Consider the following 40,867-nt stretch of genomic DNA (forward strand, 5'->3'; position numbering starts at 1 on the left):
CAAGACCGTGTTTTTCCATTAATACTAATTCTGCGTTTGGATTGTTTTTAACACCTTCTGCGATCATTTTTGAAAGTGTGAATCCTGGGCGTACATATGGTACCCAAACAAAACGGTCTCCGTAAATTTCTTCAGCAATTTGACGACCATTGTCTGCACAGCAAAGACCAATGATTGCGTCTGGATGTGTGTGGTCAACATGCTTGAACGGTAAGAATGCGTGTAATAGAGTTTCAATTGATGCACGTGGATGCTTGCTGTCGATCATGCAATGTGCAAGATAAGCAACCATTTCTTCATCTGACATTTCGTCACGTTCGATTAATGGACGAATATCTTCCATTCTTAAACCAGTGAAGTTGTGTGCTTTCATTGTCGCTAAATCTGATCCACTACCTTTAACGTACATCACTTCTACATCACGGCCACGGAAATCTTTTTCAATTGTTTTCATTGACGTATTCCCGCCACCCCAGTTACATACAGCACGATCTGAACCAATTAAATTAGAGCGATATACTAGCTCTTCTACTCCTTGAGATAATGAAGCTGCTTTTTCTTTATTCCATAAACTTTGTACCACTTTATTTCCTCCTCTATTGTTTCGTATCTGTTTTTGTTTGTTTATCTGTTTTTTATTATATACTATGTTTGTTTATTTTTGAATATGTTTTTTGTTTATTTTTGAATTTATTCATCAACAAGAATATACGTTGCTTTAATCGGTCCATGAACCCCAACAATCAGGTTCAATTCAATGTCGGCACTATTACTTGGACCTGTAATAAAATCAATACAAGATGAAATGTTTTTGCCTTCTTTAACTTGTTTGTTAATATACGCAGTTGCTTGCGTCATTCTAGGGACTAATGTGCTCTTTGGAACAATGGCAATATACGTTTTCGGTAATAAGCTAACAGATCTTCCTTTGTTTTCACTGCTAAATAGCACAACTGTCCCAGATTCTGCAAGCGTGATGTCACTAAAAGTGATGCCCACATCTGCTTTTTCAGCTGCTTCAATATTTTTCTCTTTAAGAGCAGGATCCCAAATATGAACATCAATATTTTCTTGGGGAAGTTTGTCTAATAGATTTTCTGCTAACCCAAACTCTTTATGACGTTCATCTTCCCATGTAACAACACTAGCTACTTCGTACTGTTCAAAAACTCCACGAATTTTCTCTGTTAGTTTGTCCGAGCTCGTTTCAATAAACTGAGTATGAATGACTTCACAATGCTTTTTAAGTACTTCCACTAATTCATCCTGTGATGCATCTTTTAACACTTCAAACTGAGGGGTTGTTGTCCATTGTGGTTTTGTGACTGTTTTTCTTCTTTCTCTTCCTAGTTTTTCAGCAACCGTACTAAGAAAGAAATCTCGATGATGAATTTGTCCTTCTGCCATCTTATTCCCCTCCTTTTTCTCTCTTTTTATACCAGTCCCGGAATCTTTCTTTACTTGGAGCTGGAAAATCACGCACATCTGTCCATGGCTTCATTGGTCCAGGTCCTTTTTGGATGTTATTTTCCTTTGTAAATGGTGCCATAACGGAAGAAGCAGATTTTGTTCCTGTTTTATAAAGACTTGGTGAGCTCGCTGCAAGTTGGAACCCTTTCATTGCTAGCTTTTCTCCAAATGGTGATTTCTTTTCATCTTCAACAATTTTTCTACGATGTTTAATTAAGAGTTCATGAAGAGGTATTTTTACAGGGCAGGCATCTGTACAGGCTGCACATAATGATGATGCATAAGGTAGCTCCTTATAATCTTCATATCCGCCTAGCAATGGAGATAATACCGCACCAATCGGTCCTGCATAAATTGAGCCATACGAATGTCCACCAACATGTCGATAAACAGGGCATACATTCACACAAGCTGCACAACGAATACAATGTAAGGCACTTTGGAACTCAGTTCCTAAAATATTTGACCGTCCGTTATCCACGATAACGAGATGGAATTCTTCAGGTCCATCAACGTCTCCTTCATCTTTTGGTCCAGTTAACCCAGTAATATAACTAGTTAATTTTTGTCCAACAGAGCTTCTGCAAAGTAGACTTACCATGATATCTAGCTCTTCCCAAGATGGAACGATTCGCTCCATTCCCATAACTGTAATTTGCGTTTTTGGTAAAGCGGTTACAAGACCCGCATTTCCTTCATTCGTTACAAGACTAATAGAGCCAGAATCCGCAACAGCAAAGTTACACCCTGTAATACCAAGATCTGCACTTAAGAATTCTTGTCTTAATTGTTCTCTAGCAAAAAGAGCAAGTTCTTCTGGAATTTCTGATTTATCATAGCCTCGTTTTTCTTTAAACGTATCACGAATTTGTTCTTTGTTTTTGTGAAGAGCAGGTACAACAATATGTGATGGTGGATCATGATCATCAAGCTGAAGAATGTATTCTCCTAAATCCGTTTCAATTACTTCACAGCCAGCTTTTTCTAAGGCGCTGTTTAAATGAATTTCCTCTGTTACCATTGACTTTGACTTAACCACTTTTTTTGCTTGCTTTTCTTTTGCTACCTTTGTAATGTACTCATTTGCTTCTTCCTTTGTTGAAGCAAAAAACACATGACCTCCACGTTTCACAACATTTTCACTAAGTTGTTCTAAATAGTAATCCAGATTTTCTAGTGTATGTGTTCTTATTTCTTCCCCAAGCTTTCTCCATTCTTCCCAATTACCAAGCTCTTCTGTTGCAGTTAGTCGTTTTCCTTGCATTCTTTCTTGTGCGGATGCAACAGCGCTTCGCATAAATGTATTGTTTACACCTTTATCAACACGATCAAAGAACTTATCATCACTTATTTTCATGGCCATCTTGCTTCACCTCACTATTCAATACTTCTGCTATATGCATCACCTTAATAGGTTTACCTTTACGATTAATTCTTCCTCCGATATTCATTAAGCAGCCACAATCAGCGCCAATGAGCACTTCAGCACCTGTTTCTTCAACATGTCGAACCTTTTCATCTACCATTTGCTCTGAAATAGGGACCATTTTCACTGAGAATGTCCCACCAAATCCACAGCAATCATGACTATTAGGAAGAGGTTTTACTTCCAAACCTTCTACCTGTTCTAAAAGCTTTCCTGGAGCATCTTTTACTCCGAGTAAGCGTGTCATATGGCAGGATTTATGATAAGTTGCACAAGCTGGTAAACTAGCATTCACGTTTTCTACTTTTAACACATCAACAATAAATTGTGTCAATTCGTAAGATTTATCCGCTAATTTTTCTGCTTTTTCTATCCAAACCGGTTCATCTTTAAACAAATGACTATATTCACGAAGCATCGCTACACAAGACCCTGAAGGACCTACAACATAATCTGATTTTTCAAACGTCCGAATCATATGCTTAGCCACTTCTTTAGTTTCCTTATGATATCCGCTATTATAGGCAGGCTGTCCACAGCAAGTTTGTTGCTCTGGAAAATCCACTTCACAACCGAGTTTTTCTAAAAGCTCTACAGTATGCTTACCAACATTGGAATAAAACACATCGGCAAGACATGTAATAAAAAGAGAGACCTTCATTCAAATAACCCCCACTCTTATTTAACCAATCCTTTTGATTCCTTTGATATAGATTATACTACTTTTTATTTTGTTTTAATACCGTTTATTTTTGTTTTGTGTGAATTTTAATGATTATATGTTGATTTAATTTTGTTATCGACATTTTTTGTTTTTAGTACTATTTGGTTAGCATCAAAAATCACAAATAAAAAAAGTAGAAGTATTCTCATACCTCTACTCTTAAAATTCATCATTTAGTTTTCATTCATTTGTGGTCGCTCACCCATCATTGGGATCTCCACGCCTAGCTCTTCTAGCTGAGCTTGAGCTTCTTCTTGAGTAATTTCACCTGATCTTTGTTGTTCCATAATTGCTTCTACTTCTTCTCTTGTTTCTTCATCCATGTCTGCAAACATGTCTCCTCGACTACCCATTTGCGGTCTTTCTCCTGTTCCACCGGCACCTCCACCAAAGCCACCTGGACCTCCCGAGCTTTGTGCAGTTGTCACTCCCGATTCATTTAACCAAGTTACAGTATCAGCAATCGTGAAATCAACTATTTTGGTTCCTGCTTCATATTCACCATTTGTGTATAGTCCATCTACTTCTTCTCCAATAGCTGTTCCTCCTGAATAAAGAGAATATGAGCTTTCCTTCGTTAATTGTGGTGAACTAATGAATACTGCTTGATAGTCTTTAGCCGGAGCAAAATTTAGGATATTGTTCCCTTCACTATCTTCCAGGTGAATGATCGTTCCAGCTACTTGCGCTTCTGGATATGTCATTAAAATTCCATTTTGTGTAGAATCTTCTGCAATAGCTTGCAGCATGCCAGAACTTCCAGCTGCTACTAAAAATCCACCGCTCATCGTAAAACTTCCACCATAATCAAGCGATCCATTCCCATTTCCTGTAGGACCATTTACAAGAACCGTTCCATCTGTCATTTCAATATATCCATTTGAATCGAGGCCATCACCTTCAGCATTCACAACAATATGACCACCATTAATTTGTAACAGGTTATTTTCAGAGGCTGAGTGTATATCCATACCAGAACCATCATTCCCTCCACCGACATTAATGCCGTCATCACTTGTTGTGAGGTTTATGTCTCCACCATTGATTGTGATTAGCTGACTTTCCATGCCTTCATAACTTTTCGTAACTTCAATATTTCCACCTGATGTGACAAGCGAAGTGTCTGCATGAATTCCATCATCCCCAGAGGCTATCGTTAAGTCCCCGCCAGCTAGGGTTATTGTATTGTTACTGTGTACAGCATCATCTTTTGAATCAATTGTAAATGTTCCTCCACCAACCACTATATCTGTAACAGCTTTTAATCCCTTATAACTTTCGGATTCAGTGGTAGTAGTTGTTGTAGTTGTTGTAGTTGTTGTCGCTTCACCTTGTCCACGCATTTTACCCATCATATCGTTAGCAACTGTTATTGTTTCAGGACTTCCGCCACCAGACGTAATGTTAAAAGTACCTTCTGATATTAATAATGAAGCAACAGATTGTACTCCATCATTTTCTGATGCAATATCGTAAGTGCCCCCTTCAATGACAATAGAACCTTTTGATTCATCTTCATCATTAGTAGACCTTATTCCATCTCCTCCTGCATCAATTGTTACTGTTCCTTCTTTTACTGCAACAAGGTCTCGTCCAATTATGCCATCATCAACAGCATCAATCTGTATATCTCCACCTGTAATCTTTAGTTTATCGTTACTAGAAATTCCATTATTATAATTTCCATGAACGATAAGTTTACCTGTTCCATTTATCGTAAAATCGTCTTTACTATAAATGGCTGAGTTAGGCTCGTCTTCAGATGAATTTTCATAAACATATTCAGATGCATCATTTATGACATTTTCTGTTCCTTCAACTAGAGAAATGGTTGTTTTTTCAGCGTTAAGAACATATATGGCTGAGCTTGTTGAGGAACCGATCGTAACTCCGTTTAACACAAGCCTTACTGTATTTTTATCTTCCGCATCTACAACGATTTGACCGTTTTCCAAATTTCCGCTTAACACATAAGTACCACCTGTTTTAATTGTTAAGGTATTAACTGAATAGAGAACCGATGCATTTGAATCAAAGCTTACATCAGAGCCTTTTAATTCAATGTATGTTGGATTTTCTTCTTCATAGTTCGTATAGTAGTCATCGTCTTTATAGGAAACAGATTCACTAATTAAAGTGTTAAGTTCTCCTATGTCTGAACTTGCTGTTTCTGTTGTTGTGCTATTAGTTGTGCCTGTTGTTGAATTATTTGCACATGCAAATAATAGTGTTGATGACATTAGAAGTGAGGCTACTTTTAAAAGCTTCATATTTATATCTCCTTTTTCTTTTGTTAAGATTTTCAAATGGGCTAAAACAGGGTCTGTTTTCCCGGTGATTTACATTATCTTTCATGAACCTTAACAAAACCTTAAAAAACTTAATAATATTTACATTTTCTAATTTATTAATTTTGATTATAGATTGGGTATGGTCAAAATGTTAATTGACCTCATTCGAGTATGAATTTTTTACGTATGAACGACATTTCCATTCTGTTTCCTGCTTGGTTTGTCGTTCATCAACGCTATGAACGACATTCACCCTTCTGTTTCCTGCTTGGTTTGTCGTTCATCAAATGGATCCACTTAGTTTTGCCCTGCAGATCCACCTGCCAAATGTAGGAGAGCATAAAAAACAATTTGCATTTTCATTCATTACCTCTATAATCAAATCTATTCAAAGATATCATTAAAGAAAAATCAAAGAAGGTGAACACAAATAATGAAGTTACTAATTATAGAAGACGATCGTTTCTTATCTGAAACAATAAAAGAAACAACACAGGAAATGTTTGAAACAGAACAAGCCTTTGATGGTGAAGAAGGATTGTTTCTCGCAGAGCAAAACATTTTTGACTGCATTATTTTAGATATTATGATGCCAAATATGAACGGGTACGAAGTTTTACAAGAATTAAGGAAAAAGCAAATTACCACACCTGTTATTATGCTTACAGCTAAAGATGGCATAGATGATAAAATTAAGGGCTTTAAGGTTGGAGCAGATGATTACCTTGTAAAACCATTTCATCGGGAAGAGCTGCTTTTAAGATTAGAAGCTATTGTTAGAAGATCTGGCGCAGATTTAAAAGAGAATGTCATTTCCTTCAAAGAATTAAAAATGAACCTGAAAAATAAAACAGCTTATATACGTGAAGAGCATGTAAAATTAAACGGCAAACAGTTTGATTTACTTGAATACTTCATTAATAATAAGAACACGATTTTAACAAAAGAACAAATTTTCGACCGAATTTGGGGCTTTGAATCCGATACTTCAACTACAGTTGTTGAGGTGTATGCAAGCAATTTAAGAAAAACATTAAAGAAATTCAACTATGATTCGTATATTAAAACTTTTCGCGGATTAGGCTACATGCTAACCGATAGTGGTAATGATCATGGTTAAACAAAAGGTTTTTAGAAAAGAACAGCTAAAGTTCATGATCTTTAGCTTCATTTCTTTCACGGTAATTTTCACTATTTTTGGTGTTATTATTTTTAGTCAGGTGAAGAGCACTCTTTTTACCCAAACAGACGAGGAACTATTTTCCTTTAAAGAGAAAGTGAGCGATGTTATTCCAGATGAAGAAGCACGTCCCCCTCGCTTTGACGATGATGATGGTCCGCAAAATCCTAATGAAAGAAAAGGCCCTAATAATCCAAACCCAAGAATTATGATGCTACATTGGAATAATGAAGGTGAGATCGTAAATCAAAATGAAATTGGAACAACCATTTATGAAAGTTATTTTCAGAATTATGAGCTAGATAAAGAAAATGTAAATGTTATTACAAATATGACCATTAATGACCTTTATAACTTCCGTTACATTGTTTTTGAAGATCAGACTGAAGGTGACGAGGTTGAATATGTACAGCTCTTAATTAATACAGATCCTGAACAAACCATTCTAGCTAACTTTGGGAAGTTAATTATTATTTGTTCTTCGATTTTCATCATTCTATCAATCTCAGCTAGCTATATTCTTTCAAAAAGAATGATGAAGCCCATAATAAAGTCCTGGAACAAGCAAACAGAGTTTGTCGAGAATGCATCACATGAATTACGAACACCTCTTACTATTATCCAAAACAAACTAGAGCTATTGCTTACTGCACCTCAAGAAAAAATTATGAATAAGTTCGAAAACATTGCCCTTAGTCTATCTGAAACTAGAAGATTATCGAAGCTAACATCTGATCTTTTAACATTAGCAAGAGCTGATTCAGCAGAATCACAGCTAAATAAGCAACCTGTTAGTATAGACAACTTTATTAACAAGGTCTGCAATCCTTATATAGACATTGCCGAGTCTCAAGAAAAACTTGTTTGGTTAAAGTTAAATAGTAAAATTGAGATAGAAGCAGATGAGCAGCGTCTTCATCAGCTATTAGTCATCTTGCTTGATAATGCATTAAAATACACAGTTGAGCGGGATAGCATTGGAGTAAAAACCTATAACGAAGATTACAAAGTAGTAATTGAGGTTACTGACACAGGAATCGGAATTGACAAACACAACATGAAATATATCTTTGATCGCTTTTATCGTGAAGACCGAGCACGCTCGAGGGAAACTGGCGGCTCCGGACTTGGTCTTTCCATTGCTCAATGGATTGTCACACAGCATAACGGCTCAATTAGTGTTAGTGAAAATCAACATAAAGGAACAACTTTTACCGTGAAATTACCTAAAAAATAAATAGAATTTTTACAGGCTATCAATATTTTGATAGCTTTTTTATTTTTCTAAAATCTAGTAGATAGCTTTTAGAATCGCTCTATCACCTTTCTATCCCCATTTTGAATTTCAAAATTCCTATATTTAAAAACAATTTTTCCTAAAACTTAAAACTTTTAAGGTTGGTTTAAGGTTCGTCCTTAATAATGGGTTTCAAGGAAGTTGAGAAAAGGAGACAGATCATGAAAGCTATGAACTTGAATGGCACAAAAGGCCGAAGAGAATTAAAGCATGAAATGACCCAAATGGAATGCTACCTGCTTCGGAATAAACTAAAACATTATATGGAAGTAGATCCTCACGCTAATCGTGATGGTAAATATTTAATACGAAGTGTTTATTTCGATAACTTCGAAAATAAAGTATTAAATCAGAAAAAAGAAGGTTACTACGAACGTGATAAATTTCGCGTTAGATTATATGACTTTAATACAAGCTATTTGAATTTAGAAAAAAAGAGCAAACGAAACAACCTCACTTTCAAACAAAAATGCCGAATAACGGCTGAGGAATATGAACAAATACGGTTTGGAAACATTAGTTGGATGGAACATGATTCAAGAACACTTATACAAGAATTATTTCATCAAATGAATTTGTTTCAGTTAAAACCAGTAACCGTTGTTGATTATGAAAGGGAGGTGTTCATTTATAAATACGGAAATGTTCGCATTACCTTTGATAGCTCTATTCGAACGAGCTTTCGAAATAATGATGTTCTTAACCCAGATTTGGCGATGATCGATACAAATCCTGATATTGTCGTTCTCGAAGTCAAATTTGATGAATATTTGCCAAGCATGATTAAACATTTGCTTCAAGTAAGCAACTTAAGAGCCGGTGCTTACTCGAAATATCAAATTAGTAGAATGTACGGCTAATATAGAAAAGCTTAGGGCGCCCGAAGCTAGACACTAACAAACAAATTAAAAAGAATTGGACCTTGGAGGAAATATAAAATGGAAAACTTAAATTTTAATGATATTTTTAAATCTAGCATTTTAGAAAAAACGAGTAGTTTCTCAGTAGTAGATTCACTAATTGGGTTACTTGTTGCATTTGCTGTAGGACTCTTTATTTATTGGGTGTATAAAAAACATTCTCAGGTGTTATTTACTCACACACATTTAATATTTCGTTAATTGTTATGTCAATGGCAACAGCTTTAATTATCATGGGTATTTCATCTAACGTTCTGTTATCTCTTGGTATGGTTGGTGCGTTATCGATTGTACGTTTTAGAACACCTATTAAAGATCCTATGGATATTGTGTATATTTTCTGGGCAATTGTTTCTGGTATCTTATGTGGAGCAGGCTTTATTCCATTAGTTATTATTGGTTCGATCTTAATTGGAGCTGTATTACTTATCTTTGTTAATAAAATCAAAATTGAAAATCCTTATCTTTTAATCGTGAAATATAATGATATTTCGATTGAAAATTCAATTGAACATGTTGTGGCAGAAAGCTCACAAAAGCATACAGTTAAGTCTAAATCTGTTATGCCTGGTGATGACTTTGAAATTACGTACGAAATTCGTGTGAAAGATTCTGATTTAGGATTTATTAATAATATTTCTGAGATGGAATCTGTTAAATCAGCAGTCATGCTAAGTTATGATGGCAATTTCACTGCTTAAGTGTAAATACGAGCTTAGACTCCAAGTCTTTGCTCGTATTCTTTTTTAAAGAGTAAGAAAGGTGTGTTTTCTTTGAAATCTATCTGGTCAAGTTTATTAGAAAAAACGTTGTTCTTTCGATGGCTACTTCTTATCATGATTCCCTCTTACCTTTATTGTGAACACTATTTACCTCAAAGTGAGATAACTTTTCTATGCTATCTGCTTACAATTGCGATTGGTGCGTTAGCATTTAGAAAAATGGTCATTCATCTTTTATACAGCGGCTTACTTTCTGGATATGGAGAGGTGAATCACGAAAAGTTTAATCTCCATATGTTTCTTTTTCATTGGTTTACTGCTTTTATTATTTGTACAGTCTTGGTTTTAGTCATCGAAAAATACTTTAATGAGAAAAGAAATAATATTGATCTTATAACAACTCTAGCAAAATTTTTAGATTCAAGAGATCATTACACCGCTTTTCATTCTCAAAATGTTGCTTATTATTCCAAGAAAATTGCTGAGGAAATGAAGCTACCTAAAAGTGTTTGTGAAAATATTTACTATGGTGGCCTCCTCCATGATATCGGTAAAATAGGTGTACCGGAGTCCATTTTAAATAAGCCTTCAAGATTAACTGACGGAGAATTTAAACATATAAAGGCGCATCCAGAAGCTGGTTTTCAGCTTGTTAAACATATAAAACGCTTTGAACAAAGCGGGATTTTACATATGATACTATACCACCATGAACGATATGATGGAAAAGGGTATCCGCACGGCTTAAAAGGAATGGAAATACCATTAGAAGCAAGAATCATGGCTGTTGCAGATTCATTCGACGCAATGACATCCAGACGTGTATATAGAAAACACATAGTTAAGTTAGAAGATGCTGTAGAGGAAATTCGCAAAAACAAAGGAACTCAATTTGATCCGGAGGTTGTTACGGCATTTTTACAATCAGTGAAAAAACAGGGATTTGATTTAAAAAACGATCGAGAGAAAGAACTGAATAATCATATATTAGAAAGTGTTGTTTTGTAAGAAGATAGGAACCAACCTTTTATGGCTGGTTCCTAATGCTGTTTTTCAATTATAAAAAGAAGAATTCAAACTCCACCCGACACAATTGACTCAGACTCTTCACAGAAAAATCCAGCTGATAAAACGCTTCCTTTTCACCAAAATGATTAAGAAAATCTTTTTCGTGCACTGTTAAGTCAAGTTGGCTAGAGTCATATGATATTTTCAATCTTTGGTCACCAGATAATACAATTCCATCAGATTCATAAGATAAGGATAAAACAGGAGTGATGAATCGTTCTACAACTGAATCTGGTGTTGAAGAAAAAGTATATGTGTCTGTTAACACTAACTCAGGTTTATTCACTTTCTTCCAAACAAACCTCCTTACCAAGCTATTTAACTCCGGAACTTCATATGCCTTTGCCAAGTCCATTTCTAACATATCTTCTTCATCCTGCTGAAGCTGATCTAGTATTCTCGCACAATATTTAGGTCCGTCTTTTTGCAATTGATTATTAATAATTGGTACCGAATGTCCTTGCGAACCGTTACATAAAAACTCATATCTCTTTTCGCTAAAATAGGCTTCACAATACATGCCACTTCCTAAATCTTTCAGGAAGGTTTCTCCTTTAGCTTGTAGTATAAAGTGACCGATATCATTATGATTATGAGGTTCGTCATTGTGACCACCTTTACAGGCAAAAACAAAGCCCTTATCCCTCGAAATAAGCCAATGAGAATCGTTTAAATAATAGGTTGCATCCTTCCATTCCTGCCCTCTCTTACTTTCATCAAACCAAAGCAAATTGCGAATAGCTGGCGCCCATCTGCTGCAATGGTCTTCAACATATGAAGCTCGAAGTTCAGATTTAGGCAATTCTATATCTGGATATAGGTTATTTAAATAATGACTAAGTCCAAGAAAAACCGTCGCTTCTTCGGTTGAATCAGAAAAGTTCACTACTTTCTTTTTATTTATAAAACATTTTTGTTGAAAGAGGGCAATTCGATGGACTTTTTCATTATTAAATAAATCTACGTTACCTGCTGTTTTTACCTTTAGTAAATCTGCAAAATAAACATAAAAACCAAACCCGTATTGCCAATATCCGTACCCTTCTAAACATCCACCATCATCATTAAATCCTTTTAAATAATATTGAAGGCTATTCATGACACGCTCTAAAATATCTGCTAATAGCTGCTGATCATTTAACAGATGTAAAGCAGCTGCGCCAATTGAACCAGCACAAACTGCAGCCCAGTTATGTGTAGATGTTTCCCAGAAATAAGCCTGAAGTTGAAAAGGTGTAAAGATTCTGTTGTGTACTTCCTGTAGAATTCTTTTTTTGATTAGTGGATCAAGCACATCTTCTGTTAGCCGATAAATTTCACTAAGAGCAAAAGCTGTTTCAGCAGAAAACAAATCAATCGTATAGCCTTGCTGTTCAGTTAATTTTAAGAAATCAATTTCCTCTAACATCTCCGGACGATCTTTTAAATGGGCAGGTAAACACCAACTATATTCATTACAAATACTCCAAATCACTTCATGAAGCTCTTTTAAATATTCTGATTTGTCAGGTTCAAGAAGGCACATAATAGCAAACGTATTTAATCTTTTTCTTTTGTTGAAGTAGTGTTTTTCGTACTCTAGTCTTGAACCTGTATCTCTGAAACGAGTAAAGTCAAAAAACGACAATTCCCTAAGTGGCTCTTTCCCTAACATTTCAGCTTCAACTTTTATCTCATCAAGCAATGACTGAAATGACTGTTTGCTTTTTATAGATTTAAACCATTGATACTGCTCCTCTTTTGATGAAAACAGTAGCAATGGTTTATTAGTATCTATAAAACTACTTAGTTGCTCAGCTGATACTGTCAAATTATAAGCCACCTCACTAAATATGGATCTCAATAGCTTTTTCGTTCAAAGCTTTTATTGATATTCGGTTGGCATCCACCTCTACAACAGGCGCCTCTTCCCACGTTTTGTAATAGCTCTCTTCTGTTTCACCAAAAACCGCACTAACTAAAATGCTAGTACCTGGGTTTATTCTCGTTTTAATGGTCGGAATAACCGTACGTGAATGAAGAATATTCGTGTTGGAGTTAGGATAAATTAATTCTGCATCTCCTCCTCCAATGAGTGTCAGAATTCCGCTAGCTCCCCAAGACATTGAAGCAATACAAGCTTTATCAGCTTGGTTTGTGACTAAATCTGAATTTACTTTTTGATCCTCAATTCCTAAAGCAAAGCCACCATCTGCGGTATCTAGTAATCTATTAGTATTAATTCGATGAACACGAATATGCCAAGGAGTACCTGGGACAAGCCACGTCTCCACCTCTACATCATGCCAAGGCTTCCACTTACTATAAATATAGTCATCATCCACTTTATAGGTTTCACAATGTCTTTTTACTCGGTAAAGATTATCTCCTTCACTTAAGGCTAGCATAGAATCAAAAGCCCCCTGGGAAAGCCCCCATTCTGCACGTGGTACACTAAAGCCAAATGAAGTTGAATAAACAAATTTTTCATATTTTGCTGAAGTATGTGTATGTTCATTTGTTGAAAGATGACCCGAATTAAAAGCTAAAACATGATCACTCTTTTCATTTCTACAAATAATCATATGTGGTTCTTTTTGAACAACCTTCTTATCGATCTCAGGTAGTGGTTCTTCTTCTACTTTCCAAAAAGGATGTTCCTTGTGTAGTGCTAAAGGCAAGAATGATTTTAACGCCCAATATGGAGAGCCTGGTGAATTATAATTTTCACCCATTACTAGATTAGAATACGAATAACCAATAGTTAACACACCCGCATCATTGAAGATAGGTTGCTGAAACCACCATCTTAGATTTCTCAGAAGAATCCCTTTCATAACACCTAATGAAAAAGGCTCTATCCCTGCATAAACAGCAGCACTCCAAAACGATGATTGAGCAAATCTGTATGTTAAGCTTCTACCATAAGGAAGAGACGAACCATCTGCAGAAAACCAAGTGATAAACTCTTTTGCAAATACTTCTGCTCGTTCCTTATATTTCTGCGAACGAATCGGATCTTTATCTTCCATAACCTTCGCGTAAATCAGACTATAAAAATGAATAGCAAAAGGAACATAATAATCAACATGACCGTCGGTACCATCTGAGTACCAGCCATTTGATAAGTAAAATGTATCAATTCTATCTAAATTTTCCTCTACCTTTTTTGACTCATACGGCAGACCAACACTCTGAAAGCCTAAATTAACAAGAACAGAAAAGAAGAGCCAATTGCAATCATGAGCTTGAAATTGATTAACTTGACTTAACCAACTGCTAAAATTTCTCTTTTCTTCCTCACTAAGAGGGTTCCATATTTTATTCGGAATCAGAATCAAAGCAAGACCAAAAGCAGCCATCTCTACTATTCTTTGATCATAGTCTGATATTTCGCCCCAATATTCCTCATGACGAGGGTTTGTTCCATTTTTTATGCCTTGCAGATGCATCTCCCATAACTCATCTTCCATTTCTTCTCCCGCAAGCAAGGGAGCTAATCCCCATAATACCCGTGAGAATCCTTCTAGGCCTGCAGTGGAATCAGCATAAGCTGCACTCGTGTTACCAAGTGTTAATCTAGCAAACCCTTTACTGTAATATTGTTTTAATGGATCACACAATTCTTTGAATGCATCCGCAACATCTTGCTTAGTTTTAAGAGGATTGCCTATTAATGACCTTTTTTTGGTAAGCATATTATCCCTCATTTCCTCTCGAAGTTATTTATCAACAGACCAAAATAACTGTTTATGTCCCCTTAACATTGCAAGCCCTTCAACAAAATAGTAATCGCCATAAATAAGTGGAACATCTATATTTTTCCCTTCAGGATAATGACTTGTTCCTTCAAGGATTAGCCCGTCTTCATTAACGTCTTCCCAAGCTCCGTAATTTTCAAAAAGAGATTTTAAAATGTTAGTGCCTGCTTCTTTATATATTCTTTGCTCAGTAGGGTCTACTAAACTGCTTAAAAGAAGTAATCCACAAGCAGCAATTGCTCCTGCAGATGAATCACGGTGCTTTGTTATGTTGTCTGGTAATCTAAAATCCCAATATGGCACGTAATCATCTGGTAGATTGGCAATAAAAAAGTGTGATACATTTTTAGCAGCTTGAAGATATTTCTCTTCTTGTGTGTGTTTATAAAGTAACGTTAACCCATATACAGCCCACGAAGTTCCTCTGGACCACGCAGAATCTTTAGAAAAACCTTGGCCTCCAATTGCTTCAACTCGTTCACCAGTTTCCGGATCAAACCGAATGATATGGTGAACGGAACCATCTTTTCGAATAAAGTTTTCCAAAACTGTTTCGCCATGCTTTTTAGCAACATGCTGATAACGTGGATCTCCCGTTACCTCTGAGGCCCAAAATAATAGAGAAAGATTCATTAAACAATCGATAATCGCCCACCCCGAATTGTCTTCACCTTCATGCCACGGATTCCAGGCACGAATATAATTACCTTCAGAGTTAAACCTTCCCATTAATAAGTTCGCCACCAAAAGAGCACGTCTTTTAGAGTCTTCTTCACCTAAAAGCTTATATCTTGCCACACTTGTTAACGTCCACATAAATCCCATATCATGATCAAGCTTATAATAGTCTGTGATAACACTATCCAGTTTCTCTTCGCATTGTTCAGCTATTTCCTTAAAAGAGTTCTCCTTCGTTTCACGATACATTAGCCATAGAAGTCCAGGCCAAAATCCCGCTGTCCACCAAGAAGGTGCTTCTAATTGATAAGAACCATCTACACTTGCATGTGGAAAATTTGCTCCAATTTTCTCACTTGTTCTCTTAACTTTTATAGTAGTCTTTTCCCATGCTTCGTTTACCCATGTTTGATTACTAACCATCAAATCTCCCTTTCTCATTTTAGTTCGCCTGTTTTTTTTCTCCTCTAAACTCTATAGGCGTAGTTCCTACATAGTTTTTGAATACCTTAATAAAGTAACTTTGGTTATCATACCCAAGTCTTTCACAAATTTTGCCGACTGAATCAGTAGTTTGCTCGAGTAATTCCTTTGCCCTCGTCATCTTTGCCTTCGTTACATACTCTACAAATGTCTCTCCAACTTCTTTTTTGAAAAGTCTACTAAAATAACTCGGATTTAAATACAAAACATTCGCAACTTCATCAAGTGTTATCTTCTTCTCTAAATGAACTTCTACATATTTACATGCCTCAATTACTTCCTTACGTCGTGATTGGGTACTAACATCATTAACCGCCAAAAGAAGCATTTCAAAATACTTGATAAGCCAAATTCTTAAATCAGATAATGAATCAATACTTAGAATTTCTTCATGTAGCACTTCATCTGAGGATTTCGTTCCAAAAAACTGAAGAGCCTTCAATTTCACTTTAAGATCTAGTAAAAGCTTCAATACCCAATCCTTCACAATTTCTGCGGAATATTGTTTTTCTCGGAATACATCTATCCATTTTGTGACTACCGGCTTTACTTTTGAAACATCTTTAGCAATAATTAGCTGCCTTATTTCAAAGGATGCTTCATCATACCATTCAAATAAACTTTCTCTTGAGCTTTCTTCATGACGCTTTTTTTCGACTGTAGCTTTCTCCATATAAAAACGTTGCTGTGTACTTTCTAGTAAACTTTTACTCTTTATTTGAAAGGATGATTGATCATCTATTAATTCACCAATTAAAAATGAAAGAGAAATATTTAATGTTTTAGAAACATGATTTTGAATCTTTCTTATGCATTCATACGCTCTTCCATAACTGTCTGCTTTTAAGGTTGAATGATAGGAGAAAAATAGGAACGATTCTTTGCTTCCTAATGTAAAGTGAATCGCTCCATCATCATGATGATTAAGTACTTCACCTATAACATTTTGAATAGAAAACACTAATGTGTCTTCTGATTGAAAAGACTCTTTAGCTGCTTGATATTCTTGAACAAAACATAGTACAGGAATGTAAGTAGAGCTTTTCAAATTTAACCCAAGAGAATATGCTTCATCATACCAATCTTTATGGTTATAAATTTGTTGATAGATTGATTTCCGCAGAAAATCACGTTTCATAGACTCACGATTTCTTTCTACTATATTTTCTAATTGAGATTCTTTTCGTTTTTTACTGTTTTCTTCATCAAGATTTTTTTTTATTTTGTCTAATAAGACATCTAAATCTTTTGGGTTAAGTGTATCTTTTAGAAGATAATCCTGAACATTTAGTTTTAATGCTTTATGTGCATATTCAAACTCGTTGTGGCAAGTTAACATACACACTTTTATATTAGGGTTTAATTCCTTTAATTTTTGTGTTAACTCTATTCCATTCATTTTTGGCATCCCAATATCGGTAATTAGGATATCCGGCATTTCATTTAAGGCATGCTGGAGTGCATTCGCTCCATTTTCATGAGTACTTTGAAGTGTTAACCCTAACTGTTCCCAATCGATTATTTCAGATAATAGCTCCAAAACAGGATAGTCGTCATCTACTAGCATTACTTTATACACTATCTTCTCCCCCCTCTAGAAACAGACATCACTACCTTTGTTCCCTTTCCTTTTTCGCTATCAATTTCCATATGAAAAGTATCACCGAATGTCATTCTCATCCGTTCATATACATTTGAGATTCCAAGACTTGAGAAACCACTCTTGTTTTGCACAGTTATTGAATCCGAATTTAGACGAAGCTTATTTCGAAGGTTTTTTAATGACTCTTCATCCATACCTTCACCATTGTCCTCAATCGTAATTAAAAAATCATTTCCTTTAACATAAGCATGTAACAAAATTTCCCCGGCACTTTGGTTTAGTCCATGTATAATGGAATTTTCAATAATAGGTTGTAGAATGAATCTTGGTATCGCTTCCAAATAAGCAGCTGCTGAAACACTAATTTCAAATTTCACCGCTTCTTTTTGGCGCATATTCATTAAAGTGACATAATCTTTAACAATGTCTACCTCTTCTTTAAACGATATCATTCCCTTATCTTTATCAATAGTCATTCGCAATAGCTTAGATAAAGAGCTAATCATTTCAGCACTTTCATAATCACCTTTTTTCATGACTTTCATCCGAATAGAATTTAAGACATTAAATAGAAAATGTGGATTAATTTGAGCCTGTAACATAGCAAATTCTGCTCTTCGTTTTCTTACTTGAGTTTCAGTGATTTCTCGAATCATTTCATTAATTCGATCAAGCATTGAATCAAACGAAGTTGAAAGTCTTCCTATTTCGTCTTTGCTGTGAATATGTGAACGAACATTTAAATTTCCACTTTGTACAGATGATGCGACATCGCCTAAGTGAACAAGTGGTTTTGTAATGGTTTGAATAACATAAGTTAATAGAAGAAAAAAGATAATAAATGAGATCAATTGAGCCAAAAAAACTTTATTAAAAATCGAGTTAATTTTAAAGGTTGCTTGTTTATATGGATTTATTGATACTAATTTCCATCCTGTATAAGAAATCTTGTGGTCTGCGTAGAGGTAATCTTGATTTGAAAACGTTATTATATTTGAGAAGTCTTTCTTTTTCACTTGCTCTAGATAAGGAAATGATGTTCCAATTTTTCCATTATCAGCATGTGATAATATCTTATTAGAAGAATCAACTAACATCATTTCTTCTTTACCAGGCATGCTCTCAAATGCTTGTTTTACTTTGTTTTCCATGATTGTCACGACTACATATCCGTAAATTTTTAGATTTGAATCTCTTAGCGTTCTTGCGACAGATATTTGATAGGGGTTAGATTTTTGTTCAGATTGAAATACTGTTGGCTGACTACCGATCCACACAGCTTCATACCCAAAAACTCCATCTAGTTCTTTGAACCATGGTTCTTGGAAGAGCTGTTCAGGATTATATTCACTCAAAGAGTAATTGGTGTAATGTTTTCCGTTTTTCAGGAGAATGGTTACATATGACTTCTCACCAAGCAATGTAATGTTTTCAATTGTTTTTGCCACTTTGCTGTATTCCATATAATTTTCGTAGTATTCATTTTGTTGTACAACTTGGTTTTTATCTTCTTTAGCATGTTTTTTTAATATGCTGTTAATCTCTGAATCTATTTGAACAAAATTAGCAACATACAGCATATCATCAAGTAATTTTGTTACATATTCACTGGCTAAGATAAGTTCTCTATTTGCATTTGATAATGCTTGCTCCTTCATGGCATCTTTTGTTAAATAACTGTAGATAAACAACGTTATAATAGCAGGAATCACGATGCAAATAATGGAAGTTAAAATGACTTTATAACGAAAAGAATGGGGCGTCAGCTTTTGCTGTATCCGATTCCACATAACCAATCCTCCTCATTAAGAAAAAGTTTGAGGGCGGAAACGGCTTTTACGCCCCTAAATATTATTTTATCAAACGACTATTGATTATTGTCGATTATTTCTTGTGCACGTTCTTGCGTTGCTTTTAATGTTGCATCAATATCTTGTTCACCTAGAATTAGTTTTTCATATTCTTCATTAACCACCTTATATAGCTCTGCTTGATAAGCTACAGGCGGAATGATTTTAGATGATTTAGCATTTTTCAGAACGCTAACAAGTGAATCACGATCTACCTTATCCGGTGTTGCTGTACCAGCTAAAATTCCATCGATTATAGAGCCTAGCTCATCATCACTTACACCGTTCCATGAAGGAACATTTTTTCCTTGTACAAGTTGTCCTTCAGTTGTATACCAGCGAATAAATGTATATGCTTCTTTTTTGAGCTCTGAATTTGCAGCAACAGACATAAAGTCAGTTGTAACAGGTGTATAGCCGCCTTCATCTCCTGATTCATTTTTCGGATAAGGTGCTACAGCTACATTAAAATCAAGTGGGAATTGATCTGTTCCACCAAGCTCTGTATTCATCCAGCTTCCAATTAAAATCGTGCTTGCATCTTGACCAAAGAATTGATTACGATAATGAAGCTTTTGAGAGATAATATCTGTATAAGGAACTGATGACTTATCTTCTAATTCCATTTGAGCACGCATTTCTAACGTTTTCTTGAATAAAGGACTATCAAAGTTTGATGTTCCGTCAGCTTTAACGAACTCTGTATTATCTTCTTCACTAGCAAGAGCTAATTTCATAAATTCCATCCAGCCACCACCCTGTGGACCATGGAAATATGTTCCATAATGATCATCAGTTGTTAGCTTTTTCGCATATTCCATATACTCATCCCAAGTCCAATCCGTTGGTACTTCTAAACCTGCTTCATCTAAATGATTTTTATTCATTAGAACATACCATGGATTAAATTTACCTGGTAAAGCATAGTAGCTATCGTCAATTTTGGTGTCAACTTTATAATCTTCACTTAATGTATATCCTTCTTCTTCAATAAACTCATCTATCGGTGCTACCATCCCTAAAGCAACACGCTGGGCATAGCTTGCTGGATCACTAAACATAAGAACATCCAGCTGTTCACCAGATGCAGCAGCTAAATCAAGCTTTTGCGTTGCTTCTTGAGTGTCACCTTTTTCACTAAGAATAACTAAATCAACGTCAATATTAGGATACTCCTCTTCAAAAGCAGAAATTGTTTTCTCCCAATTGTAGCTAGTTTCATTACCGTGAGTATGAAATTTGATTGTAACTGCTTCTTCGGATGTATTTGTATCTTTTTCTTCTTCCGATCCAGAAGCACTTTCTCCCCCACCACCAGAACAGCCTGCTAAGGCACCAACAAGCATTGTAGATGCAAACACTGTTGACCAAAACTTTTTCTTCATCTTACATCCCCCTTATTCATTTATTAATCGCTTTCATTTTATTGAGAAAGCCCTTACAACACGAATTATAGCAAAGGGTACTCATCATCAAATGTAAATAATTTTACTACTATTAAGAATAATTTGACTTTTATGTTGATTATCCTTTTACCCCACCAAGTGCAATACCTTCAATAACTTGCTTTTGACCAATAATAAATACGATTAATAATGGTAGAATTGCCGATACAGCTGCAGCCATGATAAGAGAATAAAATTCTCCATTAATTGTCGTAAACTTTTGCATTGCCAATTGAATCGTGTATAAGGCATCTGTACGTAGAAAAATTAATGGATTTTGGTAATCATTCCAGGTCCATATGAATCTTAAGATCGCATAAGTAGCAACTGCGGGACGGACAATTGGTAAAGCAATAGACCAGAAAATTCGCCAATGACCTGCGCCATCTATTTTCGCTGCATCTATATATTCATTATGAATTCCCATAAAAAATTGACGTAACATAAACGTTCCTAGAACACTAAAGCTTCCTAACAATATAAGCCCTAAATGGCTATCAAACAACCCTATATTTCGATATAAAATAAATTGTGGCACCAAGCTTGCTTGAGGTGGAACCATGTAAGTCGCTAATACAATAAGAAATAACCATTTCCCAGCAGGAAAATCAACTTTAGAAAATCCATAAGCTGCTAAAGCTGAAACCGTACATGATACAAGTGTTGTGAGAACAGCTACTTTAATAGAGTTCCAATAATAAAGATAAAACGGAAATTCACCAAACCATACTTGTTCGTAGTTATTAAAGCCATTCCATCTTTCTGGTATCCATTGAATCGGAAACTTAAATACATCTGCTTCTATCTTAAACGAGGTTGAAAGCATCCAAACAAACGGCAGTAAAAACATGATACTAACGATGAATATGATGATGGTGATGATTACTTTTTGAACATTTAAACGGCTTTTCATATTATCCCCCCTTTAGTAATTAACCCATTTTTTCTGACCAATCCATTGAAAGATTGTAATTAAGAAAACAATCAAAAATAATATCACAGCAATTGCTGAGGAATAACCTATATCTAGATTAACAAAAGCTGTATCATATAAGTGCCATACAAGCATACTTGTTGAATGTAGAGGACCACCTTTTGTTAATACAGCGATCAGGTCAAATACTTTAAACGTCGAAATAATACCTGTAATTAATAAGAAAAAGGATGTTGGTGATACCATCGGAAACGTGATATGACGGAATTTCACCCAAGAATTTGCTCCATCCATATCAGCTGCTTCGTATAGTTCTTGTGGAATCGATTGTAAGCCTGCAATATAGATAATCAAGTTAAAGCCAATTGATATCCAAATCTGAATTAACATAACCGAAATTAATGCAAAATTTGGATCGGCAATCCACTTTGGTGGATCGGTAATTCCTATTGCCATCAATGTTTGGTTAATCGGTCCTGCAGAAGGATGGAATAACACCTGCCAGACAACCGCAATAGCTACAACACTTGAAATATATGGCATGAAAAATGCGACTTTAAAATAACTCTTCATGTAAACGCTTTTATCAATAACCACAGCTAATAATAATGAAAATGCCATACAAATAGGGACAGTAAAGATGAAGAGTGCATTATTTAATAGAGACTTTAAAAAAACCTTATCGTCCATCAAATCTATAAAGTTATTAAAGCCTACCCACTTTAACTGATCAATACTTTGAATAAACTTCCAATCTGCAAAACTAAGAATAAAAGTCGCAAAAATTGGCAGTAACACTAAAATCGAAACACCGATTAGCATTGGTGATACAAATAAAAACCCTGCTAAACTTTCCGTTCTTTTAACTGATCCTCTTTTCTTACTTAGCGAAACATCTGAGGATGTTGATACTTCTGTTTTTGTACTCATCGGGTATCACCTCTCTTTGTAATATACATTTATTATAAGGAAGAAAAATTTCAATTACTTAACAGTATTTTGATGAAAGTTATAATAATTTTTACTTTCTAACTTAAACTATTTTGTATTTTCTAGCTTCGTCTTAAAAATTGAAAAAGAGAAGTACATTAATGCAAAGCTAATTCCACTTCCAAAAAACAAAATACCAACACCAGGAAAAAGTATACTAACGAAACCCCCAGTTCCTACTGATAGCATCATTAAAATAGTTCGACCTGGAAACGAAGCACCTAGTAGGATAGCAGATTTAAAGTAGTGAAGGACCGAACCTTTGAAATGAACATAAACTGGAAATATATACATTGTGATCATTAGCATTGTAATGAAAGCTATAACAAAGAAAGTCAAAAACATATAATGTAAAATTCCCTGCATTGAGTTAATTAACACCAAATCAACATACATAAATAAGGCTGAAACTAAAAGGCAACTCCATAATATATTCGCCTTCTTAAATTCACTTTTGTAAACTGACAAAAATAAAGGAAAGATTGCGTGACTACTTTCCCCCATTATCCACTTACGTAAAATTGTGAACATAGCCACGGTCGCAGGTGCAAAACCAAAAACACCAAATCCAACTACTGTAAAGCCCAACCAAAGTAAATTAAGATACGCTAACTTACTAATCCAATCACAAGCTCGTAACAAGCCTCCCATCCAGCTAGACGATTCCACAACGTCTCCTCCATTTCATGTTGAAGTATTACGTTTAATAATAGAGTGAATGATTTTAAGTGATGTAGCATATTTTTTACTACTTTTTATAAATTTTTTACTTTTTCATGACAAAAGCGCAAGCGCCTCGTTCAGCACCGACAAGCATAAGACGATTTAGAATAGAAGGCATTCTTTGCCCTATATTCTAAATTGGCTTATGACCTCGAGGTGCTAGGCATCTGACTTTTTTGACCAAAAGTCAGACTGCTGGAGCTGAATGTCAAAGCATTGTCCCCAATTAATGCAGTGACAACTTTTCCTAACAATAAAAAATAGTGCACCTCTTTAAAAAGAGTCATGCACTATTTTTCTTGTTAGTTTTCGTTACTTTTATCTAAATTGTTTATTTACTTTAAATCTTCCATCTTCACAGCATCCATATCTGTGAACGTATAATTTTCTCCCGCCATTGCCCAAATGAATGTGTAATTACTTGTTCCAACACCTGAATGAATAGACCATGGTGGTGAAAGGACCGCTTGTTCATTTTTCACAAGAAGATGACGAGTTTCTTTAGGCTCACCCATGAAGTGGAAAACCCTTGAATTTTCATCCATATCAAAGTAGAGGTAAACTTCCATACGACGGTCATGTAAATGAGCAGGCATTGTATTCCACATGTTGTTTGGCTCTAATAACGTCATTCCCATCATTAGTTGACAGCTTTGAATACCGTCTGCATGAATATATTTATAGATTGTACGCTTATTTGATTCACTATCAGAACCTAAATGAGTTGGTTCTGCATCTTCGATTGGTGCCTTTTTTGTAGGATATTGCTTATGTGCTGTAGTAGAAACAATGTAAAACTTTGCAGGATCAGAAGCATTGCTGCTTTCAAATAGCACTTCCTTGTTCCCCATACCAACATATAAGCAGTCTCTTTTATTTAAAGTATAAGCTTGCCCATCAACTAAAACTGTACCTTCAGCGCCAATGTTAATAATTCCAACTTCGCGTCTTTCTAAGAAATAGTCTGTTTTTAATGTTTCTTGATCCTCTAACTTAAGAGATTGGCTAGTTGGAATTGCCCCACCAGTTACAACACGATCATAGTGAGAGTATGTCATGTTAATTTCACCTTGAACAAAAAGTGAATCAATTAAAAAATCATTTCTTAATCTTTCCGTTGTATATGATTTAAAGTCTGTTGGATTTGTAGCGTGTCTGATTTCCATTATAAATTCCCCTTTCGAATTTGCTTTTTACTTCCTAATATAAGAACACTAAAGTGTTTATGAACTCATCCATCCACCATCAACACATAAAATATGACCGTTCACATAACTTGAAGCATCTGATGCTAAAAAGACAACAGCACCCTTTAGGTCTTCAGGTGTACCCCAGCGACCTTGTGGAATTCTAGAAGTAATATACTCATTTCGATCTTTGTTTGCACGAAGCTGTGCTGTGTTATCTGTTTCCATATATCCTGGTGCGATAGCGTTTACATTCACACCTCTACTTGACCATTCATTCGCAAGAGATTTTGTTAATCCAGCAACAGCATGTTTACTCGCTGTATATGCTGGTACTCTTAATCCCCCTTGAAATGAAAGCATGGAGGCAACATTCACAATTTTACCTGAGCCATTTTCAAGCATATGTTTACCAACTTCTCTGCATAATTGAAAAACAGAGTGTTGATTGACTTTAATTACTTCAAACCAATCATCATCGGAAAAATTTTCTGCATCAGATCTTCTAATAATTCCTGCGTTATTAACTAAAATATCAATCTTCTTTGTTAGTTTGAGAGCCTCTGACACTAATTGTCCAGCAGCGTGATCTACTGATAAATCAATGTTCAGACCATGAAATACGCCACCAACCGCTTCAATTTTTTCTTTTGTTTCAGACATATCACTCATACCGGCTCCAATAACAGTTGCTCCTGCTTCTGCTAGACCAACAGCCATTCCCTGTCCTAGTCCTCGACTTGCTCCTGTTAATAGAGCAACTTTTCCTTCTAGCGAAAAAAGTGAACCCATTTTCGAACCTCCTCTTGTACCAATATGTTCTTTATTGTTTGTTTAAGTTCATTATAGTTTGATTATAACATAAATAAAAAAGATGACAACGATTAATTGTTCGTTTTGCCATCTTTTCTTCTAATCTTTATACATTCACAAGATGTAATCGCACATGACTATGTTCTAATGTTTCTTTTATCTGTGGGTCGAGATTTGTATCTGTTACAATTTCATTTACTTCATCAAATTTTGCAAATTGTATTAGAGCAACCTTCTCAAATTTTGATGAATCAGCTAACAATGTAATATGATCAGCACATGATATGATTTGCTTTTTCCAATCAGCATGTATGCTATTAAAAACTGTTAATCCATGTTCGATTGAGATTCCTGTTGTACCGAAAAATAAACGATTCACTCTCATTCGTTTTAGCATCTCGGTTGCTTGGGCCCCCATTAAAGAAGAAGATTTATCAATTCTTGTTCCACCTAAAACCATTAATTGAACATTGCTTTTTGTAAGTAAAACATTGGCTATTTTTAAATCATTTGTAATGACGGTGATAGGAAATTCCCCAAGTAACTCTGCAATAGCAATCGTCGTACTGCCTCCGTCCATTAAGATCGTTTCATTCGGTTCAATGAGTTTGACGGCCTCTTTTGCAATCGCAGATTTTACATCACTATAACCCGATTGTCGTTCAGCAATAGGTAGCATTCTTCCTTCATCCTCTGCCAATACCGCCCCACCGTGAATTCGATTTAGAAGACCTCTTTTTTCTAACAATTCCAAATCACCGCGAATCGTCTTCTCTGTTACATCTAACAGCTTACTAAGCTCAGATACTTTTACAATCTTATTTTTATCTAGTTGATCTAAAATACGTTCATGCCGTTCCACTGCAAGCATTATATATGTCCCCCGTTATTTTCTTTATTTTACTATTATAGGACAGGATTGAACAAAAACAAACCTAGTATAAAAGGTGCATTTTACTTTTTTGAGACCTCTCATATTGTTCGTTATTGTTTTAATTTTACCTTTAATGTTTCATTTCGTAAATACAGTATATAATTTCCTTGGTTTTTTCTCTACACTTTTTTGTTATTTTAAATATACAAAAGGCTGTCTTAGCATACTTTAGAACAAGTCGTTCCATTGCGCTCCAGACACTATTGTTTTGAAAAAAATTTCAAAATAACAACCTTTTGAAGTATTTTGCATTCTATAGTTGTGTTTTCACTAAATTAGAAAAAAAATAAACGGATAAATTCCGTTTAAATCGTGAAAAACTAACATTCCCCGCATAATAAGAGGAGTTTTTCCGCTTATATGAACTTAATCTTTAGATTTAGTTAAATATAGAGAAATTAACTGGAATATATCCGCTTAAATCGGCTTCATAAGCACCTACTATACACCTTAACCGGAATTTCTCCGCCTATCAATCCCTATACCTCCACGAAAAAAGTTTATCTAACTTGAATATCCAAAAACCCACCTCTTTCACCCCAATTAATTTAGCAAAACAAAGTCGCTACTGACACTAACTTTTGTGATTCTGTTGTAAGCAATCCGAAATAGCGTGACATTTATGAAAAGCCTTGATAAGCAACAAAAAAGATACAGCCCAATTCAGTTGAGAATTGAGCTGTATCTTTTTTGTTTGCTAATTAAGTTTTTGTACTCGAAAACCGAACTACTTACTCTTAAAAGAGCGTCTTTTCTTATTAGTTATCTTAATAATAGAAGCTTTTAACAATTATACCTAAACACCTGAGTAAGACATAAATCCACCATCAACAGGTACTGTAATACCTGTTACAAAGCCTGCAGTGGTTTCATCTACTAACCAAAGCAGTGTTCCTAGTAAGTCTTCTGGTTTACCAAATCTTCGCATTGGGGTATGTGCAATAATTTTCTCAGAACGATCTGTTAAGCTGCCATCTTCATTTTTCAGTAGATTTTTATTTTGTTCAGTAAGGAAAAATCCGGGTGCTATTGCATTCACACGAATACCAGCATCAGCCATATGTACTGCAAGCCATTGGGTAAAATTGTCAATTGCTGCTTTTGCAGCGCTGTATGCTGGAACTTTAGTCATCGGTGATGGAGCGCTCATTGATGACATATTGATGATAATTGCACCTTTACGATTCACCATCTTCTTTGCAAAAATTTGTGTCGGAAGTAATGTTCCAACCATGTTTAAATCAAAAACAAAGCCAAAGCCCTCTTTTGTTAAATCAAAGAAAGTTTGCAGACCTTCCTTATTAAGGTCATCAGGGTTTAATGTTTCGTTTGTGGTCGTGCCGCTTGGATGGTTTCCCCCTGCTCCATTTATTAGGATGTCACAAATACCAAGTTCTTTTGATACGATTTCTTCCGCTTGTTTCACGCTCTCAACATCAAGTACATTACATGAAATAGAAATCGCTTCTCCACCGAGTTCTCTAATTTCGTGAGCTACTCTTTCACCTTTTTCAGCAGTTCTGTTAAGAATGGCCACTTTAACTCCTTGCCTCGCAAGTTCTTTTGCCATTGAGCGACATAAAACACCATTTCCGCCTGTGACAACAGCTACTCGGCCTTTTAATTGATCATGTATCGGTAGCATCATTAGTTCCTCCCGTGCGCTCTTTCTAATGAATCAATGCGCTCTGCAAATTCGCGTACCATCTCCGCAATATCATTAGAAGGATTTGCTCCAAGTGATCCACTACAAAGTGTTACACCGTTCGATTTACTATCTACAACGTCTAAAATCCTTCTAATATTTTCTTTATTACACACAATTCTTGGTAATCCGAAAATAGGCCATGGCGGATCATCTGGATGTATCCCCATTCTTATTCCGTTTTTCTCTGCACAAGGAATTACTTCTTTTAGAAAATATGCTAGATTTTGAAATAAATCTTCTTGTGTAACGCCCTTGTAAGCTTCAAAAAGGTCCTTTAATCGTGATAATCTTTCTGGCTCCCAGCCTGGCAATGTAAATGTTGAGTTTTTAGAAATATCTTCGACTAATTCATTTGGATCCATATCAACAACTTTTGCTTTTTCATAGAAAAGAGCTGTTGAACCATCTTCCATTTCCTTAAATAATTCTGTTCTCGTCCAATCAAAAACAGGCATGAAGTTGTAGCATATCACTTTTACACCAACTGATGCTAACTTCTCTATTGTTCTTTTATAGCTTTCAATATATTTATCTCTCGTAGGAAATCCTAGTTTAATATCTTCATGAACATTAACACTTTCAACAACATCTATATTCAATCCATATTCATCTGCTTGTTTTTTCACTTCGTTGATTTTGTCCATCGGCCATTCTTCACCAGCCGGAACATCATGAAGTGCCCACACAATTCCTTCCACCCCAGGAATTTGCTTGATCTGCTTAAGGGTAATGCTGTCATTTCCCTCACCATACCACCTAAATGTCATTCTCACATTAACTAACCTCCTAGATTGCCTGAGAGATTTCAAGCAAGGAAAATGTTTGTGTTCCATGAGCTGTTTCATTTATTTCTTCAAACGGTAAACTCTAGTTAGATACTATTTCTAGCTTCTTTTACAATCTCACAATATTGCTTTGCTAGTTTTGTTACTTCATCAAAGTTTCCTGTTTTAGCAGGCTTTGATAAATCACTACCGATACCAATCGCAACCGCCCCATTTTTAATCCATTGATCTGCATTTTGAAGGTTTACCCCACCAGTTGGCATAACAGAGGCTTGGGGAATAGGTCCCTTAATTGATTTAATAATTGAAGGATCAAATGTATTTCCTGGGAATAGCTTCACAACATCTGCTCCATATTCCATAGCTGTTTTTATTTCAGTAATTGTCATACAACCAGGCATGTATGGAATTTGATATCTATTACAAAGCATGGCTGTATCTTTATCAAAACATGGACTGACAATATACTCAGCACCCGCCAAAATAGCAATTCGAGCAGTCTCACTATCAAGCACACTTCCTGCACCAAGAATTAATTCATCTGAATGAAATTTTTCTTTTAACGATTGAATTACTTCAGTTGCACCTGGCACAGTTAATGTTACTTCAATTGCTTTAATGCCACCTTCAATACATGCATTTGAAATGCTTACTGCTTCTGTTTCATCTTCTGCACGAACAACAGCAACAACGCCCGATTCTACAATTCTATTTAAAATATCAAGTTTTTTTATCATATGTTTTTGTTACGAGTGTATCGTAACTTCCTCCTAACTTATTTATATTTTATTCTTGCATAGTTACCTCTCAATAAAATCCCTTTCACCTAATCTAATTTGAATATCTTCCAAATAAGGAAGCCCTTCATTATCTCCTGAAACACCAACAACCATTGATCCAATTGTATTTGCAAAGTGAAGAATTTTTTCTAATGACCAATTTTGCAGAACACCATAAACAAAGCCTGCATCAAAACCATCACCAGCACCTACTGTATCAACAACCTTTTTTGGTGGAACAGGAGGAGATTCTACTGTTTTTCCATTATGATAGCCAATTGAACCTTGATCACCTTTTTTAATCGCAACATATGAAATACCCATATTTATTGCTTTTTCAATAATTTCATTTTCATCTGTAGTTCCTAACAATAGGTCAGCTTCTTCAACACCTGTTAAGAAAATATCAACAAATGGAAGAATCTCTGTTAAAACCTCTTTTGCTCTTTCTTTACTCCAAAGCTTTAAGCGAATATTTGGATCAAATGATATAAGTAAATTATGTTGTTTAGCTAAAGTAATCGAACGTTTTATAATTTCCACGTTTTTCTCATCAATTGCCGGAAATACTCCAGTGATATGAAGAACCTTTGTATTCTCAAAATATGAATCTGTTAAACTTTCAGGTGTTAACGTTAAAGTTGGAGACTTCATACGGTAATAAAACGTTCTCCCTGTTCCATCCTCCAGCACCTCTTTAAAATTAACGGATGTTGGATAACCATCAACTAGTTTTACTTGTGAAGTATCAATTCCTTCTCCACGAACAAAGTGTTGAATATAGCGACCAAACTCGTCATTACCTAATCGACTGATCCATCCTGCCTGTAAGCCAAGTCTTGCACAACCAATTGCGAAGTTTAGTTCTGCTCCTCCAACATTTCGTTCATACGTATGAACAAAACGCATTGGCCCCTTTGCACTTGGATTCATCGTAATCATCGCATCACCGATTGTAATAATATCTTTCATTACCAATTCACTCCTTTGTTTTTGATGAACAAGAATTTCTAATCACAAGTTCAGGTTCAAAACGATATACTGTGGTTTCCTCTTGATATTCAGGATCCTTAATTTTATTTAACAGTAACTCTGCAGCTCTTTTCCCCATGTCAAAGGTTGGCTGAGCAATTGTTGTTAATTGTGGGGTGAAAAAACTAGCAAATGAAACATCATCAATACCGATAATGGCTAAATCTTCTGGAATAGATACATTATTTTCCTTTGTAAACTTTAAGATTTCCATGAGAGTTAGATCATTCCCGGCAATAATTGCTTGTGGCGGACATTCCAGAGAGAGCATCTCCTTTAAGCCTTGTTGAATATGATGAAGATCAAGAGTGCTTATATATTCTTCATTAAAATTTAAATTGTTTTCTTGTAATGCTTTTTTGTATCCATTGATTCGCTCAATACGTGGTGAAACATGCCTTGAAATAGATGTTGTCATGATCCCTATTCGTTCATAACCATTGTCAACTAAATGGTCAACAGCCATTTTGATAGCCTTTTCATTATTTAGCATAATTGTGGATGCTGGAATTTCTTCTACAACTCGATCAAAAAACACAAGTGGGTACTTTCTTTTCATCAAGCTTTTATAAAGATCGATATTTCCGCCAGTTGGGAAAATGATTAGACCGTCCACCTGTTTTGCAATTAGCATTTCAATGTAGTTTTTTTCCTTTTCTGGTTCATCATCGGCATTGCAAACAATGATATGAAATCCCTGTTCATTACATATATCTTCAATTGCTCGTATAACTTGAGTTGAAAACGTGTGCAAAATATTTGCCACGATCACCCCTATTGTTGAGGTGGACTTTTGCTTTAAGCTTCTAGCAACAATGTTCGGCTGATAGCCTAATTCTTCAATTGCTTGACTTATTCGCCCTTTCGTTTTTTCGCTCATATAATCATAGCGTTTGTTTAAATATTGTGAGACGGTACTTTTTGATACATTTGCTTGTTTGGCAACATCAGAAATCGTGATCGCTTTCATTTTTCTCTCCAATACAAAATCGAATTACCTAATTATAAACCGATTTACTAAACCGGTTTAGTTTTTAACTACTTTGAATTATACGACATTTATATGTAACCATCAAGAATTGATTTTTATTGTTTTGTTCAAAAAAGGTGTAGCTTTTATAGCCTACACCTTTTCATACCTAATCATTTACCACACTACTATTTAAGAAACTTGTTAATTCTTTTTCCCTTCTCTTTGAAACCAGAATATAAAGAAAGTCACCTGACTGAATTTTTGTCTCCCCATGAGGTGTTACCAAGTCTCCATTCCTGATGATGGCATTGATAAGTACCTCTTTAGGAAACTTTATGTCCTTTAACAGCTTATTTGTAATAATAGACGTTTCACTTACTTCAAATTCAACAATTTCTGCATTAGCTTTACCAATTGAAACAAGTTCCAATGAATGTGGTGCCTCTACTTTTTTAGGACCATTCAGCCCTAACTTATTTGCTATCAACGAAATCGTAGAGCCTTGTATTAAGGCAGATGTTAACACAACAAAGAAGACAACATTAAAAATTAGCTGACTGTTTTCCAGACCCATCGTCATCGGAAACGTTGCAAGCACAATTGGAACTGCACCTTTTAAGCCTGCCCAAGACAGAAATACTTTCTCCTTATTCGTAAATCCTAATTTTATTGTCGAGAGAAAAACTGCTACTGGTCGAGCAATAAAAATTAAAATAATAGCCAATAAAAGACCTTTAAAAATAATATAAGTATTTAAAAACTGTGATGGAAACACTAACAATCCTAAAATGATAAACATTAAAATTTGCATCATCCACGCAAAGCCTTCGTTAAACCTGAAGATTGAGTGACGGTAAGTTAAATCTCCGTTTCCTATCACAAGTGCTGCAATATAAACAGCTAACAGCCCACTTGCACCAATAATGTCAGTTAAGCTATATGTTAATAGTGAAAAGGCTAAGGCAAAGATCGGATAAAGACCACTTGAATCTAAATTGATTTTATTGATTGCAAACCCTGCAAACTTACCAAAAAGAAGACCCATCACTAATCCAGCACCCATTTGCCAAATAAATGAACCTATTAACAACAAGTATGAAGAATTATCCACCGTCATTAACTCAATAATAGATAATGTAAGAAACATTGCCATTGGATCATTTGTTCCAGATTCCGCTTCAAGTGTTGAACTTAATCTATCACGTATATTTTGTCCCTTTAATACGGCAAATATCGCCGCAGCATCTGTTGAACCAACAATTGCTCCAAATAAAAATCCTTCAAGCCAGCTTACATCAAAGATTAGTTTTGCCGCTATTGCAACAACAATTGTCGTAAGCAAAACCCCAATTGTTGCAAGAGATAACGAGGGAACTGTCACAGCTTTAACTGATGACCATTTTGTTTGTAATCCACCTTCAAACAGAATGACAACTAAAGCAAATATCCCGATTAATTGTGTTAGCTCAGGATTATCAAAATGAATTAGACCTAACCCATCACTACCCATAATCATTCCGACCATCAAGAATAGAACAAGAGCAGGAACACCCAATCTTGTTGAAAATTTAGTCGTTAGTACTCCTAGAATTAATAGCACCGCTGTGAAAAAAATAAAATATTCTATATTTATATGCTCCAAAACCTAACTCCTCTCTTTGGTGTGAAATACATCTAATTGTTTTTAATTTAAGTACAATACCTTTATTATAATATTTTGCCCCACAAAAAACATGAATGACGCTGTTTATTGTAAAACAAATTAGCATAGACATGAAAAAGCCTGGAATAGTTGGAGAAAATACCTCCTTATTCCAGGCTTTTTTATATTCTACTATTTATTGTTCAACTAATTCCTCTACTGCCGCTTCTAGACCAAGCTGTGCTGCAACTACTTTTTCTAGTGTAGATTGTGGGTTTTTCAATGCTTCTTTGGCAGTTTGTAATGCCTTATGAAATACTTTCCAGCTTTCCTTTGTGTAATCTTTATGGTTTTTATCTTTATGTGTATCATACAGTTTCTGCAATTCTTCCTTATTTACTTCCACTTTATTTTTACCTTTAATAACATCAATACCATCTAAAGTAAATGTACCGCCTTTAACAACAATTTTTGCTGTATGCTTTGTATCTTTAAGGCCTCTGATGTGATAAGAGTTTAGTCTGTCTCCCTTTGCATAAATTCTGAAATCTTCTTCAATCAGAAGCTCATCAATATAAACATCGATTAAAGCATCTGGAGTAGCACCAAATAAGTTAAAGCCGGACCCTTCAAAATGAAAGATCATGCTACTCTTAGCGCTATTCGCTTCAGGAGTACTATAAATGTTCACTCCTCTGTAATCCATAAACGTCTCTTTGCGTTCATTATCTTTTAATGATACTTTCAATGTGTGTTGTTTTTCTTCAAGTCCTCTTACAGAATACCTTACGCCTGTTTTAGGATCGACAGCAAAGTCACCTACATCTACTCCATCAAGCTCGAAATTATAAAGTGACTTCTCTCCAGTTCCTGCAAGATAGTCAATGCCTGATCCTGTAAAATTGATTAAGATATAAGGATCATCATCGAAATTCGCCCATGCATTCGTATTGTTAGATCCCCAAGCATTGTTTTTTCTAAATGCATAAACAGTGTTTTCGTTATTCCCTATTTCTGCTTCATCAGATATTTTAACAATATCACTTGGTCCCATATTCTTAACTGCTAATACCGGATCAGTTGTTGTAATTTCAGCTTTCGTGAAGCTAGTATACTTTTCTTTAGAAACGACTTTAAGTGTGTGTTCTTTATCCTCAAGATTTTCTGCAGACCAAACCATTTGAGTTATTGAACTGTTATTTAAGTAATTTGCCTCTCCTACTAGCTCTCCATCAAGGTAAATATCTGCTGTTCCATTTGATGGATTTGTCTCACCAAATAACCTTATTTCAGTCCCTTTAAATGTTATTTCGAAAGAATCACCTTCTGATCCCCAAGTGTTAGAACCGTTTGATGACCAGCTACCTGAATAAAACACCTTGTTTAACGTCCCCTGAACACTTGTCGAATCTCTGAAACCTACTGTTACCCCATTCCAAACCGGAATATCTGTACTCGCTGTCATTTGTGTACGGTTAAAATGAGCGTAACCAGCTTGAGTATAGTTCCAGTCACCAACATATCCAATCGGGTTCAATGAATCAGAATTTTTAAAAGCTTCTTCCTCTGTATCATATCTCTTACCTTGTGCACTGTCATATTTGTCTGATTGATACGTATAACCTTTTATTGGATCAACACGTAAATTATCGATTAAAGTTTCGTAATAACCAGAACCTAATGCTACTCTACCAGCCATTACAGTTGAATCTTCATCCGTAAACGAGTCAATTTCAGCACCATCTAAATAAAGTGTAAACTCGTTTTCTTTTGCTTCAAACGCTAGGTTATGCCACTCTTTATTATTGAAACCTTTAATTGTTCCACTTTTTTCAACTTTACCAAGCTTCAGGATTTCATAACGACCATCAGAAAATACTCGTGCATTGTATGGGGCATGTGAATCTGCTCCACCAGCTTTTACTTGACGCACACCTATAAGCGCATAATTACTTCTACCTTCTACTTCAGGTGTATGAGTATCTAGTAAAAAGTCATAAGAAACCTTATAGTTAACCCAACGATGATCACCTATCGTCGTATTAGGATTACTTGTTGATGCTGAACCGTCTCTACCACCCCAAACGGCCCAATCTGCTCCGATGGTATCAGGTGTCATCATCTGTTGCAGCATATTACCATGTTTTTTGCTGTCTGGAATATTCAATTCAACACGTTCGGCACTTCCACTCGTTTTCTGTTTTGTTGCATTCTGAACAACTTCAAAAGCTCCAATTTGATCTGTTGTATATCTTGGTGTTCCTCCACGACGCTCAACATAATTTCTGCCTTTTTCATCAACAGGATAGTTTTTATATTCAAAATCATCCTTGTAAGGTAAAGGTAAAATCGTGTCTTTTGAAACATCAACAGGCTCTGATTCATATTCAAAATCTTTTACTTCAGATTCTCTATCTAAAGTTGAAATCGTTACGATAGAATAAGGCTTCACTTCAATTTCATATTCTCCGTCCTTTGGTGTGACAGTATTGATATGCTTAAACCAATTAGCATCATAACTTTGTCCATCGTCTGCTCCTCGTGTTTCCCAAACATAAATCGGTGCATCTTCTTTTCCATTTAGGTTTTGGGCTTTTATTTTATATTTGCGAGTTTCTTTCGTGTTATTGGCAAACACTGTTGTATAATCAGCTGATTCTGGATCTTTTAACGTTAAATAGTTATGAGTACTAGTGTCAACGTCTACTCCACCATCAAAAAAGTTACCGTCACTAAATGACGCATCTTTCACATACATCCACCGCTCGTTTTCAGGTGTAGAATGGTCATCATAACCTACAAAATTCATAACATGACGGACTCCTTGTAATCCTCCATCAATTTCATAGAAGCCTGACCACGGATCATATGCACTAATAAGATGCTTTGGATTATACTGAGAGCCTTCATAGAATGCTGCAACAGAAGGTTGAAAATCAAATGAAACAGCGTTTAGTGGGTTATTCGTTGCTCCTGTCCATGAATAGACCGAAATAATTCGCGATGTAACATCAATGATTCCAGCCTTTCCTCCAAGTCCTTTGTAGTTTGGCTCCATATTTTCACGATAACGGGCATTAATCATTGGGGCAATTCCCTCTGATACCCAAACTTCCTTAGGTTTCTTTCCATCATTAATCAGTTTATTTTGCAATTGTGTTAGTTCATTTGAGCCTGTTAAACCATAATGAGAACTAATCACATCAATTTCATCAATCAAATCTGGATGTTCAAGCAATGTACGACTAATTGTCGATGTATCACGATAACCATCAGCAGCAACTAGTTTAATATGTTTATAATCACTTTCGTAATTCGGCTCTTCTTTCATTTTTGAAGTAAAGTATTTAAGCCACTCAAGTTCAATTTTTCCATTGTTATTTTGTGCACGTTCATTTTGGGAGATACCAACATAATCCAGCTTGAAGCCATACTCTTCATACACAGCATCAATCGTTTGTTTATACCATTGATATCGATTCTCGTAATTTCCTGCTGAAGCACCGTTCCAAGAAAATCGTGGCTCCCCCCAACGCAAAATTTCAACTGTAATATCTTCGTTAATCGATTTTGCATCAGCAGCAAATTGAAATCCTGCCCCTCTCAGTACATTAGCAGGCTCATCCTCATATCTCATAGTCGCAGGCTCAGTTCCGGATGAAGAGTTCACATCTCCACCTAACTCTACCTTCACATGCGCTAAACCAGCTCCTGTGTTTTTATTAAAAAGTTTATTCATTATTTCCCAGTATTCTTTAGGATGTTCTTCCTTGTAATCTAACATTAAACGAGATGTATTATTTGCTGTAACTGCTCCAAATCCTTTGAATCGGTTATGTTCATCTACCTTTGTTCCATCGATTGTAATTGTTTTAGTGATGACTTCTGCTTTAGCTTCATTAGTATTCATAAATACACCTGAACCCAAAAGCATAGAGGCGACACAAGATATCCCAATAAGTTTCTTAAATGTTTTTCTCTTCAAAATGCATGACTCCTTTCTGAAAATGAATGGGAGTAATAAATTTAGTCTCTCCTTCTTTAGTAGAAAAATAGTTTCATTTTTTATAGACCATCGAAGCTGTTTATGTATGGCTTCACTAGTAGAGATTAGTAGAGGTAATAGTGGGAGATATGATGGACTAACTATTATGAAACCTTTTTTGATCCCTCCTTTTATGTGAGATGGATATGTTAGCTGTATTGGGGTTTGGTTTCCAATATCAGTTCTAACCTGTTTTAGAAAGTCAGATTAGGAGTAGTGTTTTATTATGTTAGCGTTTTCATTATTTCACATAATTGATTGTTTTTAATGACACTATCTTTACTTGATTTAGTGTTATTTTTACATTATTTATAAGTGCAACACCATAGATAGCTTTCTTGCTTTGATGATTGTCTCTAGGTCAGTGATTATGAAGACCATCTCTCTACAAATTCAACCACACAACGGTCTTCATTCCCTCTATGAAGACCATCTCTCTACGAATTCAAACACATAACGGTCTTCATTCCCTTTATGAAGACCATCTCTATACGAATTCAACCACATAACCGTCTTCATTCCCTCTATGAAGACCATCTCTCTACAAATTCAACCACATAACCGTCTTCATTCCCTCTATGAAGACCATCTCTATACAAATTCAACCACATAACCGTCTTCATTCCCTTTATGACAACCATCTCACCACTAAACCAGCCACCTGATAGTCTTCATTCAAAAAAACAAAAAAGCTTCAACTCCCAACCCAGGAATTAAAGCTTTTTTATAACTACCTAATGATGATGCTCCCCACCACCATCCTCTACTACAGCACCTTTCTGAAGAAACTCTAGCTCACTTTCCGAAAGTTCCCCAACAATAAACTGTTTTTGAGGCATAATGATTGAATCATTGCTACTCGCATGAACTTTAATAAAATACAGCCCTTCACTATCTAATTTTTTACTTAACTGATAAGTTCCATTTCCTACTTCTTCAGCTTGCTCCATTTCAAATTTAACAGATCCATCTTGCTTCCATATTTCAAAGTGAACATAGTCTGCTGAAACTACTTTTTCTTCACCCTGAGTAAGAACAACTTGAAATGTTGTATCACTATTTGTTGAAAGAGAATCTCGAATGATAATATCTGCTACCATTGGCTCTTCTTCTTTATACTGCTTCGCAACATCTTGTTTTAGCTCCAGTGAACATGCACTGAGTATTAACATCATAAAAGGAAGCAACAGGATAGCTTTAAATTTCTTCACGGTCACAACACCCTTACTTGTCAAATTATGCATTTAAAAACCTCTTCACAACAGGTATTCTTTGAATGATCAGCAGGTCAATGATCCATACGGCGATTATGGACAAACCAACAAGTGGGAACAAAATACTTAATCCAATGATTAACACAAAAAATGGTCCCATCTTGAACATTCTTGGTGACTTTGGTGCACCCATTTCCTTTTTAGGCTTTCTCTTCAGCCATAAGTAAAACCCGCTAGCCACAACAAGGATAATGCCTAAACAAATGAAAAGACTTAAAAGTTGGTTAAGAAACCCAAATTGAGTTCCTTTATGCAAGGTAATTCCCAGTGCAACCATCTTACCGACAAAACCATAGTGATCATAGCGATAATCTGCTAGAACTGCTCCTGAGTATTGATCAATATGAATCGTAGCTTCATCCTGCGCTTTCGGAGGATAGGCCGACAACGTATATACCCCTTCTTTATCACTTGGAATGTTAATTGTATAAGTTGGATGCATTCCTTCTCGACTTGCAATGTCCACAACATCGTCGATCGAAAGTGGAATAAAGCCTTGCAGATCTGATTTTGGTACATCCATGGTTTCAGCTGCCCACGGTACATCTGCTACATCCTTTGTTTGGATGGTTGATGTTGGAGCACTCCCTACCCAAACAGAAGGTGGATAACCCGTCCCAGCATTTGTTGCAATGGTTTGGAAATTAGTACCCCAGAATCCTGACCAAGGTAAGCCTGTTAAAATTAAAAATAACATGCCTGCTGTTACCCAAAAAGCTGGAACAGCATGTAAATCTCTTCGGAAAATCTTTTTTCCCTTATTAAATCTAGGTATCAATACACCAGCTAAATCTTGTTTCTTTTTTGGAAACCATAAATAAAGTCCAGTTACAATAAGAACAATTGCCCAGCAAGCAGCTAACTCAACTATTCGGTCACCTACTGTCCCAGCCATTAACTCACCATGAATTTCCTCAATTCTATTCATAATCCTGTCTTCACTATTTAACTCTCCGATTACCTCTGCAGTGTACGGATTAACAAACACTGTCAAAGTTTCATTATTAGATGAAATCGTTACTTCACTTGATCTTAAATCACTTTCACCTGGACGATATTTACTCACAACAGCATCAGGATACTCATTTTTCACTGTCTCAATTTGCTGTGTTGCTGATATTTTCTCGCCTTGTGGATTTACCTCGTAATATTCCTGATAAAGCATTTGCTCAATCTGAGGTTTAAATAAATAAACGGCTCCTGTAATTGCTAATATCATTAGAAAAGGGGCAAAAATAATCCCCGCATAAAAATGCCATCGCCAAACAGTCTTGTAAAGGGATGGATTTGTCTTCTTTATCGTTTGCTTCTTTGTTTTAATTGGGACTGTTTCCATTTAAACAAACTCCTTCTTTTCCTTGAATGATTCATTAATCTAAAGAAAGAATAACGGCAAATTGTGTGGAAAGAATGAAGTTTTTATCTTTTTTGATCTATTTTTCCCCAATGAAAAAGGAGTTGCTACAACAACTCCTTTTTCATTGGGTGATAGTATTAGTAAAGTTTTTCTCAAAAATCTATAATGTTTTTACCATATGAAGTGTCTGCCATACTGGATCATCCTCGGCTAGTATCTCATTGTAACCTTGAGATTTCCAAAAAGGAATTGCACCAGGCAGGAAGGGGTGAGTATGAAGATACAACGAATGATATCCTACGCCAAGACCGAAACTAGTTGCTACATTTGATAATTCTGTACCAATACCATACCTTCGATAATCGGGATCAATATAGCATTTTACAATTTCAGCTGCTTTCGTAAGAGGATAAGTTTCACTTAATTGATGAAATCGACCGTCGTAGGGGATTACTCCGATGGATCCTATGATATTCCCATCCTCAGCAACAACCGTAAAAAATGCAGCATGATCAGGCTGAATATAATAGTTTTCAAAATGGAGAAGATCTTGAGGAAGCTTTTCATGATCTAACATAGGAAAAAGCTCTTTCCGCATTTTCATAACAAAGTCTATTACAAGGGAATAATCTCCTTCTTGAAGTTTATTAATTTTATAGATAGGACTTTTATTCATTTCACTATTTCCCCTTTTTAGAGACTTTTAATATGTTAAATATTATAAACAAATAGCTTTTTAAACAACAACTCATTTTTCACATAATATCTTTCTTTAAATAAAACAATTATGATCT

Annotated in this window: 30 protein-coding genes and 2 pseudogenes (1 of these 32 running past the window's edge); 5 read left to right on the plus strand and 27 right to left on the minus strand. The window is 35.5% G+C overall.

The genetic code is table 11. The annotated features are described in order from the left end of the window. The 5 genes from COD11_RS09845 to COD11_RS09865 form a co-directional block, all read right to left on the minus strand. Positions 1-583, minus strand: the 5' portion of a protein-coding gene (locus COD11_RS09845; protein ID WP_098796585.1) for a bifunctional aldolase/short-chain dehydrogenase. 1,487 nt of this gene lie to the left of the window's left edge; the window shows 583 of its 2,070 coding nt (coding positions 1-583); its start codon is at positions 581-583; its stop codon lies off the left edge, out of view. A gap of 107 nt (positions 584-690) precedes the next feature. Beyond that, positions 691-1,407 carry a LutC/YkgG family protein gene (locus COD11_RS09850; protein ID WP_098796586.1) on the minus strand — a complete coding sequence of 239 codons (717 nt, stop codon included), beginning with the start codon at positions 1,405-1,407 and terminating at the stop codon, positions 691-693. Position 1,408: 1 nt separating this feature from the next. Then, complete coding sequence (locus COD11_RS09855) at positions 1,409-2,833, minus strand: LutB/LldF family L-lactate oxidation iron-sulfur protein (RefSeq protein ID WP_098796587.1); 1,425 nt, start codon at positions 2,831-2,833, stop codon at positions 1,409-1,411. Beyond that, complete coding sequence (locus tag COD11_RS09860; protein ID WP_098796588.1) at positions 2,814-3,557, minus strand: (Fe-S)-binding protein; 744 nt, start codon at positions 3,555-3,557, stop codon at positions 2,814-2,816. Before COD11_RS09860 ends, COD11_RS09855 begins: the two co-directional genes overlap by 20 nt. Positions 3,558-3,793: 236 nt before the next feature. Beyond that, the gene (locus tag COD11_RS09865; protein WP_098796589.1) at positions 3,794-5,890 is read right to left on the minus strand and encodes a carbohydrate-binding domain-containing protein; all 2,097 of its coding nucleotides are present in this window, start codon (positions 5,888-5,890) and stop codon (positions 3,794-3,796) included. 454 nt (positions 5,891-6,344) lie between these two features. Between COD11_RS09865 and COD11_RS09870 the strand changes: the two genes are divergently transcribed. The 5 genes and pseudogenes from COD11_RS09870 to COD11_RS09890 all read left to right on the plus strand — a co-directional run bounded on the left by COD11_RS09870 (position 6,345) and on the right by COD11_RS09890 (position 11,038). Continuing rightward, positions 6,345-7,031: a response regulator transcription factor gene (locus COD11_RS09870; RefSeq protein WP_098796590.1), complete on the plus strand. Its 687-nt coding sequence runs from the start codon at positions 6,345-6,347 to the stop codon at positions 7,029-7,031. Continuing rightward, positions 7,024-8,328, plus strand: a complete 1,305-nt coding sequence (locus COD11_RS09875; protein WP_098796591.1) for a sensor histidine kinase — start codon at positions 7,024-7,026, stop codon at positions 8,326-8,328. Before COD11_RS09870 ends, COD11_RS09875 begins: the two co-directional genes overlap by 8 nt. A gap of 221 nt (positions 8,329-8,549) precedes the next feature. Then, positions 8,550-9,248 carry a polyphosphate polymerase domain-containing protein gene (locus COD11_RS09880; RefSeq protein WP_098796592.1) on the plus strand — a complete coding sequence of 233 codons (699 nt, stop codon included), beginning with the start codon at positions 8,550-8,552 and terminating at the stop codon, positions 9,246-9,248. 78 nt (positions 9,249-9,326) lie between these two features. Further along, a pseudogene (locus tag COD11_RS09885) lies at positions 9,327-10,009 on the plus strand (DUF4956 domain-containing protein). A gap of 72 nt (positions 10,010-10,081) precedes the next feature. Continuing rightward, the gene (locus COD11_RS09890; protein WP_255301583.1) at positions 10,082-11,038 is read left to right on the plus strand and encodes an HD-GYP domain-containing protein; all 957 of its coding nucleotides are present in this window, start codon (positions 10,082-10,084) and stop codon (positions 11,036-11,038) included. 49 nt (positions 11,039-11,087) lie between these two features. On the opposite strand, the gene COD11_RS09895 is transcribed toward COD11_RS09890, so the two are convergent. The 22 genes and pseudogenes from COD11_RS09895 to COD11_RS10000 form a co-directional block, all read right to left on the minus strand. Further along, positions 11,088-12,908, minus strand: a complete 1,821-nt coding sequence (locus tag COD11_RS09895; protein ID WP_098796593.1) for a heparinase II/III family protein — start codon at positions 12,906-12,908, stop codon at positions 11,088-11,090. A gap of 16 nt (positions 12,909-12,924) precedes the next feature. Further along, the gene (locus tag COD11_RS09900) at positions 12,925-14,775 is read right to left on the minus strand and encodes a DUF2264 domain-containing protein (RefSeq protein ID WP_098796594.1); all 1,851 of its coding nucleotides are present in this window, start codon (positions 14,773-14,775) and stop codon (positions 12,925-12,927) included. 24 nt (positions 14,776-14,799) lie between these two features. After that, positions 14,800-15,939, minus strand: coding sequence for a glycoside hydrolase family 88 protein (locus tag COD11_RS09905; RefSeq protein WP_098796637.1), 1,140 nt, complete (start codon positions 15,937-15,939; stop codon positions 14,800-14,802). A gap of 19 nt (positions 15,940-15,958) precedes the next feature. Continuing rightward, positions 15,959-17,578: a response regulator transcription factor gene (locus COD11_RS09910; RefSeq protein ID WP_098796595.1), complete on the minus strand. Its 1,620-nt coding sequence runs from the start codon at positions 17,576-17,578 to the stop codon at positions 15,959-15,961. Continuing rightward, positions 17,578-19,392 carry a cache domain-containing sensor histidine kinase gene (locus COD11_RS09915; protein WP_231309213.1) on the minus strand — a complete coding sequence of 605 codons (1,815 nt, stop codon included), beginning with the start codon at positions 19,390-19,392 and terminating at the stop codon, positions 17,578-17,580. The genes COD11_RS09910 and COD11_RS09915 overlap by 1 nt, the downstream gene beginning before the upstream one ends. A gap of 77 nt (positions 19,393-19,469) precedes the next feature. Continuing rightward, on the minus strand, positions 19,470-20,837 hold the full coding sequence (locus COD11_RS09920) for an ABC transporter substrate-binding protein (RefSeq protein ID WP_098796597.1): 1,368 nt from the start codon (positions 20,835-20,837) through the stop codon (positions 19,470-19,472). Positions 20,838-20,976: 139 nt separating this feature from the next. Next, positions 20,977-21,810 carry a carbohydrate ABC transporter permease gene (locus COD11_RS09925; RefSeq protein WP_098796598.1) on the minus strand — a complete coding sequence of 278 codons (834 nt, stop codon included), beginning with the start codon at positions 21,808-21,810 and terminating at the stop codon, positions 20,977-20,979. A gap of 12 nt (positions 21,811-21,822) precedes the next feature. Then, complete coding sequence (locus COD11_RS09930; RefSeq protein WP_098796599.1) at positions 21,823-22,761, minus strand: carbohydrate ABC transporter permease; 939 nt, start codon at positions 22,759-22,761, stop codon at positions 21,823-21,825. A 108-nt stretch (positions 22,762-22,869) separates the two neighbouring features. After that, positions 22,870-23,490 (minus strand): YesL family protein, encoded by a 621-nt coding sequence (locus COD11_RS09935; RefSeq protein WP_098796600.1) that lies wholly within the window; start codon positions 23,488-23,490, stop codon positions 22,870-22,872. 389 nt (positions 23,491-23,879) lie between these two features. Continuing rightward, complete coding sequence (kduI, locus tag COD11_RS09940) at positions 23,880-24,710, minus strand: 5-dehydro-4-deoxy-D-glucuronate isomerase (RefSeq protein ID WP_098796601.1); 831 nt, start codon at positions 24,708-24,710, stop codon at positions 23,880-23,882. A 57-nt stretch (positions 24,711-24,767) separates the two neighbouring features. Next, on the minus strand, positions 24,768-25,523 hold the full coding sequence (gene kduD / locus COD11_RS09945) for a 2-dehydro-3-deoxy-D-gluconate 5-dehydrogenase KduD (RefSeq protein WP_098796602.1): 756 nt from the start codon (positions 25,521-25,523) through the stop codon (positions 24,768-24,770). Between the two features lie 127 nt (positions 25,524-25,650). Further along, positions 25,651-26,415, minus strand: a complete 765-nt coding sequence (locus tag COD11_RS09950; protein ID WP_098796603.1) for a DeoR/GlpR family DNA-binding transcription regulator — start codon at positions 26,413-26,415, stop codon at positions 25,651-25,653. Positions 26,416-27,274: 859 nt separating this feature from the next. Beyond that, a complete protein-coding gene (locus COD11_RS09955) occupies positions 27,275-28,123 on the minus strand; it encodes an SDR family oxidoreductase (RefSeq protein ID WP_098796604.1) in 849 nt (282 codons plus the stop codon). Positions 28,124-28,128: 5 nt separating this feature from the next. Continuing rightward, a pseudogene (gene uxuA / locus COD11_RS09960) lies at positions 28,129-28,959 on the minus strand (mannonate dehydratase); the annotation flags it as partial. 98 nt (positions 28,960-29,057) lie between these two features. Further along, positions 29,058-29,705: a bifunctional 4-hydroxy-2-oxoglutarate aldolase/2-dehydro-3-deoxy-phosphogluconate aldolase gene (locus COD11_RS09965; RefSeq protein ID WP_218012738.1), complete on the minus strand. Its 648-nt coding sequence runs from the start codon at positions 29,703-29,705 to the stop codon at positions 29,058-29,060. A gap of 66 nt (positions 29,706-29,771) precedes the next feature. Further along, a complete protein-coding gene (locus COD11_RS09970) occupies positions 29,772-30,722 on the minus strand; it encodes a sugar kinase (protein WP_098796622.1) in 951 nt (316 codons plus the stop codon). A gap of 7 nt (positions 30,723-30,729) precedes the next feature. Continuing rightward, entirely contained in the window at positions 30,730-31,752 is a 1,023-nt protein-coding gene (locus tag COD11_RS09975; RefSeq protein ID WP_098796623.1) for a LacI family DNA-binding transcriptional regulator, read from the minus strand. A 169-nt stretch (positions 31,753-31,921) separates the two neighbouring features. Beyond that, positions 31,922-33,397 carry a potassium/proton antiporter gene (locus COD11_RS09980; RefSeq protein ID WP_098796626.1) on the minus strand — a complete coding sequence of 492 codons (1,476 nt, stop codon included), beginning with the start codon at positions 33,395-33,397 and terminating at the stop codon, positions 31,922-31,924. 196 nt (positions 33,398-33,593) lie between these two features. Then, positions 33,594-37,382, minus strand: a complete 3,789-nt coding sequence (locus COD11_RS09985; protein ID WP_255301584.1) for an S-layer protein — start codon at positions 37,380-37,382, stop codon at positions 33,594-33,596. A 794-nt stretch (positions 37,383-38,176) separates the two neighbouring features. Next, a complete protein-coding gene (locus tag COD11_RS09990; protein WP_255301585.1) occupies positions 38,177-38,686 on the minus strand; it encodes a FixH family protein in 510 nt (169 codons plus the stop codon). Further along, positions 38,679-40,052, minus strand: coding sequence for a PepSY-associated TM helix domain-containing protein (locus COD11_RS09995; protein ID WP_098796628.1), 1,374 nt, complete (start codon positions 40,050-40,052; stop codon positions 38,679-38,681). Before COD11_RS09995 ends, COD11_RS09990 begins: the two co-directional genes overlap by 8 nt. Positions 40,053-40,233: 181 nt before the next feature. Beyond that, positions 40,234-40,749, minus strand: a complete 516-nt coding sequence (locus tag COD11_RS10000) for a GNAT family N-acetyltransferase (protein WP_098796631.1) — start codon at positions 40,747-40,749, stop codon at positions 40,234-40,236. Positions 40,750-40,867 lie beyond the last annotated feature (118 nt).

This window comes from Bacillus sp. AFS040349, assembly GCF_002577655.1.
GTDB lineage: Bacteria > Bacillota > Bacilli > Bacillales > Bacillaceae > Metabacillus.

Coding starts and splice junctions, on each gene's coding strand:
- COD11_RS09850 (WP_098796586.1), bottom strand. CDS start 1,407: ATGGCAGAAGGACAAATTCATCATCGAGATTTCTTTCTTAGTACGGTT.
- COD11_RS09855 (WP_098796587.1), bottom strand. CDS start 2,833: ATGGCCATGAAAATAAGTGATGATAAGTTCTTTGATCGTGTTGATAAA.
- COD11_RS09860 (WP_098796588.1), bottom strand. CDS start 3,557: ATGAAGGTCTCTCTTTTTATTACATGTCTTGCCGATGTGTTTTATTCC.
- COD11_RS09865 (WP_098796589.1), bottom strand. CDS start 5,890: ATGAAGCTTTTAAAAGTAGCCTCACTTCTAATGTCATCAACACTATTA.
- COD11_RS09870 (WP_098796590.1), top strand. CDS start 6,345: ATGAAGTTACTAATTATAGAAGACGATCGTTTCTTATCTGAAACAATA.
- COD11_RS09875 (WP_098796591.1), top strand. CDS start 7,024: ATGGTTAAACAAAAGGTTTTTAGAAAAGAACAGCTAAAGTTCATGATC.
- COD11_RS09880 (WP_098796592.1), top strand. CDS start 8,550: ATGAAAGCTATGAACTTGAATGGCACAAAAGGCCGAAGAGAATTAAAG.
- COD11_RS09900 (WP_098796594.1), bottom strand. CDS start 14,775: ATGCTTACCAAAAAAAGGTCATTAATAGGCAATCCTCTTAAAACTAAG.
- COD11_RS09905 (WP_098796637.1), bottom strand. CDS start 15,939: ATGGTTAGTAATCAAACATGGGTAAACGAAGCATGGGAAAAGACTACT.
- COD11_RS09915 (WP_231309213.1), bottom strand. CDS start 19,392: ATGTGGAATCGGATACAGCAAAAGCTGACGCCCCATTCTTTTCGTTAT.
- COD11_RS09920 (WP_098796597.1), bottom strand. CDS start 20,837: ATGAAGAAAAAGTTTTGGTCAACAGTGTTTGCATCTACAATGCTTGTT.
- COD11_RS09925 (WP_098796598.1), bottom strand. CDS start 21,810: ATGAAAAGCCGTTTAAATGTTCAAAAAGTAATCATCACCATCATCATA.
- COD11_RS09930 (WP_098796599.1), bottom strand. CDS start 22,761: ATGAGTACAAAAACAGAAGTATCAACATCCTCAGATGTTTCGCTAAGT.
- kduI (WP_098796601.1), bottom strand. CDS start 24,710: ATGGAAATCAGACACGCTACAAATCCAACAGACTTTAAATCATATACA.
- kduD (WP_098796602.1), bottom strand. CDS start 25,523: ATGGGTTCACTTTTTTCGCTAGAAGGAAAAGTTGCTCTATTAACAGGA.
- COD11_RS09950 (WP_098796603.1), bottom strand. CDS start 26,415: ATGCTTGCAGTGGAACGGCATGAACGTATTTTAGATCAACTAGATAAA.
- COD11_RS09955 (WP_098796604.1), bottom strand. CDS start 28,123: ATGCTACCGATACATGATCAATTAAAAGGCCGAGTAGCTGTTGTCACA.
- COD11_RS09970 (WP_098796622.1), bottom strand. CDS start 30,722: ATGAAAGATATTATTACAATCGGTGATGCGATGATTACGATGAATCCA.
- COD11_RS09975 (WP_098796623.1), bottom strand. CDS start 31,752: ATGAAAGCGATCACGATTTCTGATGTTGCCAAACAAGCAAATGTATCA.
- COD11_RS09990 (WP_255301585.1), bottom strand. CDS start 38,686: ATGCATAATTTGACAAGTAAGGGTGTTGTGACCGTGAAGAAATTTAAA.
- COD11_RS09995 (WP_098796628.1), bottom strand. CDS start 40,052: ATGGAAACAGTCCCAATTAAAACAAAGAAGCAAACGATAAAGAAGACA.
- COD11_RS10000 (WP_098796631.1), bottom strand. CDS start 40,749: ATGAATAAAAGTCCTATCTATAAAATTAATAAACTTCAAGAAGGAGAT.